Origin of the sequence: Roseibium aquae, assembly GCF_008711285.1 — a bacterium.
GTDB lineage: Bacteria > Pseudomonadota > Alphaproteobacteria > Rhizobiales > Stappiaceae > Roseibium > Roseibium aquae.
In genome coordinates this window covers 57672-115342 of the sequence record NZ_VXDC01000005.1, presented here as the reverse complement: position 1 = coordinate 115342, position 57671 = coordinate 57672, and the positions used below count along the sequence as shown (strand labels likewise).

General features: G+C 59.5%; 52 protein-coding genes (2 of these 52 cut by a window edge). 33 read left to right on the top strand and 19 right to left on the bottom strand.

Annotated features, from left to right (window positions below; genetic code table 11):
• The 8 genes from F0184_RS09380 to F0184_RS09345 all read right to left on the bottom strand — a co-directional run.
• On the bottom strand, positions 1-1440 hold the 5' portion of the coding sequence (locus F0184_RS09380) for an ABC transporter ATP-binding protein (RefSeq protein ID WP_150495925.1). The gene continues 195 nt to the left of window position 1, outside the view; the window shows 1440 of its 1635 coding nt (coding positions 1-1440); its start codon is at positions 1438-1440; its stop codon lies off the left edge, out of view.
• The gene (locus tag F0184_RS09375; protein WP_150495924.1) at positions 1433-1897 is read right to left on the bottom strand and encodes a type II toxin-antitoxin system VapC family toxin; all 465 of its coding nucleotides are present in this window, start codon (positions 1895-1897) and stop codon (positions 1433-1435) included. The genes F0184_RS09380 and F0184_RS09375 overlap by 8 nt, the downstream gene beginning before the upstream one ends.
• Before the next feature lie 257 nt (positions 1898-2154).
• Positions 2155-3267, bottom strand: coding sequence for an ABC transporter permease (locus F0184_RS09370; protein ID WP_208998418.1), 1113 nt, complete (start codon positions 3265-3267; stop codon positions 2155-2157).
• Between the two features lie 73 nt (positions 3268-3340).
• Entirely contained in the window at positions 3341-4537 is a 1197-nt protein-coding gene (locus tag F0184_RS09365; protein WP_150495922.1) for a microcin C ABC transporter permease YejB, read from the bottom strand.
• 23 nt (positions 4538-4560) lie between these two features.
• Positions 4561-6435: an extracellular solute-binding protein gene (locus F0184_RS09360; RefSeq protein ID WP_150495921.1), complete on the bottom strand. Its 1875-nt coding sequence runs from the start codon at positions 6433-6435 to the stop codon at positions 4561-4563.
• On the bottom strand, positions 6432-8306 hold the full coding sequence (locus tag F0184_RS09355) for an extracellular solute-binding protein (protein ID WP_150495920.1): 1875 nt from the start codon (positions 8304-8306) through the stop codon (positions 6432-6434). Before F0184_RS09355 ends, F0184_RS09360 begins: the two co-directional genes overlap by 4 nt.
• 131 nt (positions 8307-8437) lie before the next feature.
• Positions 8438-9751, bottom strand: coding sequence for a diguanylate cyclase (locus F0184_RS09350; protein WP_172972063.1), 1314 nt, complete (start codon positions 9749-9751; stop codon positions 8438-8440).
• A 257-nt stretch (positions 9752-10008) separates the two neighbouring features.
• Positions 10009-10566 carry a c-type cytochrome gene (locus tag F0184_RS09345; protein WP_150495918.1) on the bottom strand — a complete coding sequence of 186 codons (558 nt, stop codon included), beginning with the start codon at positions 10564-10566 and terminating at the stop codon, positions 10009-10011.
• Positions 10567-10758: 192 nt separating this feature from the next.
• On the opposite strand from F0184_RS09345, the gene F0184_RS09340 reads away from it, so the two are divergent.
• The 27 genes from F0184_RS09340 to F0184_RS09210 all read left to right on the top strand — a co-directional run bounded on the left by F0184_RS09340 (position 10759) and on the right by F0184_RS09210 (position 40231).
• Positions 10759-11502, top strand: a complete 744-nt coding sequence (locus F0184_RS09340; protein WP_150495917.1) for a 3-deoxy-manno-octulosonate cytidylyltransferase — start codon at positions 10759-10761, stop codon at positions 11500-11502.
• Positions 11503-11526: 24 nt separating this feature from the next.
• A complete protein-coding gene (locus tag F0184_RS09335) occupies positions 11527-12417 on the top strand; it encodes a prephenate dehydratase (protein WP_150495916.1) in 891 nt (296 codons plus the stop codon).
• Positions 12418-12440: 23 nt separating this feature from the next.
• A complete protein-coding gene (locus F0184_RS09330; RefSeq protein ID WP_150495915.1) occupies positions 12441-13442 on the top strand; it encodes an adenosine kinase in 1002 nt (333 codons plus the stop codon).
• A gap of 161 nt (positions 13443-13603) precedes the next feature.
• Complete coding sequence (tsaB, locus tag F0184_RS09325) at positions 13604-14281, top strand: tRNA (adenosine(37)-N6)-threonylcarbamoyltransferase complex dimerization subunit type 1 TsaB (RefSeq protein WP_150495914.1); 678 nt, start codon at positions 13604-13606, stop codon at positions 14279-14281.
• Positions 14278-14766 (top strand): ribosomal protein S18-alanine N-acetyltransferase, encoded by a 489-nt coding sequence (gene rimI / locus F0184_RS09320; protein WP_150495913.1) that lies wholly within the window; start codon positions 14278-14280, stop codon positions 14764-14766. Before tsaB ends, rimI begins: the two co-directional genes overlap by 4 nt.
• A gap of 37 nt (positions 14767-14803) precedes the next feature.
• Positions 14804-15274 (top strand): Fur family transcriptional regulator, encoded by a 471-nt coding sequence (locus F0184_RS09315; RefSeq protein ID WP_150495912.1) that lies wholly within the window; start codon positions 14804-14806, stop codon positions 15272-15274.
• Entirely contained in the window at positions 15261-16124 is an 864-nt protein-coding gene (gene olsA / locus F0184_RS09310; RefSeq protein WP_172972062.1) for a lyso-ornithine lipid O-acyltransferase, read from the top strand. The genes F0184_RS09315 and olsA overlap by 14 nt, the downstream gene beginning before the upstream one ends.
• Positions 16125-16239: 115 nt before the next feature.
• Positions 16240-17694, top strand: a complete 1455-nt coding sequence (gene miaB / locus F0184_RS09305; RefSeq protein WP_150495911.1) for a tRNA (N6-isopentenyl adenosine(37)-C2)-methylthiotransferase MiaB — start codon at positions 16240-16242, stop codon at positions 17692-17694.
• Entirely contained in the window at positions 17684-18796 is a 1113-nt protein-coding gene (locus tag F0184_RS09300) for a PhoH family protein (RefSeq protein WP_244299092.1), read from the top strand. Before miaB ends, F0184_RS09300 begins: the two co-directional genes overlap by 11 nt.
• Before the next feature lie 31 nt (positions 18797-18827).
• Positions 18828-19313: an rRNA maturation RNase YbeY gene (ybeY, locus tag F0184_RS09295; RefSeq protein ID WP_244299109.1), complete on the top strand. Its 486-nt coding sequence runs from the start codon at positions 18828-18830 to the stop codon at positions 19311-19313.
• A 31-nt stretch (positions 19314-19344) separates the two neighbouring features.
• A complete protein-coding gene (locus F0184_RS09290; RefSeq protein ID WP_150496120.1) occupies positions 19345-20601 on the top strand; it encodes a CBS domain-containing protein in 1257 nt (418 codons plus the stop codon).
• Between the two features lie 69 nt (positions 20602-20670).
• A complete protein-coding gene (gene lnt, locus F0184_RS09285; protein WP_150495908.1) occupies positions 20671-22299 on the top strand; it encodes an apolipoprotein N-acyltransferase in 1629 nt (542 codons plus the stop codon).
• Positions 22300-22491: 192 nt separating this feature from the next.
• Positions 22492-22896, top strand: coding sequence for a helix-turn-helix domain-containing protein (locus F0184_RS09280; protein ID WP_150495907.1), 405 nt, complete (start codon positions 22492-22494; stop codon positions 22894-22896).
• Between the two features lie 112 nt (positions 22897-23008).
• On the top strand, positions 23009-24181 hold the full coding sequence (gene metK / locus F0184_RS09275) for a methionine adenosyltransferase (RefSeq protein WP_150495906.1): 1173 nt from the start codon (positions 23009-23011) through the stop codon (positions 24179-24181).
• Between the two features lie 65 nt (positions 24182-24246).
• Positions 24247-24936, top strand: coding sequence for a tRNA (guanine(46)-N(7))-methyltransferase TrmB (trmB, locus tag F0184_RS09270; protein ID WP_150495905.1), 690 nt, complete (start codon positions 24247-24249; stop codon positions 24934-24936).
• A gap of 247 nt (positions 24937-25183) precedes the next feature.
• Entirely contained in the window at positions 25184-25777 is a 594-nt protein-coding gene (gene rimP, locus F0184_RS09265; RefSeq protein ID WP_150495904.1) for a ribosome maturation factor RimP, read from the top strand.
• A gap of 66 nt (positions 25778-25843) precedes the next feature.
• Positions 25844-27499: a transcription termination factor NusA gene (gene nusA / locus F0184_RS09260; protein WP_150495903.1), complete on the top strand. Its 1656-nt coding sequence runs from the start codon at positions 25844-25846 to the stop codon at positions 27497-27499.
• A 45-nt stretch (positions 27500-27544) separates the two neighbouring features.
• Complete coding sequence (locus F0184_RS09255; protein ID WP_150495902.1) at positions 27545-28198, top strand: RNA-binding protein; 654 nt, start codon at positions 27545-27547, stop codon at positions 28196-28198.
• Between the two features lie 7 nt (positions 28199-28205).
• Entirely contained in the window at positions 28206-30905 is a 2700-nt protein-coding gene (gene infB, locus F0184_RS09250) for a translation initiation factor IF-2 (RefSeq protein ID WP_150495901.1), read from the top strand.
• 112 nt (positions 30906-31017) lie between these two features.
• Positions 31018-31428 (top strand): 30S ribosome-binding factor RbfA, encoded by a 411-nt coding sequence (gene rbfA / locus F0184_RS09245; RefSeq protein ID WP_150495900.1) that lies wholly within the window; start codon positions 31018-31020, stop codon positions 31426-31428.
• A 12-nt stretch (positions 31429-31440) separates the two neighbouring features.
• Positions 31441-32385, top strand: coding sequence for a tRNA pseudouridine(55) synthase TruB (gene truB / locus F0184_RS09240; RefSeq protein ID WP_150495899.1), 945 nt, complete (start codon positions 31441-31443; stop codon positions 32383-32385).
• Between the two features lie 207 nt (positions 32386-32592).
• Positions 32593-34308 carry an adenylate/guanylate cyclase domain-containing protein gene (locus F0184_RS09235; RefSeq protein ID WP_172972061.1) on the top strand — a complete coding sequence of 572 codons (1716 nt, stop codon included), beginning with the start codon at positions 32593-32595 and terminating at the stop codon, positions 34306-34308.
• 168 nt (positions 34309-34476) lie between these two features.
• On the top strand, positions 34477-35730 hold the full coding sequence (locus F0184_RS09230; RefSeq protein ID WP_208998403.1) for a flavin monoamine oxidase family protein: 1254 nt from the start codon (positions 34477-34479) through the stop codon (positions 35728-35730).
• A gap of 223 nt (positions 35731-35953) precedes the next feature.
• Positions 35954-36223 carry a 30S ribosomal protein S15 gene (rpsO, locus tag F0184_RS09225; protein WP_150495896.1) on the top strand — a complete coding sequence of 90 codons (270 nt, stop codon included), beginning with the start codon at positions 35954-35956 and terminating at the stop codon, positions 36221-36223.
• A 261-nt stretch (positions 36224-36484) separates the two neighbouring features.
• A complete protein-coding gene (gene pnp, locus F0184_RS09220) occupies positions 36485-38608 on the top strand; it encodes a polyribonucleotide nucleotidyltransferase (protein WP_150495895.1) in 2124 nt (707 codons plus the stop codon).
• Positions 38609-38771: 163 nt separating this feature from the next.
• Positions 38772-39584: a 4-hydroxy-tetrahydrodipicolinate reductase gene (gene dapB / locus F0184_RS09215; protein WP_150495894.1), complete on the top strand. Its 813-nt coding sequence runs from the start codon at positions 38772-38774 to the stop codon at positions 39582-39584.
• Between the two features lie 26 nt (positions 39585-39610).
• Complete coding sequence (locus F0184_RS09210) at positions 39611-40231, top strand: 2,3-bisphosphoglycerate-dependent phosphoglycerate mutase (RefSeq protein ID WP_150495893.1); 621 nt, start codon at positions 39611-39613, stop codon at positions 40229-40231.
• 459 nt (positions 40232-40690) lie between these two features.
• Here F0184_RS09210 and F0184_RS09205 read toward each other — a convergent pair whose 3' ends face one another.
• From F0184_RS09205 to dnaK, 9 genes are all read right to left on the bottom strand, one after another.
• Entirely contained in the window at positions 40691-41251 is a 561-nt protein-coding gene (locus F0184_RS09205; RefSeq protein ID WP_150495892.1) for a NifU family protein, read from the bottom strand.
• 236 nt (positions 41252-41487) lie between these two features.
• Positions 41488-41982, bottom strand: coding sequence for a universal stress protein (locus tag F0184_RS09200; RefSeq protein ID WP_150495891.1), 495 nt, complete (start codon positions 41980-41982; stop codon positions 41488-41490).
• 59 nt (positions 41983-42041) lie between these two features.
• Positions 42042-43346: an ATP-dependent protease ATPase subunit HslU gene (gene hslU, locus F0184_RS09195; RefSeq protein ID WP_150495890.1), complete on the bottom strand. Its 1305-nt coding sequence runs from the start codon at positions 43344-43346 to the stop codon at positions 42042-42044.
• Between the two features lie 41 nt (positions 43347-43387).
• Positions 43388-44482, bottom strand: coding sequence for a hypothetical protein (locus tag F0184_RS09190; RefSeq protein WP_150495889.1), 1095 nt, complete (start codon positions 44480-44482; stop codon positions 43388-43390).
• The gene (gene hslV / locus F0184_RS09185) at positions 44479-45039 is read right to left on the bottom strand and encodes an ATP-dependent protease subunit HslV (RefSeq protein ID WP_150495888.1); all 561 of its coding nucleotides are present in this window, start codon (positions 45037-45039) and stop codon (positions 44479-44481) included. The genes F0184_RS09190 and hslV overlap by 4 nt, the downstream gene beginning before the upstream one ends.
• A 79-nt stretch (positions 45040-45118) precedes the next feature.
• Entirely contained in the window at positions 45119-45706 is a 588-nt protein-coding gene (locus F0184_RS09180) for an NADPH-dependent FMN reductase (protein ID WP_150495887.1), read from the bottom strand.
• A gap of 157 nt (positions 45707-45863) precedes the next feature.
• Complete coding sequence (locus F0184_RS09175; RefSeq protein WP_150495886.1) at positions 45864-46508, bottom strand: class I SAM-dependent methyltransferase; 645 nt, start codon at positions 46506-46508, stop codon at positions 45864-45866.
• Between the two features lie 87 nt (positions 46509-46595).
• Positions 46596-47726, bottom strand: a complete 1131-nt coding sequence (gene dnaJ, locus F0184_RS09170; protein ID WP_150495885.1) for a molecular chaperone DnaJ — start codon at positions 47724-47726, stop codon at positions 46596-46598.
• Positions 47727-47897: 171 nt separating this feature from the next.
• Positions 47898-49814 carry a molecular chaperone DnaK gene (gene dnaK, locus F0184_RS09165; RefSeq protein WP_150495884.1) on the bottom strand — a complete coding sequence of 639 codons (1917 nt, stop codon included), beginning with the start codon at positions 49812-49814 and terminating at the stop codon, positions 47898-47900.
• 255 nt (positions 49815-50069) lie between these two features.
• On the opposite strand from dnaK, the gene F0184_RS09160 reads away from it, so the two are divergent.
• Positions 50070-50705, top strand: coding sequence for an alpha-ketoglutarate-dependent dioxygenase AlkB family protein (locus tag F0184_RS09160; protein ID WP_150495883.1), 636 nt, complete (start codon positions 50070-50072; stop codon positions 50703-50705).
• Positions 50706-50766: 61 nt separating this feature from the next.
• Here F0184_RS09160 and ubiB read toward each other — a convergent pair whose 3' ends face one another.
• Positions 50767-52350, bottom strand: a complete 1584-nt coding sequence (ubiB, locus tag F0184_RS09155; protein ID WP_150495882.1) for a 2-polyprenylphenol 6-hydroxylase — start codon at positions 52348-52350, stop codon at positions 50767-50769.
• A gap of 5 nt (positions 52351-52355) precedes the next feature.
• Entirely contained in the window at positions 52356-53159 is an 804-nt protein-coding gene (gene ubiE / locus F0184_RS09150; protein WP_150495881.1) for a bifunctional demethylmenaquinone methyltransferase/2-methoxy-6-polyprenyl-1,4-benzoquinol methylase UbiE, read from the bottom strand.
• A gap of 171 nt (positions 53160-53330) precedes the next feature.
• Between ubiE and mutM the strand changes: the two genes are divergently transcribed.
• The 5 genes from mutM to dnaA form a co-directional block, all read left to right on the top strand.
• Entirely contained in the window at positions 53331-54224 is an 894-nt protein-coding gene (gene mutM, locus F0184_RS09145; RefSeq protein WP_150495880.1) for a bifunctional DNA-formamidopyrimidine glycosylase/DNA-(apurinic or apyrimidinic site) lyase, read from the top strand.
• 108 nt (positions 54225-54332) lie between these two features.
• Complete coding sequence (locus F0184_RS09140) at positions 54333-55106, top strand: enoyl-CoA hydratase (protein WP_150495879.1); 774 nt, start codon at positions 54333-54335, stop codon at positions 55104-55106.
• Positions 55107-55284: 178 nt separating this feature from the next.
• Positions 55285-55551, top strand: a complete 267-nt coding sequence (gene rpsT / locus F0184_RS09135) for a 30S ribosomal protein S20 (protein WP_150495878.1) — start codon at positions 55285-55287, stop codon at positions 55549-55551.
• 12 nt (positions 55552-55563) lie between these two features.
• Positions 55564-55827 carry a hypothetical protein gene (locus tag F0184_RS09130; protein ID WP_150495877.1) on the top strand — a complete coding sequence of 88 codons (264 nt, stop codon included), beginning with the start codon at positions 55564-55566 and terminating at the stop codon, positions 55825-55827.
• Positions 55828-56736: 909 nt separating this feature from the next.
• A protein-coding gene (dnaA, locus tag F0184_RS09125; RefSeq protein ID WP_150495876.1) for a chromosomal replication initiator protein DnaA crosses the window boundary here: on the top strand, positions 56737-57671 show its 5' portion. 547 nt of this gene lie beyond the right edge of the window; 935 of the gene's 1482 nt are visible here — the first part of the coding sequence; its start codon is at positions 56737-56739; the stop codon falls past the right edge of the window.

Here is a 57671-nt window from a genome sequence, read left to right as displayed (position 1 = left end):
GGCGAGCCCATGCGCTTTTTGAAGGTCGCGGAGGAGATCGACCACCTGCGCCTGGACGCTCATATCCAGCGCGGAAGTCGGCTCGTCCAGCATGACGAATTTCGGCTCCAGAACCATGGCGCGGGCAATGGAAATGCGCTGGCGCTGGCCACCGGAGAATTCGTGCGGATAGCGGAACCGTGTCGAGGCATCCAGGCCGACTTCTTCCAGCGCCTTTGCCACCCTCGTGTCCCGCTCCTGCGGGCTGATTTTGGGAAAATGCACTTCCAGCCCCTCACCCACGATATCGGAGACCGACATGCGCGGGCTGAGCGCGCCGAAGGGGTCCTGAAAGACGATCTGCATGTCGCGGCGGAGCGGTCGCATTTCCTTCCAGGATTTGGTCTCGATGTTGGTCCCGTTAAAGCTGATCCGGCCCTGGGATGAAATCATCCGCAGGATCGCCATACCCAGGGTCGTCTTGCCGGACCCGCTTTCGCCGACGATCCCCAAGGTTTGACCTTCGCGCACCGTCACGTCGATGCCGTCAACGGCTTTCACATGTCCAACCGTGCGTTTCAGAAGGCCCCGCTTGATCGGAAACCAGACCTTCAGGTCCTTTGCCTCGATCACGATGTCTTTCGAAAGATCCGTTCGCGGCGGGTTGCCTTTCGGCTCGGCGGCAAGCAAGTGCTTGGTATAGGAATGCTGCGGACTGCTGAAAATGTCCTCAACCGGTCCGGCTTCCACGATTTCGCCTTTCGTCATCACGCAAACCCGGTCGGCGAACTTGCGCACGATGCCGAGGTCGTGGGTGATGAACAGCATCGCCATGCCGCGCGCAGCCTTGATTTCCTTGAGCAGTTTCAGGATCTGCGCCTGGACCGTGACATCCAGCGCCGTTGTCGGTTCGTCCGCAATCAGAAGCTCGGGTTCATTGGCCAGCGCCATCGCGATCATGACCCGTTGCCGCTGGCCGCCGGAAAGCTGATGCGGATAGGATTTCAGCTTCGTTTCGGCGTCCTGAATGCCCACCTGATCCAGAAGCTCAAGCACGCGGGCACGCGCGGCAGTATCGCTCATCCCCTTGTGGATCTTGAGCATTTCCGAAACCTGACGCTCCACCTGATGGAGCGGATTGAGCGATGTCATCGGCTCCTGGAAGATCATGGAGATCTCGTTGCCGCGCACCTTGCGCATCTCAGCCTCATCCGCCTTCAACAGGTCCTGCCCGCGAAACAGGATCTGACCGGTCGGGTGAGAGGCAGCCGGATAGTTCAGCAGCTTCAATATCGACAGGGCCGAAACAGACTTGCCCGACCCGCTTTCGCCGACAATCGCAACCGTCTCGCCCTTGTTCAGATCAAAGGACACACGATTGACGGCGAGCGTTTCGGTGTCGCCTTGCCGGAACTGGACGGACAGGTCTTTGACCGAGAGGAGGCGCTTGCTTTCATTCATCAGGAGTCACCACCAAATTCAGTCCCTCAGGAGACAAGTCAACCCGGCGCATTCGATTGGCCCCCGGTATCCGGCTATCGTGGCTCACGAAATGCGACGCGCCAATGCGAATCGAAGTCGCCAGATGCAACCTATCCGGCAACCGTACTTTTCTCGGCACGACTGCTGCCAAAGCCGCAGCCTCATACATATCTTCACGGGTCAATGGAACGAGTTCAATGAGCCCTTTCCAGACAATCAGTTCCAAGTAAGTCCGCTTGAGAAGTGGGTCGATTTTAGCCTCAGCTGCATGTGGCCCCGTTAGGACCTCAGCCAACGTCAACTCGCTGGTGCAAGCAGATACCTGCTGTTTTTCGACTTCAAGTATGATCGCGCGCGCACACGCGGCATCTTGATCCGCTGCCCTTCCTTCCACCGCCCTTATGAAAACCATGGAGTCCAGATACAAATGATGCATTCAGCGGATCCGATCCCAATCATCCCTGGAAGCCTCGATTTGTGCTGTTATCTCGGTGCTTGAGCGCCTTAGGCGGTCCGGGACCGCGTCGAAGAGTTCCTGAACGGTCTTCGAGCTTGGGCGAGCCTCAACTTCCACAGTTATGGAAACAACTGCATGTTCTGGCAAACCATCTCGCAAATCCTGTGGCAACTTTTCAACCGGGTAATTTCGCCGAATGATCCTGTTCATCACGATCTCCTCAACGTCCAAGTCTATCACGCCAGGCTTTTGCGCGGGTCGAACGCATCGCGGACGGCTTCGCCTATGAAAATCAACAGGCTCAACATGATCGAAATGACCAGAAAGCCCGTGATGCCGAGCCAGGGGGCCTGAAGGTTGTTCTTGCCTTGCGCCAAAAGCTCGCCCAGAGACGGGGAGCCTGGCGGAAGACCAAACCCGAGGAAGTCGAGCGCGGTCAAGGTGGTGATCGATCCATTCAGAATGAAGGGCATGAAGGTCAGGGTCGCGACCATGGCGTTGGGCAAGAGGTGCCGCCACATGATGACACCATTGGACACGCCCAGCGCACGCGCGGCCGTGACAAACTCGAAATTCCGGCCGCGGAGAAATTCCGCCCGGACCACACCCACCAGCGCCACCCACGAAAAGGCCAGCAGAATCGTGAACAAGGTCCAGAACCCCGGGACCAGAACCGATGACACGATCAGAATGAGGTAGAGCGTGGGGATGGCCGTCCATATCTCGATGAAGCGCTGAAAGAACAGGTCAACCCAGCCCCCATAATAGCCCTGGACCGCGCCCGCAGCGATGCCGATAACCGATGAGGCAAGCGTCAGAGCGAGGCCGAAGAAAACCGAAAGACGGAAACCGTAAACGGTCCGCGCCAAAACGTCCCGGCCCTGGTCGTCCGTGCCAAGCCAGTTCCAGTTGCCGATCACACAATTCGGATCCTCGGCCCCCAGCGGATAACGGACGCATCGTTCGTCCTTGGACAGCATCCAGGATGGAGGCGCGGGGGCCGGCACCGGGATTTCGTTGTTCACCGTGCCATAGGAATACCGGACCGGAGGCCAGATCATCCAGCCATTGGCGTTGATCTCATCCTGAATGAACGGATCCCTGTAGTCGGTCACCGCCAGAAACCCGCCAAACCGCTCTTCCGGATAATCGACGAAAACCGGGACCAGAAGGTCCCCCTTGTAGGACACAAGGATCGGCTTGTCGTTGGTGAGAAACTCCGCGCCCAGCGCGAGAACGAACAAGACGAGGAAGATCCACAAGGACCAATACCCACGGCGGTTGGCCCGGAAATTGGCAAGACGGCGCCGGTTGATCGGCGACAGGGCGAAACGGCGCGGCGGCGGCATGGTTTCACCCGGCAAAGGATTGATATCCTCATAACCCGCCTGGGCCAGATCCGTGTTCAAGCGCTGGTCCATCTCAGATCTCCCGCGTCTCGAAATCGATCCGGGGATCGATCCAGGTGTAAGTGAGATCCGAAATGAGGTTCACGATGAGCCCCATGAGCGAAAAAATGTAGAGCGTGGCAAAGACCACTGCGTAGTCGCGGTTGATGACCGATTCAAAGCCCAGCAGCCCGAGACCGTCGAGGGAGAAGATCGTCTCGATCAGCAGGGAGCCGGCGAAAAACGACGAGATGAAGGCGCCTGGGAAACCCGCCACCACGATCAGCATGGCGTTCCGGAAGACGTGACCGTAAAGCACCTGCCGCTCCGTGAGGCCCTTGGCTCTGGCCGTCATGACATATTGCTTCCGGATTTCGTCGAGGAAGGAGTTTTTCGTGAGCAAGGTCGTCGTGGCGAAGGCCGACAGCACCATCGCCGTCAATGGCAGGGTCAGGTGCCAGAAGTAATCGAGAATACGCTCGGGCCAGGACAGGCTCTCCCAGTTGTCGGAGACCAAACCGCGCAAGGGGAAGATGTCCAGAAACGACCCGCCCGCGAACAGGACGATCAGAAGCACCGCAAACAAAAAGCCGGGAATCGCATAGGCGACAATGATCACCCCGGAGGTCCAGATGTCGAACCGGGAGCCATCGGCAACCGCCTTGCGGATCCCCAGCGGGATCGACACCAGATAGGAGATCAGCGTCATCCAGAGCCCGAGCGAGATGGAAACGGGCAACTTCTCGGCAATGAGGTCGATGATCTTGATGTCTCTGAAGTAACTCTCACCGAAATTGAAACAAGTGGCCCATGGAAGCTGCAGATCAAGCTCCGTGAAACCGAGGTTCAGTTGCACGCCTTCGATCCGAAAATCGCGGCATGTGTAGTCGAGCAGCAGATTGACGAACCGTTCGAGCGGCGGCTTGTCAAACCCGAATTGCGCCTCCAGTTCGCGGATAAAGTCCGGATCAAGACCCTGCGCGCCCCGATACTTCGAAGTAATCGCATCGCCGGCCGTCGCACCGGTCTCCCCAACGCCCGCACCACCGCCAAAATCGCCGCCCCCACCGCTTATGCGGGCCGTCGCGGATACATCGGTACCCTGGAGCTGCGCGATGACCCGTTCCACCGGCCCACCCGGCGCGAACTGGATGATCACGAAATTGATCGCCATGATCCCGACCAGGGTCGGAATCATCAGGAGAAGTCGACGAAGGATGTAAGCGCCCATGCACTCTTCTTTTTTTTGACGGATTAACCGGCCTTGCCAATCTTGGTGGCCTTGTCCCTGTCTAGCCACCAAGTGGTTTCGACCGGGAACCCATAGAATGGTGGTTCTTCGGGATACCCGAACATGTCCCACATGGCGACCGTGTGGGTGCCTTTGCTCCACTGGGGGATCCAGTAACGTCCGGACCGCAGCACCCGGTCGAGCGCCCGGGCCGCGATTGTCATTTCCTCGCGACTTGGGGCGGCAAGGGCTTTTTCGATGAGTTCATCGATCACCGGATCCGCGATTCCCGACATATTGAAACTTCCGGGTGTGCCGGCAGCCCTTGAGCCCCAGAACTCCCGAATTCCGTCGCTCAAGGTCGGCCCAAGCGAGAACCGGCGGCCGACGGCATCATAATCGAAACTGTTGAGACGGACCTGATACTGCGCCGGATCGACGATGCGGAACGTTGCAGCAACCCCGAGGCGTTCGAGATTGGAGATGAAGGGCGTCATGATCCGTTCGAAACTCGGCGAATTTCCGAGAAACTCGATGACAAGCGGCGCACCATCTGGGCCGACCATGGATTGTCCGTCGCGGCGGTACCCGGCCTCCTGCAGAAGCTGGTTCGCGCGGCGCAAAAGACCCCGGTCAAAACCTGACCCATCGCTCACCGGCGGCACATAGGGTTCACCGAACACCTCTTCCGGCACTTGCCCCCGATAGGGTTCAAGCAGCGCCAGTTCCGCCTCGGACGGTAGCCCCTCAGCCGCCATGTCCGACCCCTCGAAGTAGGAGACCGTGCGCTGGTAGAGCCCGAAAAAGAGGTTCTGGTTCGCCCATTCGAAGTCGAATGCGTACCCGATCGCCTCCCGGACCCGCTGATCCTTGAACTTGTCCCGGCGGGTGTTCAAGAACCAGCCCTGCATGCCGGATGGACGGTTGTCGGGGAACACTTTCTGAACGACCCGCCCATCTTCCACCGCCGGAAAATTGTACTCGGTCGCCCAGGTCTTCGACACGAACTCCTCGCGAAAGGTTGTATCGCCCTTCTTGAAGGCCTCGAAACCGGCTTGCCTTTCACGGAAGAAATCGAGGCGGATCACATCGAAATTGTTTCGCCCCCTCATCACCGGAAGGTCTTTGGCCCAGTAGTCCTTGACACGATCATATTCGACATACCGGCCAACCGCGTGCCGTCCGACCTTGTAGGGACCGGAAGACAATGGCGGCGTCAGCGTCGATTGCTTGAAGTCGTAGGTCGTATAATAGCGTTTGGAGAGAATTGGCAGGACGGCGATGGTGAGCGGAAGCTGCCGGGTCTGGTTGCCCGTGAAATAGACCGCCACTTTGTGTGGCTCCGGCGCTTCGGCCCGGTCCATTTGCTGGATCGTCTGGCTGATCTGAGGGTGGCCTTCTGCTTTCAACAGATTGAGCGAAAACGCCACATCCTCCGCCGTCAGGCTGGACCCGTTGTGGAACCGCGCCTCCGGACGGAGGTTGAAGGTGTACACATTGCCGTCGTCCGATTTTTCAACGCTTTCGGCAACGAGGCCATAAAGCGCATCCGGTTCGTCCTGAGCCGGAACCATAAGGCTATCGAAACACAGTTCCATTCTCGGCGGCGCATCGCCCTTCAAGATGAAGCTGTTGAACGTGTTGAAAGTCTGCGGGTTTTGATTGTAGGCCCAGCTCGGAGCCTGGAAAACAAACCGTCCGCCCTTGGGCGCATCCGGCACGACATAGTCGAAATGGCTGAAGTCGGGGCCGTATTTCAGGTCGCCGAACACGGACAACCCATGAACCGGGTCCGTCGAGGCGCCTGCGGACCGCGCCAGGAACGGACTGGCCGACAGCAGGGCGCTGGCGCCCGTCAGTTTCAGGAAGGTCCGGCGGTCTGGTGCGAATGCAGTCATGACGGATCCCCCGTTTGCGCGGCCTTTTCTTCGTCGTACCACCAGATGGTCGGAAAACCGACGGAAAACTCGGGCATGGTTTCGGGGTGGGAGTATCTGTTCCACCGGGCTGTTCTCGTTTGGTCGAGATACCATTGCGGCACAACGAAATTATGCGCCAGAAGCACCCGGTCGAGCGCGCGTGTCGCGGCGACCAAGTCGTCGCGGTCCTTCGCAAAAACTATCTTTTCGATAAGGGCATCGACACCGGGATCCTTGATGCCCGCGTAATTGCGCGACTGGGGCCGGTCGGCAGCCTCGGACCCCCAAAAATCCCGCTGTTCGTTGCCCGGTGACAAACTCTGCGGCCACAAGAGCGTGGCCATGTCGAAATCGCGGTTCTGGATGCGGTTGATATACTGCGGCGTATCAAGCGTTCTGAGGGTCATCTCAATCCCGATCAGCCGGAGATTGTTGGCGTAGGGCAGCACATAGCGTTCCGCGGACGGATCAATCGCGATGAATTCAATTGTAAAGGGCTCGCCGTTCTGATCAAGCAAGGTCCGGTTTTCCAGCCGGTATCCCGCGGCCTGCAGCAACTCCAGGGCTTCGCGGAGATTGGCGCGCAGTTTTTGCGGTGATCCGGCGACAGGATTCTCGTATGGCGTCGTGAACACCTCCGGCGGGACCAGGTCCCGAACTTCCTCAAGGATTTCAAGTTCGCGGCCCTGCGGCAGGCCCGTCGATGCCAACTCGGTCCCGGCAAAATAGGAATTGACCCTCTTGTACTGGCCGAAAAAGACCGTCCGATTGGCACTCTCGTAGTCGAAGGCGAGATTCAGCGCCCTGCGCACCCGGGGATCTGCAAACTTTTCGCGGCGCAGATTGGGCACGAAAGCCTGCATGACACCCCGCGCCTTGTCGTCAAACACCTCAAGAACAACCTTGCCCTCCTTGACCGCCGGGAATTCGTAGCCGGTCGCCCAGTTCTTGGCACTGTTCTCGGTGCGCCAGTCGTACTGGTCGGCCTTGAACGCCTGGAGAAGAACAGCGGTATCCCGAAAGGATTCGTACCGGATCTCGTCGAAATTATTCGTTCCAACCCGAATCGGCAGGTCGGCTGCCCAGTAGTCCTCGACACGTTCATAGGCAACCGACCGGTTTGCCGTATAATCCTTTATGCGGTAGGGGCCGGACCCGAGCGGCGGTTCCAGCGTGCTGCTGGAAATATCCCGGGGATTTCCATTGCTGTCCGTGCCCAGCCACCAATGTTTCGGCAGAATCAGAAGTTGCCCCATGATATGCGGGAGTTCCCGGTTGCCCGGCGCATCGAACGTGAACCGTACCCGATGCTCCGACAGCGCTTCGGCGCTGACGACATTCTGGTAGTAGAATTTCTGCCGGGGATCGAGCTCGGTCGCGGTTTCGAAAGACCAGACAACGTCATCGGCCGTTATCGGTTGCCCGTCGTGCCAGCGGGCGCGCTCGTTCAGCCGGAACTCAACCCAGCTGTAGTCGGCAGGATAGCGGGTTTCACTCGCGATCACGCCATATTGCGAGCTGATGTCGGCTTCATCCAGCGCCGGCTCCTTCAAGCTGTCATAGATCAGGCCCAGACCGGGGGCGAGATTTCCCTTTGGCAGAAAAACGTTGAAAGTATCGAAGCCGCCCTGTGTCGCCAGGCGCACAAGCCCGCCCTTTGGCGCATCCGGGTTCACATAATCGAAATGGCTGACATCGGGGCCATATTTGGGCGTCCCGTTCAGGGCTGTTGCATGACGCCACTGTGGCTCCCCTTGCATCGCGGCCGCGGGCAGACCCGCCAAACATGCGCCAAGCGCCAGGGTCAGAATACGAACGCCACGCAAGAAACCGCTGTCAGCATGAACCATACCACCTCCTCAATGTCCGGACGCCATGCGCGCGGACGATATGGCCCGTCGGGCCAAACGACTTACATGTCCAGAGAGTGTAAGGTTCCGATGGGATATCGTCACCCTGTCAACGGCAAGATGACATAAATTTAACCAGACAATGACGCGGCCGGGCTCAAACCGGAGGGCACCGGCCTGTCCGCTTCCTTGTGGACATACATGCGCGAGTCGGCCACACGCATGAGGTCCTCTACCGTTGCCGCATCCTCCGGGAAACTCGCTGATCCAATGCTTGCGGCGACCGAAACCTTGGCTTCACCGCACAAGAACGGTTCGCTGACCTTCCGGGCGAGGCGCTCGGCAAAATGAGACCGCTCGGAACCACTCATGCCACCGGGTGTCAACACGATGAACTCGTCGCCGCCAACGCGCGCAACCGTATCCATTTCTCTGGTCTGCTGGCGCAAACGCTGGCCAATTTCAATCAAAACCAAATCGCCAACCGAATGGCCAAAACTGTCGTTGATCGGCTTGAACCCATTGAGATCAATGTAAAATATATCGAAGCCCCTACCCGAGCGCTCGGACATGGCGGCCAGCTGCGACATACGGTCCTCCAGCAGCCGGCGGTTTGCCAAGCCCGTCAGTGAATCCTGCAAGGCCATGGCGCGAATGCGGATCATTTCAAGAACAAGAAGCAACGCCATTCCTGCGAACAATGCTGAGATCAGCCCACCGGCCATACGTGTCGCCCAAACGTCGAAAGTCACGGTCCGCCAGCCGTCAATCGGGTAACTCATCAGTTCCCAACCCAGGGAGGTTGGCAGATACAAAGGAAGCGACACAGCATCGGGACGCAGAACATAAGGATCTCCGTAGACAAATCGCGGTACATCGCTGCCCACAGCATAGGCGCCGATGGCAAGTCGGTACTTGCCCATCCGCTCGGACAACCCTGCGGATTTCATCAGGTTGTCTTCATCGATGACCACAGACACCACGCCCCAATAGCGGCGTTCGGCCAATGGCTGGCCGGGATAATCCGAGGGATAGACGGGTATGCGGGCGATCAGAGCCCGACCGCCTTGAACAAGATTGTAGGGACCCGACATGATTTCCGAACGCCGGATCATCGCTTCATGAACTGACGGCCATTGTTCTGAGCTGGTCCGGTAGTCGAACCCGATCGCCGCCCGGTTCTCTTCCAGTGGGAACACCGTTTCAATAATATTGTCCGGCGCAATCCCAATGACCCGAAGCGCCGGATTTCCCTGTATCAGATCAGTTGCAGCTTCACTCAGCTTCTGCTGGGATAACTCCCGCTCGGGGTGCACATTGATATGGGAGCGTATGCCGCGTCCCAGTGCGAAAATCTTGCCGACTTCCCCTTCCAACTGCGCCCGGGCTTCGGCGATGACGGCCAGCGCATCCTGCTTTTGGCGCTGGATGTTGGTTTCCTTCAAGATTTCCGACACGTAGAAAGTTATGAGAATCCCACTCAGAAAAAACGCAAAACCGACCGCAGCGGAAACCCAAAAAGCATTTCCGTTGGACAGCAAAAAATCCCTGAATGTTCGAAACCTGGTAATTTTCACCTCCCGCCGCATTCACGGCTACCGCGACGATAGGTCTTTTTTATTAAAAACAGCTTGATCGAGTGCAACGCAAAAAAACGCCGCTTCGAAAAGCGGCGTTTCCAATTCCGGCAATTGCCTTCAGCTTACTGGGCGGGAGCTGGCAAAGGCGCAGGATCGTCCGACTGTGACCGCATATAGGCAATCAGATCTGCACGTTCCTCCGGGCGGCGCAAGCCAGCAAAACCCATGGACGTTCCGCTGATGTACTGCTTGGGATTAGCGAGAAAGTTGTCGAGACCTTCATAGGTCCACTCGCCCTTGTCATCGCCATAAGCAACCATTGCGCTCGAATAGCTGAAGTCACCAAGTCCGCCGGGTTTACGGCCTATGATATCATAGAGTTGTGGCCCCACCTTGTTGGCGCCACCTGACTCAAAAGCATGGCACGCGGCACATTTGCGGGCGGCGCTCTCGCCGGAACTCGCAGAGGCGGCCAAAAGGCGCTCGCCGATCGGCGCCACCTCCGGCACGGCCTCAACTTCACTGGTGCCATCTTGCGGCTCGGCAAGAACGATCCGGTAACCGGGTTCACCCGGAATAGTCGGTTTGAAGATGATGTCTGATACGATCCCAAGACTCATCGTCAGCAAAAGCACCATCAAAACCGCTCCGGCGATTTTGTTTAACGTGAACGAATCCATTCTCTCCGGCTCCAACTTATACGCGTCCGGGCCCGCAGCCTGAACCACGAACCCCATGCGATTGTCGATTTTGGCCGGAACCTACAAACTTTTTGACCTTGCTGTCCATAGGTTTAAAAGACAGCGCACTACGACATTCGGCCGCGTTCCGGTCTGAATGCCGAACACAGTTCCAATGGAGCCCTGAAAAGCGTGGTTTCACCGATCGTCATCATCCCTGCCCGAATGGGCGCAACCCGGCTGCCGAACAAGCCGCTTGCCGATATCGGTGGCCGGCCGATGATCGTTCGCGTGCTGGAACAGGCGCAAAACGCCGATATCGGCCCCGTAGTGATCGCCTGCGACGATGAACGCATCATGTCCGCGGTGAACGACCACGGAGGGCACGCCGTGATGACCCGCTTCGACCACGTTTCCGGATCGGACCGGATTCATGAAGCCGTGAACATCGTCGACCCGGATGGGAAACATGATGTGGTGCTAAACCTTCAAGGCGATGTGCCATTGATCGATCCCGCCGCGATCCGCGCCGCGTTTGCGCCGCTGGACATCACAGACGTGGACATCGGAACGATCATGACAGAATTTCCGTCCCCGGAGTTCATAACGGATCCGAGCTTTGTGAAAGCAGTGACGACACCGAACGGAGAGGGCCATCACCGCGCGCTTTACTTCACACGGGCCACTGCCCCGTCTGGCGACGGGCCGTATTATTGGCATATTGGCGTCTATGCCTATCGCAGAAAGGCGCTGGCCCGTTTCGTCGAGCTGCCGGCGTCTCCGCTGGAAACACGCGAAAAACTGGAACAACTGCGGGCGCTCGAGGCTGGCATGCGGATTGACGTCAGCCTTATCGACAGCGCGCCTATGGATGTGAATACTGCCGCCGACCTTGAACGCGCTCGCGCCGCCTACAACACGCGCACGACCGGATAACCCCTGATCACCACCGGACATCTGATGACAGATCGAAAGAAAATCGTTTTCCAAGGCGAACTTGGTGCCAATTCCCACATGGCTTGCCGGAATGTCTATCCCGATTTCGAAGCCATTCCCTGCCCGACTTTCGAAGACTGTTTTTCCGCGATTGAAAATGGCGAGGCAGATCTTGGAATGATCCCGGTCGAGAATTCGGTCGCCGGACGCGTGGCGGATATCCACCACCTCCTGCCGCAGTCGAACCTCCATATTATCGGCGAATACTTTCTGCCAATCCGGCATCAGATGATGGCCCCGCCAGGAGCCAAGATCGAAGGCTTGAAGACGGTTCAGAGCCACGTGATGGCCATCGGACAGTGCCGGAAGGTGATCCGGGAACTTGGCCTGACCCCGGTGATCGGCGCGGACACGGCCGGGTCCGCCCGACAGATCGCCGAACGCGGGGATCTGACGGCTGCCGCTCTGGCCCCGGAAATGGCGGCCGATGTCTACGGGCTTGAAATCCTGCGGCGGGACGTTGAAGATGCCGCTCATAACACAACGCGGTTCCTGATCCTGTCCCGCGAGAAACTAGAAGCCGCCCACAGCGGCCAGCCCGTCATCACGACATTCATCTTCCGGGTCCGCAATGTGCCGGCTGCTTTGTACAAGGCGCTTGGCGGATTTGCCACCAATGGCGTGAATATGACCAAGCTGGAGTCCTATCAGCTGGAGGGGCAATTCTTCGCCTCAATGTTCTACGCGGATATTGAGGGGCATCCAGAAGATGTCGGCGTGGCACTGGCGCTCGAGGAGCTGGCGTTTTTTTGCGCCGAACTGAAAGTCGTTGGCGTCTACCGCGCAAGCCCGTTTCGCGACAAGATCCGCGAACCGGATGCCAATCGCGCCCTGCGACCTTCGCCCCACATCTAATCCCAATCCTTGAAGAGGCATACATGACCGATATCCGTTTCGACGCGCTGTGCATTGGCAATGCAATCTGCGACGTCTTTGCCCATGTCGAAGAAGACTTCCTTGTCAGCGAAAACCTGATCAAGGGCTCCATGCGTCTTATCGATACGGAGGAGGCGCTGTCTCTTTACGGAAAAATGGGCCAAACGGTGCGCATTTCCGGCGGCAGCGCCGGAAACACTGCATCCGGCATTGCATCGCTCGGCGGGACACCGGCCTATTTCGGCAAGGTTGCAAATGACGATCTGGGGGAGAGCTACACCCACGACATGACCGGAACCGGTGTCCATTTTCAAACGCCCCCGCTTGAAAACGGCATCCCAACGGCCCGGTCCATGATCCTCATCACCCCAGACGGCGAGCGCACCATGAACACCTATCTCGGTGCGTGCACGCATTTCGGTCCCGCCGATGTCAACGAAGACATCGTGGCCGCCTCCGCCGTCACCTATATGGAAGGCTATTTGTGGGATCCGGAAGAAGCGAAGAAGGCGTTTTTGACCGCCGCGGATATTGCCCACAAACACGGGCGTAAGGTGGCGATCACCCTGTCCGATGCCTTCTGCGTGGACCGGTACAGGTCCGAGTTCCTTGACATGATCAAGGACGGGGTCGTGGACATCGTGTTTGCCAACGACCACGAGCTCAAATCTCTTTTCGAAACGGCCGATCTGGAAACCGCCATCAAGGCGGCTCAGGACAGCAACGCCCTCGTCGCCCTGACGCTCGGATCCGACGGCGCTATGGTGATTTCCGACGGACAGCGCACCAAGGTCGACGCCCAGAAGGTGAGCGATATCGTGGACCTGACCGGAGCCGGGGACCTGTTCGCATCCGGCTTTCTGTTCGGCATGGCGCGCGGCTACGACCATCAGACTTCCGCGGAACTGGGTTGTTTATGCGCCGCGTCGGTCATCCGGCATGTGGGCGCACGGCCGGAACGGCCGTTGAAAGACACGGCCACCCAGAATGGCTTTGTGGTTTGAACACGAGCTTTCCGGACCGCGCCCAAGGCTTGCTGGCCCGCCCAACCTTCTGCAAGCTCCTTGGAGGTCTTGAAGAGAGTTGGGCGAATGGCAAGCCCAACCTTCGGGCTAAGCCGAAAGCGCGGCTCGACTTGGCCTGGCGCGGGGCGTAAACCGTGAGAATGCGCGTTCTGGCGATCGATACGGCACTTGCCAATTGTGCCGCCGCGGTGCTCGATGACAGCACCGTTCCCGTGTGCCTTGCGGAATGCGGCGCCGTGATCGGGCGCGGGCACGCCGAAAGGCTGATGGTCATGATCAGTAATGTCATGGCAGACTCATCAACGGCGTTCGTCGATCTCGACCGCATCGTTGTCACGACCGGCCCTGGAAGCTTCACCGGCTTGAGGGTTGGCTTGTCCGTGGCCCGTGGCTTCGGTGTTGTGTTGGGCAAACCGGTCGTCGGCGTGACCACACTCGAAGCGCTCGCCCATTCGGTTGCCGGCGGCAGCGGCGGACATCCCGTTCTGGTCGCGCTCGAGGGAAAAAAGGACGAAGTGTATTGCCAGCACTTTGCCGGCGACGGCACCGCAATTGAAGATGCGCAAGTGCGCACCGTTCAAAGCCTGACGGAAACCCTGCCCGCCGATATCCGTCTGGCCGGATCCGCCGCCCAGCGGATCGCCGAGGCCTGCCGGCTGCCATCCGGACGAATTCTCTCGTCCACGGGCTACGCGCCTATCCAGGATGTCGCCCTTCTTGGCATGAGCGCAAACCCGGAACTTTCAATGCCGGTTCCTCTCTATCTGAGACCGCCCGACGCCACACCGGCCCGGGACTCCGGGATCGCCCGGCAATGAGTTTCTGGTGGTTCTGGGCGCAAGCCCCCGTCGTTGAGGACGCGCTGGACGAAGACCTGCCTTTCCTCGCGGACATTCACGCGCAAACCTTTGCGCACCCATGGCACCCGGACGAACTGGGCCGCCTGATGGCACAAGACGGCGTCATCGTCCTCACAGCACGCAGGTCCAGCCCTTACGGAACGCGCAACCCCGTCGGCTTTCTCATTATCCGCCAGGCCGCCGATGAAGCGGAAGTGCTGACGATCGCGGTTCATCCCCGTCACCAGGGCAGAGGCATCGCGAGCAAACTCCTGCAAACGGGCCTTTTCCGTCTTTACACGGAACGATGCACACATCTGTTCCTCGAAGTCGACGCATCGAATGCACCCGCGCTCAGCCTGTATCGGCGGCTGGGCTTCAAGCAAGTGGGGGAGCGAAAAGGCTACTACCGCGCGGGAGAAGGCGACGGGACGGCGCTTGTCATGCGCGCCGATCTTCGCTAAGCGCATCCCAAGACCAGCGTGGATGACGGGCAGGACTATGAGCGACAGCCGGACGGAGACTTTGGTGGAGCAATGCGCGGCACGAGGCTTGCGCATGACCGAACAGCGCCGGGTGATCGCCTCCGTGCTTGAAGCGGCCTCGGATACCCATCCCGATGTCGAGGAACTGTACCGGCGCGCGTCGGCCATCGATCCCAAGATCTCGATCTCAACCGTCTATCGCACCGTGAAGCTGTTCGAGGATGCCGGCATGATCGAACGGCACGATTTCCGGGACGGACGGTCCCGGTATGAACCGGTTCCGGACGAGCATCATGATCATCTGATCGACTTGCGCAGCGGCAAGGTTATCGAGTTCCGCAGCGAGGAAATCGAAGCTCTTCAGGAATTCATTGCCAAAAGACTAGGATACCGTCTGGTGGATCATCGTCTTGAACTCTATGGTGTCCCTCTCGGTGATGGCGCACAGCTGAAAAGTTCGGACAAGACCGGCGATGGTTCAGATTAAGGCGGTTCTGATCATTCTGGCCCTGGCGGGCGTTTCCGCCGTTTTGATCCCGATACAGTGGCTGGCCATCAAGACGGGCATGCCCGCCCAGCGCCTGTTGCCCATGGTTTGGCATCGAATAGCCGCAAAACTGGTCGGGATCCGCGTCCGGCAGGTCGGCGCGCCGGCATCCGGACGGCCTCTTCTGATTGCGGCCAACCATACCTCATGGGTCGATATCCCGGTCCTTGGGTCCTTGTTGCCGCTGTCGTTCATCGCCAAATCGGAAGTCGCGGGCTGGCCGGTCTTCGGGCTTTTCGCGAAACTCCAACGCTCGGTATTTGTCAATCGCAGCAAACGGTCCGACACAGGCCGGGTCAACGGCGAAATCGCGAGCCGCATGGCGGATGGCGACGCAATGGTGCTGTTCGCCGAAGGCACCTCCAATGACGGCAACACCGTCTTGCCTTTCCGTTCGGCGCTTTTGGGAGCGGCGACGAAGCTAGATGATGCGCCTTTCGACACGGTCGTTGTCCAGCCACTGTCCATTGCCTATGCAAGCTTGCACGGCCTTCCGATGGGGCGGCAATTCCGCCCCCATGTCGCCTGGTATGGGGACATGGAACTGGCCGGCCATCTCTGGGGCGTGTTCCGTGAGGGCGCTGTGGACGTGGTGGTCACCTGGGGCGAGCCGATCCTGGTGAACGGTCAAGCCGACCGGAAGGCCCTGACCCGTCAGCTTGAGCAGGAGGTTCGCGCCATGACCCTGTCCGTCTTGCGCGGAAATGCTTCCGAAGCTTCCGAAAGGCCGGAGATCCCTGAGTCAGGCCTATTCTCAAACGCACAAAAAACCGCTAATGCTGGCGCCTGACGCGGCTCGGCGTCGGTCCGGGTATCCTGAACCGATCGCATTGCGAATGATGCTTTTTGCTCCGCCGGCCCAGCAACCTGAGCGACAGATTGGCCACACGGCCCCAGAGGATTGAATGACCCGCCGCCAAGACAATATCGACGTGCCGACCACCGCCGAGCCGACAGCCTTTGGGAAAAAGGTCTTCGTTCGCACCTATGGCTGCCAGATGAATGTCTATGACAGCGATCGCATGACGGAGGTTCTGGCGCGCGAAGGGTATGAAGCGACCGATACGCCTGAAGATGCCGATCTGGTGCTGCTCAACACCTGCCACATCCGGGAGAAGGCAGCCGAGAAGGTGTATTCCGAACTGGGGCGGCTCCGCAAAATCAAGGATGAGCGCGCGCGGGACGGCAAATCGACGATGATCGGCGTGGCCGGCTGCGTTGCCCAGGCCGAAGGCGCGGAAATCTCCAGACGTGCGCCGGTCGTCGATCTGGTGGTCGGGCCGCAAAGCTACCACCAGCTCCCCGGGCTTTTGAACCGCGCCAAATCGGGTGAAAAGGTCGTCGAGACTGAATTCGACATCGACGCCAAGTTCGAGGATCTGTCCAGGGCGGCGGTCAAACCTGTGCGCCAACGGCCGCCTTCGGCTTTCCTGACGGTTCAGGAAGGGTGTGACAAGTTCTGCACCTTCTGCGTGGTGCCCTATACACGCGGCGCGGAAGTATCGCGCCCGGTGTCCCAGATCGTCGAGGAAGCAAGGCGCATGGCGGCCGAAGGTGTGCGCGAAGTCACGCTCTTGGGTCAGAATGTCAACGCCTATCACGGCGAAGGTCCCGACGGGAAAACCTGGGGACTGGGCCGGCTGTTGCGCGAGCTCGCCGAAATCAGCGGCCTGGACCGCCTGCGCTACACCACCAGCCACCCCCGCGATATGGATGAGGATTTGATCGAGGCGCACCGCGATCTCAAATCGCTGATGCCCTATCTGCATCTTCCCGTCCAGTCAGGATCGGACAAGATCCTGAAGGCCATGAACCGCAAACATACCCGGGACGAGTATTTCAAGCTGATCGACCGCATCCGCGACGCAGCTCCCGGTCTGGCGCTGTCGGGCGATTTCATCGTCGGCTTTCCAGGTGAAACCGATGCCGATTTCGAGGACACGATGGATTTGATCCGGCGTGTGGAATATGGCTCCGCGTTCTCCTTCAAGTACAGCCAAAGGCCGGGCACGCCGGGCGCGACGATGGCCAATCAGGTGCCAGAAGACATCAAGAGCGCCCGTTTGCTGGAACTCCAGGCACTGCTGACAGAACAACAGCGCGCGTTCAATGCCTCCCGTCTTGGCATGGTTTGCGACGTGCTTCTGGAAAAGAAAGGGCGGCAACCGGGCCAGCTCACCGGCAAGTCCCCGTGGTTGCAGGCTGTCCAGGTCGATGCTCCGGAAGACCTGATCGGAACGATACAAGCGGTGGAAATCATAGAGATCGGAAGCAATTCCCTGTTCGGGGCCCGAATCGGCAGGCAAGATGAGCACCTGTCCACAGCCCCGGACCTCAAGGAGGTGGCATTTGACGCGTGACAGCCAATCCCCGGCGCGCAGACTGCCGGAATCCAAACATGCTCCGGCTTCCGATCTCACTCACATCGTCCTTGCATTCGAAGACAACCGGCTTGTTGGCGACCTGTTTGGCCAATTTGACCAGAATCTCGCGCTGATCGAGCAGCGGCTCGGCGTCGACGCGATTGCCCGCGGCAATCAGGTCACCCTCAAGGGCAGCCAGTCCGGCTGCAGCCAGGCCAGGGCCGCCCTTGAAGCGCTCTATCAACGGCTGCAACAAGGTCAGGACATTCATCCCGGAGACGTGGAGGGCGCGCTGCGGATGGCGGCCGCCGCCGAGGCCCAGTTGCCACTGCCCACTCTGGAACCGAAATCGCGGCTGGCCTTCGCCCAGATTTCAACCCGCCGCAAGACGGTCGTTGCGCGCACGCCAACTCAAGATGCCTATATCCGGGCAATGGACCGCGCGGACCTTGTTTTCGGCACCGGCCCCGCGGGAACCGGCAAGACCTATCTGGCGGTCGCCTATGCCGCTGCTCTTCTGGAGCGCGGCGACGTGGCCCGCCTGATCCTTTCGCGTCCGGCTGTGGAGGCCGGCGAACGGCTCGGCTTTCTTCCCGGCGACATGAAAGACAAGGTCGACCCGTATCTGCGCCCGCTTTATGACGCCATGTATGACATGATGCCGCCGGAAAAAGTCGAACGCGGCCTCCAGTCCGGGATGATCGAGGTCGCGCCTCTCGCCTTCATGCGCGGCCGGACCCTGTCCAACGCGGTGGTTTTGCTCGACGAAGCGCAGAACACAACGTCGATGCAGATGAAGATGTTCCTGACCCGTCTCGGGGAAGGATCGAAGATGATCGTGACGGGCGACCCCAGCCAGGTCGATCTGCCGGCGGGACAATTGTCCGGCTTGCGCGAAGCGCTGCACCTGTTGCCGGACGTGGAAGGTGTCACCCATGTGCGCTTCACGGAGAAAGACGTCGTCCGCCACGAACTCGTCGCCCGCATCGTGACGGCTTACGACAATGCCTCGCGCGAAGCCGCTCAAGCCCGCGAACGCAGGCGATCAGAGAGCTTGCCGGGTCAAACCGATGCAAAGGCCGAAGACCGTGCGCGATGACCCGGGCTCGTCCTGCGGCGGCAGTCCCCTCATGATCGATGTCAGCGTGCAAGGGGGCGATTGGCCACCGGATGCAGATCTTGAGGCATGGTGCGCGCGGTGCACGGCAGTTGCTCTTGCCACCGGTCTCAAGATCCGGCCAGGAACCGAACTTTCGGTTGTCTTCACCGATGACGCCGCGATAAAGGATCTCAACGCAACTTGGCGCGCGAAGAATTCGGCTACGAATGTGCTGTCTTTTCCGGCCAGTGATCCTGACGGCGACACATATGGGCCATTTCTCGGCGATATCGTGCTTGCACAGGAAACCACGAGCCGCGAGGCGGACGAATTGGGAATTGAATTAAGCGATCACATTGCCCATTTGATCGTTCATGGATTTCTTCACCTTTTCGGCTATGACCATCAGGATGACGCGGACGCTGAAGTGATGGAAACCCTTGAACGCAGGATCATGGCAGACTTGGGTCTGAATGATCCTTACGCGGATCGCCCCCTGCTGGCCGATGGGCCTTGAAGCCAGCAACCACATCTGACGACAAACAATGATGAGTGCACAAAATACGACGAATACCGTAACCCCTTCCGCACCCCACCCGGCATCCGGCGCAGGCGGACAGGACAGCGAAGACCCCCAGCAGCGAAAGCCGCGGAGCAACGGATCACTTTTGACCCGGCTCAAGCGGCTTTTTGGACTGGCTCCCGGCACAAATCTTCGGGAAAATCTGGAAGACGAACTGGCCAGAGACAGCGGCAATGCCAGTTTCTCGCCTGAAGAGCGGCTGCTCCTGAGCAACATCTTGCGTCTGCGGGAATTGCGCGTTGACGATGTGATGATCCCGCGCGCCAACATCGACGCCGTCGACAGTTCCACAACCCTCGGCGAGTTGATGGACCGGTTTCGCGAAAGCGGGCATTCCCGGATGCCCGTTTACGTCGAGACCCTCGATGACCCGCGTGGAATGGTGCACATCAAGGATTTGATGGCCTATATCGCCGAATGTGGCGGATTGTGCCCGGCCGGCGGGATGGGCCAGGTCAATGGACATGCGGCAGAGCCGGCGTCTGAAGAGACTGCGGAAACACCAGTGTTGGCTACAGTGGGGCACAACAGCGCGCGGATCGAGCTTGGCAATGTCAATCTGTCCATAGCACTTGCGGATACGGGGCTCATTCGCGATCTCCTGTTCGTTCCCCCCTCCATGCCCGCGACGGACCTGATGGCAAAGATGCAGGCCGGCCGCATCCAGATGGCATTGGTGATCGACGAGTATGGCGGGACGGATGGCCTGGTCTCGCTGGAGGACCTTGTCGAAGAGGTGGTCGGAGACATTGAGGACGAGCACGACGAGGACGAGGACGCCATGCTGGAAGCTGTCGGTGACGGCATGTGGATGGCCGATCCGCGGATTCCCATCGAAGAACTCGATGAAGCGCTTGGCACCGACATTGCCGCCGGAGACATTATCGAGGAAGTCGATACGCTTGGCGGGCTTCTTTACGTGACAGCGGGACGCGTGCCGGTTCGCGGCGAACTCTTGTTTGTTCCGCAAGTGTCCGGCTTCGAGTTCGAAATCCTGGACGCGGATCCCCGGCGGATCAAACGACTGCGGATCCGGCGGCGGCGTCTGGACCCCCGGGCCACCGAAATCCGGCGACGTTCAAAACGTCCCGAAGACGAGGGGGCACCCGACCCGTCAACGGAGCCCGCACCGGCCGAACCACAATCTTCCGCGGAAGCCGGCACCGCCGAGCCCTCCGAAGCCAAGGCCGTTCAGCAGCCGAACGCGCAGGCCGGCGGCTAACGCAACCTTGACCAGGCCGGGGTGGTCAGCCAAAGCTGCTTCCGCATCGCGATTCGCATTCCGGCCTTCATGCTCAAGACACTTGCCCCAACTCTGCTTCTGGTGTTGCCGAACAGCTGTTTGCTGGCCTGGGGCTGGCGCCGCGCGCTGATTGCCCTGCTGGCAGGAGCGGTCACTTCCCTGGCGCTGCCACCAGCCGGTGTTCTGATGGCTCCTGTGATCGGGTTTTCGTGCCTGGTTTGGCTGATGGATGGCACCGTGTCCCGGCCAGAAGCCCGACGCAGGGCGGTATTTTTCTCGCGCTTCCGGTTGGGCTGGTTTTTCGGGTTCGGCTATTTTCTCGCCTCGCTCTGGTGGATCGGTTCGGCCTTTCTTGTGGAGGCCGAGCAATTCGCCTGGATGATGCCCTTCGCGGTGCTTTTGATGCCGGTCGGACTGGCATTGTTCACCGGGCTGGGCGCAGGAATCGCTGGTCTGTTCTGGCGCGACGGCTGGCGCAGGATCCTGTCGCTGGCGGTGTTTCTCAGCGCATCGGACTGGCTGCGCGGCCATATCCTGACCGGCTTTCCCTGGAACAGCTTCGGCTATCTCGTGGCGGACAATCTAGCGCTCTCCCAGACCGCGAGCGTGGTTGGCCTCTATGGCCTCGGGTTTCTCGTTGTTCTACTCGCGGCATTGCCCGCGACCTTGATCGACAGCACCACCCGGCGGCAAGCCATTTTGCCAACCGCAATCGCATGTGTCGCCGTTGCTGTCCTTTGGGGCGCAGGTCAGGTGCGTCTCACGGCCCCCGTGCCAACGGCTGCGGCCGAGGTCAACATCCGCATTGTGCAGCCCTCGATACCGCAGGAGGAAAAATGGCGGCCGGAAAACCGGCAGATGATTTTCCAAACGCTTCTGGACCTGACCAGAGCGCCCTTGGGCGGAGCGTCGGTGGTCGGTTTGCCTCAGATCGTGATCTGGCCGGAGTCCGCCCTGCCCTTTCTTCTGACACGCGAGCCCGGTGCGCTTTACCAGATCGCGCAGGCTTTGCCAGAGCATGCGGTCCTCGTTACCGGCGCGATCCGGGTTGAAGCCGGCGACGGGCCAGCTTCCTTCTTCAACAGCATCTACGTGATCGATACGGACGGAACGATCATCGACCTATACGACAAGGTCAGGCTTGTTCCCTTTGGCGAATATCTGCCGCTGGAACCTTTGCTCACACGCATCGGATTGACCGCACTGGTGAATGCGCCATCGGCATTTCAACCCGGTTTGACGCGGCGCCCCCTCACAACGGCCGGCGATTTTCCCAGCTTCATCCCCCTGGTTTGCTATGAAACCATCTTTCCCGGATTATCCCGCAGGACGGGCCTCGGGGCCGAATGGCTGCTGAATGTCACAAATGATGCCTGGTTTGGCCGCACCCTCGGTCCATATCAACATTTTGCCAAGGCGCGGATGCGGGCAATCGAGCAAGGCCTGCCCATGGTTCGTGCAGCCAATACGGGAATCTCGGCAATCATCGATAGCAAAGGCACCGCCGTTGGACGGTTGAATCTGTTTCAATCTGGCGTTGTCGACGGTGTCCTGCCAGGGGCGGCGCCAACCACTCCCTATGCGCGTCTGGGCGATATAGTGTATGGAATCCTGTTATTTTTGAGTGCTTTGGCCTTCTTTGGCCCACGATACAACCGACGTTCGCGTAAAAATTGATTTTCCGCTTGGTCACCGTGATTGCATTGTGATACAACCGTTAAATCGCTCAGGACAAGCGAAACGTGCTGAATTGGCCGCAGATCTACGGGGCATTTCTGCAATTCTTGCATGTGTGGGACGTGCAAGGTGCCGGTTCATGGAAAAGCCCGGGCGGTCTGTCCGCCCTGAGACAAGAAAGACAGATGAGTCATGCCCAGTAAAAAGGCTCCCAATCCCATCGATATTCACGTCGGCAGCCGCGTGCGTCTTCGCCGGATGATGCTCGGTATGAGCCAGGAGAAGCTCGGCGAAAGCCTCGGCATAACGTTCCAGCAGATCCAAAAATACGAAAAGGGAACCAACCGGATTGGCGCAAGCCGCTTGCAGCATATTGCAACAATCCTGAAAGTGCCGATCTCGTTCTTCTTTGAAGACGCGCCCGGAAGTCCTGCCGAAGCGGAAAACATGGGTGAGAACCAGCCCACCAGCTATGTGGTGGATTTCCTGTCGTCTTCCGAAGGCCTGTCCTTGAACAAAGCCTTCGTCCGCATTGAAGACCCCAAAGTCCGCCGCCGGATCGTTGATCTGGTCCGGTCTCTGGCCGGCGACGATTGAGCAGACAACTAATCTGCTTGACCTTTGGATTGACATTGGGAATTTATGGCACCCGAAGCGGCGACATCATTCGCCGCTTCATTTTTATTGTTTCCCAGAAGGACGCTCGCCAATGGCCCGTCAGAATTATCTATTCACGTCGGAATCCGTTTCCGAAGGTCATCCCGACAAGGTTTGCGACCGGATCTCCGACGCAGTCGTCGATGCCTATCTCACACAGATGCCGGATGCACGCGTTGCATGCGAGACGCTTGCAACGACGAACCGCATCGTGATCGCCGGTGAGACCCGGGGTCCGGACACGGTCACCAATGACTACATCGCCCATCTCGCCAGGTTGGCGGTGAAGGACATCGGATACACGCAAGAAGGCTTCGACTGGCAGACCTGCGACATCGCGGTCCACCTGCATGGCCAGTCCGCTCATATCGCTCAAGGCGTCGATGCCTCCGGCAACAAGGACGAAGGAGCCGGCGACCAGGGCATCATGTTCGGCTACGCATGCCGCGAGACCCCCGAACTGATGCCGGCACCCATTCTTTTTTCCCATCGCATCCTGCGTCTTCTGGCAGACGCCCGCAAATCCGGCGCGGAACCGGCGCTCGGACCCGACGCGAAAAGCCAGGTGACCGTCCGCTACGAGAACGGACAGCCGGTCGGCGTGACATCCGTGGTTCTGTCGACGCAGCACCTGGACGAAAAACTGACATCCCAGGACATACGGGCCATCGTGACGCCCTACATCGAAAAAGCCCTTCCGGAAGGCTGGCTGACGGCAGAAACCGTCTGGCACGTCAATCCAACCGGTGCCTTCGTGATCGGCGGCCCTGATGGCGACTGTGGCCTGACCGGCCGCAAGATCATCGTCGACACCTATGGCGGCGCAGCTCCCCACGGTGGCGGCGCCTTCTCCGGAAAGGATCCCACCAAGGTGGACCGGTCGGCAGCCTATGCCGCGCGCTATCTGGCAAAGAATATCGTGGCCGCGGATCTCGCCGATCGCTGCACGATTCAGCTCTCCTATGCCATCGGTGTCTCCGACCCCTTGTCGATCTATGTGAACCTGCATGAAACCGGCCGCTGCGATGAAGCCAAGCTCGAGACCGCTGTGCGCGACCTCATGAAGCTGAGCCCGCGCGGCATCCGTGAGCATCTGCAACTCAACCGTCCGATCTATGAACGGACCGCGGCATATGGGCACTTCGGGCGCGAACCCGATGCGGATGGCGGTTTTTCCTGGGAGAAGACCGACCTGGTCAGCGATCTCAAGACATTGGCTGGCTAAGCGGCCGAACGAAAGACAACACGAAGACCGCCGGCTTTCCGGAGCCGGTGGTCTGGTTCCCAAGCATGACACACGACAACTACGACGGATCCTTTTTCGGCCGGCGCAAGGGCAAGCCACTCAGCCCGAAACGGCTCGGTCTGATGAGCACTCACTTGCCCCGCCTTCGCCTTTGTCTGGAGACGCCAGCACCGGCGGATCTATCGGCGCTGTTCGATGCGGATGTCGGTGAGGTTTGGCTGGAAGTTGGATTTGGCGGCGGCGAGCACCTCTTGCACCGGGCGCGGGAAAATCCCCATGTCGGCATTATCGGGGTCGAGCCATTTGTCGATAGCATGGGGAAGGCCGTTGCTGCGATTGTCGAAAACGCCATTCCCAACATTCGGCTCTTTGATGACGACGCCATCAGGGTTCTGGACTGGCTCCCGCCTGCGTCGATCGATCTCGCCTATCAGCTCTATCCCGATCCATGGCCCAAAAAGCGCCATTGGAAACGCCGGTTCATCAATACCGAGAATCTTGATCGCTATGCCCGCGCGTTAAAGCCCGGCGCCGAATTTCGCTTTGCCAGCGACATTGACACCTATGTGGACTGGACGTTGCAGCATTGCCGGGATCACCCGGGCTTTGCGTGGAGCGCGGAAACATCCACTGATTGGCTGACCCCATGGGCCAATTGGCCGGGTACGCGTTATGAAGCCAAAGCCCTGCGGGAGGGACGGGCCCCTCGCTATCTGACATTCAGGCGGGTATGATCTGAAGGGTCTTGCCGGCAGCTTTCGTTGGAATCTGCCAAGAGGGCTTGCTTTTCCCCTCAGTTTGGCGGTATACCCTCGCCTATCACCTCAAGCGGCTACATTGGCAGATTGAGAGTGGGCCCTTCGCGGACCCGCTCTTTTTGGCTTACCCGATCCGCGATGACATTCCGGTCATGCGGCATAGGTACCAACCGCAGCCACAATGAGGCAGGCTTCGCCGGAGCAGAATGAGCAGGAGCACGGATTGAGCGCGAACGAACCGCGGATTATTACCGAACAGGGACTGGAAGCCCGTGTGGCCGCCATCGTTGAGCCGGTCATCGAGGATCTCGGATACCGTTTGGTGCGCGCCAAGATCAGCGCGGCCAATGGCTGCACCCTGCAGATCATGGCAGAGCGCCCGGACGGAACCATGACCGTCGAAGATTGCGAAACCGTGAGCCGTGGCGTGTCGCCCGCGCTTGATGTCGAAGACCCGATCAACCGGGCGTACCATCTGGAGGTTTCGTCTCCCGGTATCGACCGCCCGCTGGTGCGCACAAGTGATTTCGATCGCTGGTCCGGACATGACACCAAGATCGAGATGGCTGTTCTGCAGGACGGCCGCCGCCGGTTTCGCGGCGTTTTGCTGGGCGCTGAGAACGGCATGGCGAAACTCAAGCTTCCCGACACGAAACCGGATGAGCCGGACACGGTGACATTGCCGTTGTCGGAAATCGGCGAGGCGAGGCTCGTTCTTACCGACGATTTGATCACTGCGGCCCTGAAGGCGGAAAAGGCTGCTCTTGCGGCCCGCGACGCAGATCAACAGTTCGAACAGGACAACACCCCCAACTGAGCGGTGAACGCTCGCGCGGGACAAAATGACAGCGCCCTGAAGAACGGCGTCAGAGGAGTGAAGTGAATGGCTATCAGCGCGAACCGGCTCGAATTGCTGCAGATCGCTGACGCGGTCGCGCGCGAGAAGTCGATCGACCGCGCCATTGTGATCGCGGCGATGGAAGATGCGATCCAGAAGGCGGCGCGCTCGCGCTACGGCACCGAGACGGAAGTCCGGGCCGAGATCAATCCCAAGACCGGCGACATGCGTCTGCAGCGCCTGCTGCAAGTGGTCGATCACGTGGAAAATATCTCGACCGAAATCGCCCTTGAAGATGCCCAGGCCCGCAACCCGGAAGCCAGCATCGGCGACTTCATCGCAGAGCCTTTGCCGCCATTGGACTTTGGCCGGATTGCCGCGCAGTCCGCCAAGCAAGTGATCGTGCAAAAGGTCCGGGAAGCCGAGCGCGACCGTCAGTATGACGAATTCAAGGACCGCGTTGGAGAGATCGTGAACGGCGTCGTCAAACGCGCCGAATACGGCAACGTGATCGTCGATCTTGGACGGGGCGAGGGAATCGTCCGCCGCGACGAGTTGATCCCGCGCGAAATTTTCCGAACGGGAGACCGGATCCGCGCCTATATCCACGATGTCCGGCGCGAACAGCGCGGACCGCAGATCTTCCTGTCGCGCACCCACCCGCAATTCATGGCAAAACTCTTCGCCCAGGAAGTGCCAGAAATTTATGACGGGGTGATCGAAATCCGGTCCGTTGCCCGTGATCCAGGCTCCCGCGCGAAGATTGCGGTGATCTCGAACGACTCATCGATTGACCCGGTCGGCGCCTGCGTGGGGATGCGCGGCAGCCGCGTCCAAGCCGTCGTCGGCGAGTTGCAGGGCGAGAAGATCGACATCATTCCTTGGAATCAGGATCCAGCCACATTCATCGTGAATGCCCTGCAGCCAGCCGAAGTGGCGAAGGTCGTTCTCGATGAAGACGCCGAACGGATCGAGGTCGTTGTTCCCGATGAGCAACTGTCCCTGGCGATCGGCCGGCGCGGTCAGAATGTCCGGCTGGCCTCCCAGCTGACCGGGTGGGCGATCGATATCATGACGGAACATGAGGAATCGGAGCGCCGCCAGAAGGAATTCCAGGAGCGCTCTCAACTCTTTATGGATGCGCTGAATGTCGATGAGATGGTCGGGCAGTTGCTTGCCACCGAAGGCTTCACCTCGGTCGAAGAGGTCGCCTACGTCGAACTCGACGAGATTTCGATGATCGAGGGCTTTGACGAGGAGACCGCCGAGGAGATCCAGGCCCGCGCCCGCGACTTTCTCGATGAACAGGAAGCGACACTGGATGCCGAACGGCGCGAATTGGGTGTCGCCGACGAATTGCGGTCCATCGATGGCTTGACCACGGCCATGCTGGTCGCACTCGGCAAGGATGACATCAAGACGATAGAAGACCTGGCGGGGTGTGCTGCCGACGACCTCGTCGGATGGACGGAACGCAAGGACGGCGAGACCAAACGTTTCGAGGGAACCTTGAGCGAGTTCGGCCTGTCGCGCACCGAAGCGGAAGCCATCGTGATGTCCGCCCGCCTGGCGGCGGGATGGATCACGGAAGCCGATTTGGCCGGCGACGCGGACGAAGACGCCGTTGAAGAGTTCGACGAGGACGAAGCAACAGAAACCGACGAGGCAGCCGATCAATCCGGCGCGATCCTCAACGATTGACCGAACGGCGGGCGGCATTTTGCCGGGAAAGGGCGGGACAACGCCGTGCCGAGAAAAAACGAGCCGACGGAACGGCGCTGCGCTGTGAGCCGCAGTGTGGTTCCCGTCGACAGACTTATCCGGTTTGTCCTTGACCCCGAAGGTCGGGTCACACCGGATCTGAAACGAAAACTCCCTGGGCGCGGTGTCTGGATCACCGCATCCAGAGCAGCGGTAGAGGCCGCGGAAAAGGACGGAAAAAAAGTTTTCGGCCGGGGTTTCAAGTCGGACGTAAAGCTTGAGCCTGGCCTGGCCGGTAACGTGGACGACCTTATGGTACGCGCGGCTTTGCAAGCGTTGTCGCTGACCCGCAAGGCTGGCGAATTGGTCACGGGGTTCTCGAAAGTCGAAGCCGCTTTGCGAGGCGGTTCCGTCATTGGCCTCATCCACGCAAGCGAGGCGGCGGACGATGGTGTGAGAAAGCTCTCGGCCGCAGCGCTGGGGTTGGAAAAGACTGCAAACGGGTGCCCTGTCGTCCGTTTGTTCGAATCGGCACAATTGGATTTGGCATTGGGTCGGTCAAATGTGATACATGCTGCACTGCTTGCGGGTTCAGCGAGCGAAAACTTCCTATCGCGAGTGCGCGAACTGGAGGCATTTCGATCCAATTCCGCACTCGAAGAGATAAGCAACGCAGCCGGAGCGGTTGCGCAGGACTGAAGGCAATATGAGCGATACGAAAAATCCGGGTGACAAGACAATCAGCGTTGAGCGCAAAACGCTCGGCCTCAAGGGACGCGGCGGCGATCAGGGAACTGTTCGTCAGTCCTTCTCGCACGGCCGGTCGAAGGCCGTTGTGGTCGAAAAGAAAAAGCGCCGCGTTGTTGTCCCTGGGCAAGAGCAGAAGCCGGAAGCGCCCGTGCAACGCGCCGAGCGCCCTGTGGAACCCACAAAACGCCTGCACACCGATCAACATGCGGCACCGGCCGGCCAGAAGCCGGCGGCCAAACCCCAGCAGCGCAATCAGCGCCCTCAAAAGGGCGGCGGAAACGTTCTGCGCACGCTGACCAAGGAAGAGGCGGCCGCACGGGCCGCCGCCTTGAAAATGGCGCAGGTGCGCGAAGTCGAAGAGCGCAAGCAGGCCGAAGAGGATGCCAAGCGCCGGGCCGCCGAAGAAGCTAAACGGGCGGCCGAAGAAGAAGCACAGCGCCAGCAGGAAGAAGAACAGCGCAAACTGCGCGAGACGGAAGAAGTCAAACAGGCCTCTGAGCGTGCAGACAACGACGCCAAGACGGCCGACGACGCACCAAGCGTTCAGCCAGAGATTGCTGATGAGCCGCTGGCCGCCGCCGAGACGGCGAAAATTCCGCCGGCAGCCGCCGAAGACCGGCCGCATCGGGCAGCGAAAGCGACCCCGGGAACCGCGCGCCCCGCCGCCGAGGCAGGCGATGCAGATGACGGCCGGGCCAAAGGACTGAAAACCGTCAAACGCGCAAAGCCGGCAGCCGCTCCGGCCCGTCCGCGCGCAAACGAAGACCGGCGCCGGTCGAAGCTGACCATTTCGACCGCCACGGGCGGCGAAGAGCAACGCTCGCGGTCGCTTGCGTCCATGCGCCGGCGCCAGGAAAAGGCCAAACGCGGTCAGCAACAGGTTCAGCGCGAAAAGATCTCCCGCGAAGTCGTGCTTCCGGAAGCCATCACCATCCAGGAATTGGCCAACCGCATGGCCGAACGCGCCGTGGACGTGATCAAGCTTCTGATGAAGCAAGGCCAGATGCTGAAGATCAATGATGTGATCGATGCGGACACCGCTGAACTGATCGCAGAGGAAATGGGGCACACGGTCAAACGCGTGTCGGAAGCTGATGTCGAGGTGGGCCTGTTCTCGGTCGAGGATGACCCATCGACGCTGAAGCCGCGCCCGCCGGTCGTGACCATCATGGGTCACGTCGACCATGGCAAGACCTCGCTCCTCGATGCAATCCGGAATGCCAAGGTTGTCACCGGAGAAGCCGGTGGCATCACCCAGCATATTGGCGCCTACCAGGTCGAACAGGGGGACAACAAGATCACCTTCATCGACACGCCCGGCCACGCGGCCTTCAGCCAAATGCGGGCGCGCGGAGCGAAATCGACCGACATCGTGATCCTGGTTGTTGCTGCTGATGATGGCGTCATGCCGCAGACCAAGGAAGCGATCGCCCACGCCAAGGCCGCCGATGTACCGATCATCGTGGCGATCAACAAGATCGACAAGCCCGATGCCGATCCCAACCGGGTCCGCACCGAGTTGCTGAGCGATGAAATCGTCGTTGAATCCATGGGCGGTGATGTCATCGATGTCGAGGTCTCGGCCAAGCAGGGAACGAATCTGGACAAGCTCCTCGAGATGATCCTGCTGCAATCGGAAGTTCTTGAACTGAAGGCCAATCCGGACCGGACAGCGGAAGGCATCGTGGTTGAAGCCCAGCTCGACCGGGGCCGGGGCCCGGTGGCCACCATTCTGGTTCAAAAGGGCACGCTGCGTACCGGCGACATTCTGGTGGCCGGCTCCGAGTGGGGCCGTGTGCGCGCCATGCTCGACGAGAACGGCACCCAGGTGAAAGAGGCCGGACCGGCCAAACCGGTCGAAGTCCTCGGGTTCCAGGGAACGCCGGAAGCGGGCGACATGGTCGCCGTTGTCGAGAACGAAGCGCGGGCGCGGGAAATCGCCAACTACCGCCAGCGGCAAATCCGGGAAAAGGCCTCCGTGGTCGCATCCGGATCGCGCGGATCGCTCGAGCAGATGATGAACCGTCTGCAGGAGAAGGGGAAAAAGGAATTCCCACTGGTCCTCAAGGGCGACGTCCAGGGGTCTGTCGAAGCGATCAACCATGCCTTGGCGGAACTCGGCAACGAGGAAGTTGCCGCCCGGGTGCTCCTGGCCGGTGTTGGTGGCATCACCGAAAGCGATGTCACCCTTGCTTCGGCGTCAAAGGCTCCGATCATCGGCTTCAATGTACGCGCCAACAAGCAGGCGCGGGAAGCGGCCCAGCGCGATGGCATCGAGATCCGGTATTACAACGTGATCTACGATCTGGTCGACGATGTGAAGGCGGCAATGTCCGGGCTTTTGTCACCCGAGCGCCGGGAAACCTTTCTTGGCAACGCGGAGATCAAGGAAATCTTCCATATCACCAAGGTTGGCAAAGTCGCCGGCTGTCTTGTCACCGAGGGCATCGTCGAACGCGGTGCGAGCGTGCGCCTTATCCGCGACGATGTGGTCATCCACGAAGGCAAGCTCGGCACGCTCAAGCGCTTCAAGGACGAGGTCAAGACGGTCGAATCCGGTCAGGAATGCGGCATGAACTTCGTCAACTACCAGGACATGCGTCCGGGCGACATCATCGAGTGCTTCCGGGTCGAGGAAATCGCCCGCACACTCTAGCGGCCGGATTGAAACGACTGCTTTTCGCGCCGGCGCGTTCCGACAGGACCCCGCCGGCGCACTGCATTCGGGCGCTTGAGACACGGCGCGCCGAACAGCAAGGATAACGATAATGGCAAAACATCATGGACATGGTCCAAAGGGCCCATCCCAGCGCCAGTTGCGCGTGGCCGAGACCGTGCGCAAGGAGCTGTCCGACATTTTCACTCGCGGTGAAGTCACGGAACTGGATTTGAAGGGCACGATCATCACGGTCCCGGAAGTCCGCATGACGCCGGACCTGCGCCTTGCCACCTGCCTGGTCATGCCGCTTGGCGGTGCGGGCGGCCAGGATGTCGTGGACCTTCTCAACCGTCATGCCAAGTTCCTCCGGGGCCTGGTCTCTCGCCGGCTGACCATGAAATACATGCCGGACCTCAAGTTCATCCTCGACACGCGATTCGACGACGATGACCGGATTGACACTCTACTGCACTCGCCAAACGTGGCGCGGGATCTCAGCACCCCGGACGAAAAGGACTAACGGATTTTCCAAATGGCGCGCCAAAACCAACGCAAAAGAAAAAAGAACGCCGTCAACGGCTGGCTCGTTTTGGACAAGCCCTATGGCCTGACATCTAACGACGCCTTGGGGAAGCTGAAACGCATCCTGTCGCCGGAGAAAGTCGGCCACGCCGGAACGCTCGATCCGCGTGCGACCGGCTGCCTGCCCATCGCGTTCGGCGAGGCGACGAAGACCGTTCCCTTTGTCATGGACGGACGCAAGGTCTACCGGTTCGAGGTGACCTGGGGCGCGGAAACCAATACGGACGATACCGAAGGCGACGTTGTCGCAACGTCCGACAACCGGCCAACTGTGGACGCCATTCACGCCGTGCTTCCGGAGTTCACCGGCACCATCATGCAGGTGCCACCCAAGTTTTCCGCGATCAAGGTGGATGGGCAGCGGGCCTACGACCTTGCCCGCGACGGAGAGGACATCGAACTCGCCGCGCGTCCGATAGACATCCACCGTTTGACGCTAGTCGAATGCCCCGATGCGAACCGGGCCGTTTTCGAAGCCGAATGCGGCAAGGGAACCTATGTCCGCGCGATCGCCCGGGATTTGGCACGCCGCTTGAACACATGCGGTCATGTGACAGAGCTCCGCCGTTTGCTTGTTGGCCCGTTTGGCGAAGACGACATGGTCGGCCTGGACGAATTGATCGAAGCTGCCGACGGGCTTGAAGAGGGTGACCCGGTCGACGGCCTTGTCGCGGAATTCCTTCTGCCCGTCCGCGAGGCCATGGAAGACCTGCTCGAATTGCCTGTTTCCCTTGATGATGCGGCGAAAATCCGGAAGGGCATGGCGATTTTGCTCCGCGGACGCGACGCACCTTTAAATTGCGATCTGGCGTTCGCCAGCCATGCGGGTGTGCCGGTCGCCTTTGGCGCGATCCAAAAAGGCCGCTTTCAGCCAAGCCGGGTGTTTCATTTATAGCTTCATTTCGGGCACTGTAGTTCCTTTGGACCGGCAGCCGTATCCTGTACATAAACGCCAATAGTCAGGCTTTCATAAGAGTGATAGACTTCAGACAGCCGAGAACAATGTGCAGCATCGCTGCTGATCGGATTTCTCCGTAATACTTGAATGGTCTATTGGTTGTCAGTGCTGGGAGAAGCTGCCGATGACCAAGCGGAACACAGAATGACATTGCGGTTCAAGACCCTTCTTCTTGTATCTGCAACGCTCATTTTATCAGCTGCAGCGCTCTTCTATTTCGTCTCGGAGATTACGCTCGGGAGCTATCGGCAACTGGAAAACGACAACGCTAACAAAGATCTTCAACGTCTTGAAAAAGTGTTTCATGCGGATCTGGAGCGATTGTTCTCTTTGCTGGAAGACTTTGCGTCTTGGGACGACACCTACAGATTCATCGAAACTGACAACCCGGAATTCATACGCTCCAATTTTGCGGCGGATACATTTTCAGCGCCGGAGATTGAGTTTGTCCTGATTGTCGACAGCCTGGGCAATGCGCTGCACACGTCAAGCTACGGCCTCGAACCACAACTCGCAAAAGCGATCATCGCCGGTCTGGAGAACCGATTGGGTACGAGCGGCGATTTACTGGAAGACTATCCGGAGGAATATGGTCTAGTCACACTCCGCCGCGAAACACTCCTTATCGCTATGGCGCCTGTTTTGAAGAGTGACGACAGCGGGCCACCCAGAGGCGTCATGTTGGCGGGAAAAGTCCTCGACACCAAAATGCTGGATCAGTTGCGGCTAAGAACCCAACTCGACCTGAACTTCCAAAACCTCATGGTAAATCCGAATGTGCCGGGCGTAAAACCGCATCTGACAGCGTTCCTGGACGAAAATCCTTTACCATCCTTTGATAACCCGCCTCACTTGATGGTCGCTGACAATCCTCAATCGCTGTTGGGTTACATCCTCATGCCCGGAATCTTGGGGGATCCGCTCTTGTTGTGGGCGGTGGAGATACCCCGGGACATTTATTCACGCGGAATCCAAAGTTTGCGCGTGTTGCTTGTCGTAATGGCAGCCATAGGCGCCATCCTGATTTGTTGTATTTTGTTTCTCCTGGAGCGCCTCGTTCTGCGCCGTATTTCGAGGCTCGGCAAAACGGTGGCAGAAATTGGCGAAAAGGATGATCTTACAGTCCGAGTGCGCTCTGAAGGAACGGATGAACTTGGACAACTGGGGCGGACTTTGAACTGGATGCTGGACCAGCTTCAAGTCAGCCGAAAAAAGGCGCTCGAAGAACATGATCGGGCGGAAAATCTCCTCCTGAATATCTTGCCAAGCTCGATTGCGGAACAATTAAAGAACACAAATAAGCCGATTGCCGATTCACACAATGAGGTCAGCGTCCTCTTCGCGGATCTCGCAGGGTTCACAGCGCTTTCCGCGACCATGGCGCCGACCGATCTTCTGGCAATGCTGAACACGATTTTTTCTCGATTTGATGAACTGACCCAAACCCTTGGATTGGAAAAAATCAAGACAATCGGCGATGCGTACATGGTCGCCTCCGGTTTACCGGATCCACGGGACGATCATGCACAAGCCTGTGCGGAAATGGCGATTGGAATGCTCAAGGTTATGGACGAGTTCTCATCCGACTTTGAGCAACGACTCCAGATCCGGATCGGAATCAACTCCGGGACCGTTGTCGCGGGGGTCATCGGCAAGAAAAAATTCATCTACGATCTCTGGGGAGATACGGTGAATATTGCCAGCCGTATGGAATCGACGGGTGTGGTTGGAATGATCCAGGTCACTGAGGCCACATATGAGCGCCTGAAAAACAGTTACGATCTGGAAAAGCGCGGCGAAATTGACGTTAAGGGCTGTGGTCCAATGACAACTTATGTTCTTGAGGGGCGGAAAAATTGAGGACGAAGAATGTCGGATCGAAACAATAGGTGCGACGTGTTTCGGTCGACTTTCACTGGGGGGGCATCGGTCTCCCGGCGCCGTTTTCTTGCAAGTGTTTCATCCTTAACATTGGCCGCGGGTGTTTCGTCGGTCTCGCCTGTTTTTGCTCAGAACGATGACTTCGATGTGATCGTGATTGGCGCAGGCATCGCCGGGCTTGCCGCGGCACGGCGCCTCCAGGACCTTGGATACTCAGTTGTTGTTCTGGAGGCCACGTCGGACGTTGGCGGCCGGATAAAAACCGACTGGTCGCTTGGAGCGCCGTTCGAGGCGGGAGCGGGCTGGATCCACCGTCCGGACGGCAATCCCATCTCGGGCCTTGCCGAGCATATCGGCCTAACGACCGTGGTGACGCCCGATGAAAGCTATCAGGTCTTTGCACAGAACGGCGAGGCGGTCTCCGCATCCCTGATTGACAGCAAATACTTGGACCTCGAGCGCCTTTACACCAGGATCGACGACACGTTCGACACCGACCAGCCGCTGATTGAGGCGATCCGCAATGTCTCGGAGTCCAGTCTGCAAGATCCAGTGCTGCGCTGGATGATGAGCGCCTACACGGAGTTCGCAACCGGAGGCCCGATCGAGAAAGTATCCGCCTACTACTTTGACGAGGACGATGAATATGACGGGGCGGATGTTATTCTGCCCGAAGGCTATGACCGAATTCCAAAGAGCCTCGCGGCGGGCCTGGATATCCGCTTCGACACGATGGTCGAGGCGATCGAATACGAGGAAGGCGATGGGGCGGCCGTCCGCACCTCCAAGGGCACATTCGAATCCTATTTCGTGATTTGCACAGTGCCGCTTGGCGTCCTTAAAAGACACGCCATCGCGTTCGATCCACCGCTGCCCAAGGCGCTTCAAACGAGCATCGAGACAATCGGCTTCGGCAGCGTCACCAAACTGGCGCTGAAGTTCGAAGAGCCCTTCTGGCCGGAAACTGTTCAGTATTTCGGGTATATGAGCGAACCGAAGGGCCGCTGGAATTATTTCGTCAACTACCGCACCTTCAGTTCGGAAAACATCCTTCTGGCCGTTAGTGTCGGAGATTATCCTTTTGTCGCCGAGAGAATGAGCGATCCGGAGATGATCGCCGATTGCATGAGCGCATTGCGCGCGATGTTCGGCGATGGCATTTCCGAGCCGGTGGGCCATTTGGCAACACGCTGGTCTGAAGATCCCCATACCCTGGGCGCCTATTCCTATGCCGCCGCCGGCAACACACCGGCTGATTTTGACCGCTTCGCAGAGCCGGTGGCCAACACGATCCTTTTTGCCGGGGAGCACACGACCTTCGCCCATCACGGCACCACTCACGGGGCCTATCAGACAGGATTGGCCGCCGCGAACCTGATTGAGGACCAACTGGCGAGATGAGCCGCCCAAGGTCAGCGGCGGCGCATCCCAAGACACATCAAAGAAAGTCTGGCTTTTTCGCTCGTTTTCCGTCATAAGGGCCGCCTGCCGGGCGATTGCCCGCGCTTGTCCCCTCTCCCTTCGCTGACCGACATCTCGGCTTATGGATCCGGAGGGGGCATGCCGCATGTGCGGCCATGTCAACGTACCGGGGCCAACCCGGTCCAATTCGAAAGGAAACCCGATGTCGATTACTGCAGAGCGCAAAGCCGAGCTTATCAAAGAATACGCCACCAATGAAGGCGACACCGGCTCCCCGGAAGTCCAGGTGGCGATTCTGACCGAGCGGATCAACAACCTTACGGAACACTTCAAGGGGCACAACAAGGACAACCACTCCCGCCGTGGCCTTTTGAAGATGGTCGCTCAGCGCCGCTCCTTGCTCGACTATGTCAAAGGCAAGAACGAAGAGCGCTACAAGACCCTGATCACCCGTCTCGGCATCCGCCGCTAAACTCCGGTTAACGATCAGAAGACGCTTAAAAAAACGCGGTGGGTAGATTTGCCCGCCGCGTTTTACTATAGGATAATCCGTGACAGTCATGGGGCAGGATTGCCGGCCGCTTCGAAAGCGAAACGTCAAAGCGGCCTGTCGTCTTGCCCGTGGCTTGTCCGAGCGGTAACCGGCCCATCCGGGGCCGACCGACCAAAACCTCTGCGCACTCTCCGCGGTCCGATCCGCCTGCGCAGACGGATACAGCTGTAGGGAACACGTATGTTCGATATTCATCGCGTGGAAGTGGACTGGGGCGGTCGCCCGCTGGTCCTCGAGACGGGCAAAGTTGCCCGCCAGGCCGACGGCGCCGTCATGGCGTCCTACGGTGAGACAAAAGTTCTTGCCACCGTCGTCTCGGCGAAAGAGCCGAAGCCTGGCCAGGACTTCTTCCCCCTCACCGTCAACTATCAGGAAAAAGCGTTCGCCGCTGGCAAGATCCCGGGCGGCTACTTCAAGCGGGAAGGACGCCCGAGCGAGCATGAAACCCTCACATCTCGCCTCATAGACCGGCCGATCCGCCCGCTGTTCCCGGACGGATACAAGAACGACACGCAGGTCGTCATCACTGTGCTGTCCCATGACATGGAAAACGCGCCGGACATCCTGTCTCTGGTCGCAGCATCGGCAGCGCTGACCATCTCCGGTATCCCCTTCATGGGTCCGATCGGCGGCGCCCGCGTCGGCTACATCAACGGCGAATATGTGTTGAATCCGCTTGTCGATGACATGCCGGAATCCTCGCTCGACCTCGTGGTGGCCGGAACATCCGATGCGGTTCTCATGGTGGAATCCGAGGCCAAGGAACTGGACGAAGACACCATGCTGGGAGCCGTGATGTTCGGTCACAGGGGCTTCCAGACCGTGATCGACGCGATCATCAAGCTGGCCGAAGCGGCTGCCAAGGAAGCGCGTGATTTCCAGCCGGTCGACCGTTCAGCCGTCTTTGCCAAAGTCAAGGACATTGCCGCAGACGATCTGAAGGCCGCCTACACGATCACTTCCAAGACCGAACGCAAGGCTGCGGTCGATGCGGCGAAGGCGAAGGTTGTCGAGGCTCTGATCACCAATGCGGCCGAAGGCGAAGCCATCGAAGGCACCGTCCTGGGCGAACAGTTCAAGAAGCTGGAAGCCGAGATTGTCCGCGGCGCGATCCTCGACACAGGCACCCGGATCGATGGGCGTGACCTGTCGACCGTTCGCCAGATTTCGTCCGAAGTCGGCATTCTTCCGCGCGCTCACGGCTCCGCGCTGTTCACCCGCGGTGAAACGCAAGGCCTTGTCGTTGCCACGCTGGGCACCGGGGAAGACGAGCAGTTCATTGATCTGCTGGAAGGCACCGTGAAGGCGCACTTCATGCTGCATTACAACTTCCCGCCGTACTCGGTCGGCGAAACCGGACGCATGGGATCCCCCGGCCGCCGCGAAATCGGCCACGGCAAGCTGGCCTGGCGCGCGATCAATCCGATGCTGCCCGCGCACCACGAGTTCCCGTACACGCTGCGGGTCGTGTCCGAGATCACGGAGTCGAACGGCTCCTCCTCCATGGCGACCGTCTGCGGCACCTCGCTGGCGCTGATGGATGCCGGTGTGCCGCTGAAAGCCCCGGTCGCCGGCATCGCCATGGGTCTGATCAAGGAAGGCGACCGTTTCGCCGTCCTGTCCGACATCCTGGGTGATGAAGACCACCTCGGCGATATGGACTTCAAGGTGGCCGGCTCCGAGAACGGCATCACCTCGCTGCAGATGGACATCAAGATCGACGGCATCACCGAAGAGATCATGAAGGTCGCCCTGGCCCAGGCCAAGGACGGGCGTGTTCATATTCTGGGTGAAATGGCCAACGCGATCACGCAAGCCCGTTCTGAACTCGGCGAACATGCCCCGCGCATCGAAATGATGAAGATCCCGGTCGACAAGATCCGCGAAGTCATCGGTTCGGGCGGCAAGGTTATCCGCGAGATTGTCGAGAAGACCGGCGCGAAGGTCAACATCGAGGATGACGGCACCGTCAAGATCGCCTCTTCCGACGGCAAGGCGATCAAGGCCGCCGTCAACTGGATCAATTCTATCGCGGCCGAGCCTGAAGTCGGCGTGATCTACGAAGGTACGGTTGTGAAGTGTGTCGACTTCGGTGCGTTCGTGAACTTCTTCGGCGCAAAGGATGGTCTGGTGCATATTTCCCAGCTTGCCCCAACCAAGGTGGCGAAGACCACCGACGTGGTCAAGGAAGGCGACAAGGTCTGGGTCAAGCTGATGGGCTTCGATGAGCGCGGCAAGGTTCGCCTGTCCATGAAGGTCGTCGACCAGGCCACCGGCAAGGAAATCGAGAAAGAGGAAGCCTAAGGTTTTCCATCGTTCGATTGAACAACAGGGCGGCAGGCTTCGGTCTGCCGCCCTTTTTCGTGGCCGGCAGGCCCCCGTTTTCTTCGCGCAGGCGCGCGCCGGCCATTTGCCCGCGGGTATGAAGCTGATATACCCGCATCGGCGGAACAGGCGGAGATCTGGAATGGGCGAGATGAGAGTTGCGGTTGTCGGCGCGGGCGGACGGATGGGAAAAGCTCTGGTCGGGGCCGTTGCCGAAGCATCTGGAATGCGCCTGACCGGTGCCGTTGAACGCCCTGGCTCCGACGCTCTGGGAAAAGACGCCGGAGACCTTGCCGGGGTCGGCAAACTGGATGTGACTGTTACCGATGACGCCTTGCCCGTTTTCGCCGCAACCGACGCGGTTCTGGATTTCACCGCTCCCAAAGCCACATTGGAATTTGCCGAACTCGCCGCCCAGGCCCGCATTGTGCATGTGATCGGCACGACGGGCTGGAGCGAGGGCGAGGACGAGCCATTGCTCGCAGCCGCGCGCCACGCCCGGATCGTCAAATCGGGAAACATGAGCCTCGGCGTCAATCTTCTCGCCAGCCTCGTGCGCAAGGCTGCCGCAGCCTTGGACAGCGATTATGATATCGAGGTGCTCGAAATGCACCACCGCCACAAGGTCGACGCGCCATCGGGTACCGCGCTTCTTCTGGGAGAAGCGGCGGCTGAAGGCCGCGGGATCGACCTCGCCCAGCATTCCGTCCGGGTGCGCGATGGCATCACAGGCGAACGGGAGACCGGATCCATCGGGTTTGCGACCTTGCGCGGAGGCGGCGTGATTGGCGAGCATACGGTTATCCTCGCGGGCGGCGGAGAGCGCATCGAACTCACCCACAGGGCCGAAGACCGCCAGTTGTTCGCCCGGGGCGCCGCCAGAGCCGCGCTGTGGGCGTTTGATCAGAAACCGGGTTTTTACACGATGGCGGATGTCCTCGGTCTGCGGGACTGATACGCCGGATACGAACGGAGACGAGAATGGAACGGCTTCTGGTGCTCGTGCGGCACGGCCAAAGCGAATGGAACCTGAAAAACCTGTTCACGGGCTGGAAAGATCCGGGCCTGACTGAAAAAGGTGTTTCGGAAGCGATCGAGGCCGGACAACAGCTGAAGGATCTCAAGCTGGAATTCGATATCGCGTTCACGTCCAACCTGAGCAGGGCCCAAAAGACACTCGACCTCATACTCGCCGAACTTGGCCAGACAGGCTTGACCACAATCCGGGATCAGGCGCTGAATGAACGCGACTACGGCGACATCACCGGCATGAACAAGGACGAGGCGAGAGAGAAGTTCGGCGAGGAGCAAGTGCACATCTGGCGCCGCTCCTTCGATGTTCCCCCGCCCGGCGGTGAAAGCCTCAAGATGACGGCAGAACGCGTGCTCCCCTACTATCACGCGGAAATCCTGCCGCGCGTCCTGCAGGGCAACCGGACAATCATTGCAGCTCACGGCAATTCCTTGCGCGCCCTGATCATGGAACTGGAAAACCTGTCCAGCGAGGAAATCCTCAAGCGTGAGCTGGGAACTGGCGCGCCAATCATCTATCGGCTCGATGAAGAGGGCAACGTCCAGAGCGTCCAGGATCTGGCCGCCTGAAAAGACCGGTCCAATTGCAACAAAAAGCCGGAGGCCATGCCCTCCGGCTTTGGAATGATCAACAAGGCTTGTAGATCCCCTCATCCTGAGGAGGTCAGCAGGACCGTCTCGAAGGATCAGCAGCGCCCCTTTATGTTGGCTGCCAATCTTTCGAGGCTTCGCTCCGCTTCGCACCTCAAGATGAGGCACGGCACCAGCGGCACCTGTGTCGGCGGTCTGAGCCACCGGCCATGCCCTCCGGCTTTGGAATGATTAATAGGCTTGTCGATCCCCTCATCCTGAGGAGGTCAGCAGGACCGTCTCGAAGGATCAGCAGCGTCCCTTTATGTTGGCTGCCAATCTTTCGAGGCTTCGCTCCGCTTCGCACCTCAAGATGAGGTATAGCGCCAGTTGCACCTGTGTCGGCGGTCTGAGCCGGAGGCCATCCCCTCCGGCTTTTCCGGTTCACGGCGCCGGCCGTTAAATCGGGCGGACTTCCTGCACTTCCGGGACAAAATGCTTCAAAAGGTTCTGGATACCATGCTGCAGCGTTGCGGTCGAAGACGGACAGCCGGCGCAAGCACCGCGCATGGACAGGTACACCACCCCTTCCTTGAAGCCCTTGAACGTGATGTCGCCGCCATCTTGAGCAACGGCCGGTCGCACCCGGGTCTCCAGAAGATCCTTGATCACTGTAACGGTCTGTTCATCGGCCGCCTCGAAGAACTCGCCTTCTTCGATGTCCTCCGCCTCGCCGGTGGTAATCACCGGCTGGCCGGACATGAACTGCTCCATGATCGCGCCAAGGATGGCCGGCTTCATGTGCTGCCAATCCGTGTCTTCCTTCTTGGTCACTGTAATGAAGTCGTAGCCAAAGAAGATCGCCGCCACCCCGGGAATTTGAAACATCTTTTCAGCGAGCGGCGAAACAGAGGCATCTGCGGGGGACGTGAAATCATAGGTTCCAGTTTCCAGCACGATCCGTCCGGGCAGGAACTTGAGGGTCGCGGGGTTCGGGGTCGCTTCGGTCTGAATGAACATGACGGGTTTCCTTGCGCCGTTGGAACGTCGTCGGCTTGCCGGCGGCTTGCTTCATACTGAGATACGATGGTCGAGGACCGGAAAGATCACAACCTCGCCCCTCTGACTATTCATCGTAGAATTACGATAGTTTATATCGCATATCGCGCTTCATTGGAACTGTTAAAAACTAGATAGGCGATCCGGCCTATAAATCAACTGGTCCGACCCCATACCGACTGGCCGGCATCCACATTTCACGCCAGTGCCGCGATGGAATCATCATCCAGATTCCCCGGGACAATTGTCACCGGGATCGGAAAACTGCCCGCGGACTTGCCCGCCACCGAAGAGACCAGAGGCCCGGGCCCGTCCGACCCCATTCCGGCGGCCAGCACCAGAATCGCGATATCCGCATCGGCATCGATCAGTTCGAGAATCGCATCGGAACTCTGACCCTCGCGAATGACGGTTTCCGGCTCGGTTCTTGCGACAGATCGCACCCGCTCCGCGGCCTTGGCAAGCGTTGCCTGGGCCGCCTCTGTCGCCTCGGCCCGCATGATGTCCTCAACGCCGAGCCAGTGTTGGAAATCATCGGGAGCGATGATCGACAAAAGCAGCACCGTTCCCCCCGTCCGGGCCGCGCGCTTGGCGGCATAAACGATGGCCCGGTCGCACTCGGGCGTAGCATCGACCACCACCAGAAACTTCCGGCGATGACCTTCTTCATTTGATTTACGGATTGCTACCATGCGCGCATGCTGCCATCAGGTTCCAGGCATCGCAAGCACGAAGCCGGGGTGGCGGTACTTCAAAGAATGAACTTTGACAAGTCGACGTTCTTCGCCAACTCCCCGATATTCTCCCGGACATAGGCCGCGTCGATCTCGACCCGTTCGCCACCCTTGTCCGGCGCGGTAAAGGAGACTTCGTCGAGAATCCGTTCCATGACCGTTTGCAGGCGCCGGGCCCCGATGTTTTCGACGGACGCATTCAAATCGACAGCAATGGAGGCAATCTCCTCGATTGCGTCATCGGTGAAGACCAGTTCCAGTTCCTCGGTCTTCAAAAGCGCGACATATTGCTTGATCAAGCTGGCCTCGGGCTCAGTGAGGATGGCCCGGAAGTCGGCCTGTGTCAGCGCCTTGAGCTCCACCCGGATCGGCAAGCGGCCTTGCAACTCCGGCAGGAGATCGGACGGTTTGGCGACATGAAATGCGCCGGAAGCGATAAACAGAATGTGGTCCGTCTTGACCGGACCGTGCTTGGTCGAGACAACTGTACCTTCGATCAACGGAAGAAGGTCGCGCTGGACGCCCTCGCGGGACACATCGCCACCCGCGCGGCCCTCACGCGCACAAATCTTGTCGATCTCATCGAGGAAAACGATTCCGGCATTCTCGACGCGGGAAATCGCTTCTTCGACAATTTTGTCCTCGTCCAGAAGTTTGTCGGATTCTTCCTCGATCAGCAGATTGTAGGAATCGCTTACCGTTGTGCGCTTGGTCTTGGTCTGTCCGCCAAAGGCTTTGCCGAGAATGTCGGAAACGTTCATCACACCTACGCTGGCGCCCGGCATGCCGGGCAGCTCGAAGCTTGGCATTTGTGCCTGGGCGCGAACCTCGATGTCGATTTCCTTGTCGTCAAGCTGCCCCTCGCGCAGCTTCTTGCGAAAGCTTTCCCGGGTCGCCGGACTTGCGTTGCTGCCCACGAGCGCATCGAGCACCCGCTCCTCAGCCAGAATATGCGCCTTGGCCTTCACCGATTCCCGCTTTGCGGTCCGCACCATGCTGATGCCCGCCTCCACAAGATCGCGAACAATCTGCTCCACGTCCCGGCCGACATAGCCAACCTCGGTGAATTTCGTGGCCTCGACCTTGGTGAAGGGCGCATTGGCCAGCCGGGCGAGACGCCGCGCGATTTCCGTCTTGCCCACACCCGTCGGCCCGATCATCAGGATGTTCTTCGGCAGAACCTCCTCCCGCATCTGGCCTTCCAGCTGCTGCCGGCGCCAGCGGTTGCGCAACGCGATCGCGACGGCCCTTTTGGCGTCCTTCTGACCGACAATGTAACGGTCCAGTTCGGAAACGATCTCACGTGGAGAAAAATCGGTCATGGAATCTCTTTCACACAAGTACGGAGACAAAAGAGTAACGGTTACCTGGGGTCCGGCAGGCGGTGCAGCAAGGCCTGTCCAGCCAACGGACGCAACAAGAAGCGCCTGAGCACATGCCAAGCCGACCCGATCAGAAGGATAAAACCACCCAAAACCACAAGGGTCGCGGCAAAGGCAGCCTCTTCCGACACATTGGCCTCGGAAATCAGATAGCCAATGGCAAAACCGAGATAACTCATTGCGGAAACGAGAAGCGCGCGACGATCCACGATCAGGGCAATCGCCGCGAGGACCAGGAACAGCACGATAACGGTGACCGAATAGGCCAAAGAACCATCGCCGTAAACGTCTGCAACCAGGGAAAGAACCGAATGAACGATCAAGGGGGCTGCCATGAGGTGAAGCCAGAAGGCCTTGTCGGAGTTCAAGGTCAAGCGCTGTGGGTCGCGCATGTCATAGGCCATAGCCAGCGCAAAGGTCACCAGACCGAATCCCAATAAGAAGATCGTAGAATTGTTCTCGATAAGACCCGGCAGGATCATCTCAACGATCATCGCGACCAGAAACAGCCCAATTGCCGTGATCGCCGCAATGCCGACGGGAACCTTGAACCGCCAGTAGAACAAGACAGTCGCCGCCGCTACCAGAAAAATAGCCGGGAGAACAAGAACGGCCTCGTTTTCATGAACCCAGTCGCCTTGATCAAGAACCGACAGATCCTGGTCAACCACAAGACCAAAGCAAGCGGCAAAAAAGGCGGGCAGAAAGGCCACATTGAGCAGGAACGACGGCAAGGCCAAACGCATACGCTTTGAAAACACTTCCGCAAGGATCCAGATCGCCCCTGCAATCACTGCCGCAATTCCCCAGGCGGGAAGGAAACTCTGCAAGCCAAACGTCATGCCAAAAAGCAACACAACGAGACCAATGCTGATGAAGATGTCGTGAAAGCCTCGGACGAACCGGACTTCTTCGCGGTCGGCGAAGGTCAAGTCAGCGGAGGACCGCAAGTCGCTGGCCGGGCCTTGCCAGAATTCCGCCAGACGATCTGCCTGATGCTCGCTGAGAATGCCTGCTTCGACTGCCGCTGCGAGACGGTCAGGCTCCAACGGCGCGGGCGGTTTCGATGCGCTCATTGCGCACTCTCAAGCGTTTCGACCGTAACACTGTGATTGGTATAGACACAAATGTCGGCAGCAACCGCCATGGCCTTTCGCGCGATGGTTTCGGCATCCATGTCGGTGTCTGCCAAAGCCTTGGCTGCGGCAAGGGCGTAATTGCCACCGGACCCGATGGCGATGACACCGCCCTCCGGCTCCAAAACATCTCCCGTCCCCGTCAGGGCAAGCGACGTGGTTTTGTCCGCCACCAGCATCATTGCCTCAAGGCGGCGCAGATACCTGTCCGTCCGCCAGTCTTTTGCCAACTCGACGCACGCCCGCATCAACTGGGTCGGATATTGCTCAAGCTTCGATTCAAGCCGCTCAAAAAGGGTGAAGGCATCGGCCGTTGCGCCCGCGAAACCCGCGATGACATCCCCCTTTGCCAAGGGGCGCACCTTGCGTGCCGTATGCTTGATCACCGTTTGACCCAGCGAGACCTGCCCGTCCCCGGCGATCACGACCTTGCCGCCCTTGCGCACCATCACGATGGTGGTTCCGTGCCAAATCTGCGATGTGCGGCTGTCGCTCATATCGTCCCCATTTTTAGGTGCCGTTTGCCAAGCCTCTATTTAGGCTGCCCGCCCCCCCGTGCCAACCCACGGCGATGGATCACTCTCGATGTCCGAGTTTCGTTTGCCGGATGAGGGCCTTGACCAGCGCTTCTGCCTGCGTATCCGCCCTTTCGTCGGTCAGGTCGCCCTTGTCGGTGAACGCGGAAGCCGCATGCGGAACGGACACCATCTGCGGCAGCACATGCGCTCCCAGTCCGACTTCCAGGATGGTGCGCATCCCGATCAGCCCGCGCATGCCGCCGAAGGCCCCCGGAGAGGCCGCGCCGATGGTGAAGACCCGGTTTTTGAAGGCAACGGACGGCGGCTCGCCGGGGTTGTTCAGGCGGCTGACCCAATCAATCGCGTTCTTCAACAAAGGTGTCACGCCCGCATTGTATTCCGGGCAAGCGATGAACACGCCATCCTGCGCGACCATCAGCCGTTTCAACTGTTGCGCCGAAGCCGGAACACCCGTTTCCCGCTCCAGATCACCGTCATAGAGGGGCAACGGGTAGTCCTTAAGAGAAATATGGGTCACGGTCGCATCCGCGAGAGCCAGTTTCTTGGCAACGAGAGCCGCCAGCTTGCCGTTGAACGAGCCCGACCGGACCGATCCTGAAAAAACCAGAATGTTTGGATTGCGCAATATGTCCTCCTGTCTTTTTCAACCGTTGGCCGGTCTTTGTGAGCCGATCGAGCGCTCAGCCATCATCCAACAAAACGCCTGCGGAAAGTCGCGCTTGGGGGTTGGATATCGGCTCCGCTTCCAGCCAAAATCCGCCAACGGCTTGGTGCCGGCCACCCTAGTCTTCGGAACGGTATGTCCATACCCGCGCCGGCGGGAGATTCTTCCAGATCCATTTCGAGGAAGCCACGGTATACGCACCTCGCTTGGCTGGAACCGGCGGGCGAAGCCCATAGGAAAACTGGATAAAGGGAGCACCGCGCGGCATCAGTCCCAGAGCCTGGCGGATCAAAATCTCGCGAACCTCTTCCGGCCGTGTCAACAGCGGCAAGGAAGATACGATCGCCGAATAACGGCATTCCGCCCCCCCTGCCGCGGCCGCCAGGGTCTTGGACAGAGTGTAGGCGTCCCCTTGTATCACATTGATTGCCGGATGCCGCAAGGCAAGCAGACGACAGAACTCGGAACTGTATTCGAGAACGGTCAGATTGGAGGGTGACACGCCCCGCTCGAGGATGGCGCGGGTAACCGATCCGGTTCCTGGCCCAAGCTCAAGAACCTGGGCATGGGGTGAAGGATCGATCACTGCCGCCATGGCCGTCGCCAATTCGGACCCGGAGGGCGCGATTGCGCCGGTCTTCAGCGGGCTGTCGACCCAGTTTTTCAAGAACGCCAGTTCATCCGTTCCGTGCAGACGAGCCGGTTTCAACCGCCGCAAAGTCCTTTTCACCGCAGCGGCCCCAGCCCGCTTCAGATTGTCCATTGTTGCATTCCGATCACCCTCAAGCCCGCAGCCCCGATCCCCGGCGGAGCCCATCGGCCGCAGAAAAGTGTTCATATTACGACGGGCTCAAGTGCCTAGATTGTCGATGAAATCCTTCACTTTTGAAAAAAAGCCGGCGGACTGGGGATGAGTGTCGCCAGAGCTTTCCTTTTCGAATTCACTCAAAAGCTCGCGTTGACGACGGGTCAGGTTGGTCGGCGTCTCCACCGTGACCTGAATATACATATCCCCGTGCTGGGCCGACCGCATGATCGGCATGCCCTTTCCGCGCAAACGGAACTGACGGCCGGTCTGCGTCCCATCGGGGACCTTCACCCGGCTTGTGGCGCCGTCCACATTGGGAACGTCAAATTGGCCTCCCAAGGCGGCCGTGGTCAGGGATATCGGGACACGGCAATACAGGTCGGCGCCATCGCGCTGGAACAGATCGTGCGGGCGGATCGAAAGAAAGATGTAGAGATCGCCTGTAGGACCGCCGCGGACACCGGCCTCGCCTTCGCCTGACAACCGGATCCGGGTCCCATCCTCTATGCCCGCCGGGATATTGACAGACAGGGTCCGCTCCTGGGTCGTGCGGCCGGTCCCGCCGCAGCCATCGCATGGATCCGTAATCACTTGGCCTCTGCCCTGGCATGTCGGGCATGTGCGCTCCAGGGTGAAGAACCCCTGGGCAGCTCGAACCCGCCCGGCTCCGCCACAGGTCCGGCACGCGGTCGGAGTGGTTCCCGGCCGTGCGCCGGCTCCAGAACAAACACCGCAGGTGACGGACGTCGGGACCTCGATCTCGACTGTCTTGCCGTGGAACGCTTCTTCAAGAGAAATATCGAGATTGTACCGGAGGTCGGCGCCCCGTTCGCGCCCCCCGGACCGGCGGCCACCGCCCCCCATGCCGAAAAACTCTTCGAAGATATCGGACATGGTCGACGAGAAATCATGGGCGCCGGACGCACCACCAGCGCCAAAACCGCCATTTTCGAATGCCGCATGACCGAAACGATCGTAAGCGGCCCGTTTCTGACCGTCCTTCAGCGTGTCATAGGCTTCGTTGACTTCCTTGAACCGCGCCTCGGCTTCCATGTCGCCGGGATTGCGGTCCGGATGATACTGCATTGCCATCTTGCGGTAGGCGCTTTTAAGCGCTTTTTCATCCGCATCACGAGCCACGCCGAGGATGTCGTAAAAATCGCGTTTGGCCATCACGGTTTCCCGAATTCTTGTGCCGGTGAACGCGAACTCAACAGCGTTCCTCACGGCAAAGGCGCCAAGGTGGCAAGATCCGACGCGCATTCGCGTGCATCTGAGCCGCCACCGGCGCCCAATGGCAGACGGTCCGCGCAGGAACCTGCACGGACCGTCCGTTTTGGAGTTTTAGGCAGATTTCTTGTCGTCGTCTTCGACTTCTTCGAAATCCGCGTCGACCACGTCGTCCTCTTTTGCCGCGGTCTCGTCCGCTCCCTCGGCACCGGCTTCCGCCTCAGCCTGGGATTGCTTGTACATCGCCTCGCCAAGCTTCATGGACGCCTCGGCCAAAGCCTGCGTCTTCGCCTGGATGTCAGCAACGTCCTCGCCTTCGAGCGCGGTCTTGAGTGCGGCAAGGGCGGTCTCGATCGCAGCCTTGTCATCGGCGCCAACTTTATCACCGTAGTCCTTGAGCGATTTCTCGGTCGAGTGCACCAGGGACTCGCCGCTGTTGCGGGCTTCGACCAAGGCCTTGCGCTTCTTGTCGTCTTCAGCGTGCGATTCGGCATCCTTGATCATTTGATCGATGTCGGAATCGCTCAAGCCGCCAGAAGCCTGGATACGGATCTGCTGTTCCTTGCCGGTGCCCTTGTCCTTGGCCGACACATTCACGATGCCGTTGGCATCAATGTCGAAGGTCACCTCGATTTGCGGGACGCCGCGCGGCGCAGGCGGGATGCCCACCAGATCGAACTGGCCGAGAACCTTGTTGTCGGCCGCCATTTCGCGCTCGCCCTGGAACACCCGGATGGTCACAGCCGTCTGGTTGTCCTCGGCGGTCGAGAAGACCTGGCTCTTCTTGGTCGGGATCGTCGTGTTGCGGTCGATCAAGCGGGTGAAGACACCGCCAAGCGTTTCGATGCCAAGCGACAGCGGCGTGACGTCGAGCAGAAGCACATCCTTGACATCGCCCTGCAGAACGCCGGCCTGGATCGCGGCCCCCATCGCAACGACTTCGTCCGGGTTCACACCCTTGTGCGGCTCCTTGCCGAAGAACGTGTTCACGGTTTCCTGGATCTTCGGCATGCGGGTCATGCCCCCGACCAGAACCACTTCGTCGATCTGGCCAGCTGCGAGACCGGCATCCTTGAGAGCGGCCTGCATCGGCGGGATGGTCCGTTTGACGAGATCGTCAACCAGCGATTCGAATTTCGCACGGGTCAGCTTCAGCGTCAGGTGCTTGGGACCAGACGCATCCGCGGTGATGAAGGGGAGATTGACTTCTGTCTGCGATGATGAGGACAGTTCGATCTTGGCCTTTTCCGCGGCTTCCTTCAACCGCTGCAGGGCAAGCTTGTCCTGCTTCAGGTCGATGCCCTGTTCCTTCTTGAACTCGGATGCCAGGTAGTCGACGAGGACCATGTCGAAATCCTCACCGCCGAGGAATGTGTCCCCATTGGTGGATTTCACTTCGAACACGCCATCCCCGATCTCGAGAATCGACACGTCGAACGTGCCGCCGCCCAGATCGTAGACCGCAATCGTTTTGCCGTCGTTCTTTTCAAGACCGTATGCAAGCGCAGCAGCCGTCGGCTCGTTGATGATGCGCAGAACCTCCAAGCCGGCGATCTTTCCGGCATCTTTGGTCGCCTGACGCTGCGCGTCATTGAAATAGGCCGGGACGGTGATGACGGCTTGCTCGACCTTCTCACCCAGATAGCTCTCGGCGGTTTCCTTCATTTTTTGAAGAATGAACGCAGAAATCTGAGACGGAGAATACTTTTCACCGTCGACCTCGACCCAGGCATCGCCATTGTCGGCTTTGACGATGTTGTAGGGGACCAGGCCCTTGTCCTTGTCCACGGTCGGATCATCATACCGGCGGCCAATCAGCCGCTTCACCGCAAACAGTGTATTGGTCGGGTTCGTGACCGCCTGACGCTTCGCCGGCTGGCCAACGAGCCGTTCGTTGTCGTCGGAAAACGCGACCATGGACGGGGTCGTCCGGGCGCCTTCCGCGTTCTCGATAACCTTGGGGGTTTTTCCGTCCATGACGGAGACGCACGAATTGGTCGTGCCGAGGTCGATACCAATGACCTTTGCCATATTTGCCTCTCTTTCTAGCAAACCGAAGAGACCCGCTTAGGCATCTCTCCGGCTCCTCTCGATAAAAGCCCGCCAGAAATTTGCGGACGGCCGACTGGGCGGGTGGGTTTGGCCCAGCCGACGATTGCTGCGTATATAGGTGGACGTCACATTGGCTGCAAGCCACTCGATGATTTGGGATAAAGGCACGCCGCCGCCACGGGGAAACCGGGAGGGTCATGCCCGCGTCCCAGGCGGCAAAGCACGGATGAACGGATGGGCAGGACTGTGGACCGCACGTTTCGAGATGGCTTTCAGTTCGTCCCGGGCTATTTCGACCGGGCCTCTCAGGAAGCCTTGCGGGAGACGCTGCGCGAGATCCTGACCGCCTCACCCCTGTTCAGGCCAGTCATGCCGCGCACCGGAAAACCATTTTCGGTACGGATGAGCAATTGCGGCCCGCTCGGCTGGGTCGCCGACCATTCGGGCTATCGTTATCAAGCCCTTCATCCTGTCACCGGTGCTGCCTGGCCCCCGATCCCGCCGGCGCTGACCGGATTGTGGGCAGACCTAGCGCCCGGTGCCCCGCCACCCGAAGCTTGCCTCATCAACTACTATCATGCCGACGCCAAGATGGGTCTGCACCAGGACCGGGACGAGCAGACCTTCGAAGCGCCGGTCATATCCATCTCGCTGGGCGACACGGCCGTCTTCCGGCTCGGCGGGCAAACCCGCAAGGAGCCGACCCGATCCTTCAAACTGTCCTCCGGCGACGTGATCGTGCTCGGTGGCCAGGCGCGGATAGCCTATCACGGCATTGACCGGATCCTGGCCGGCACCTCGTCCTTGCTCAAAAACGGCGGGCAGATCAATCTCACCCTCCGGCGGGTCACCGCCCCCACGGCAGCTTAAACTCGAAACCACCAATCAGTCGTCTCGGCCCGTCCCGCAACAACCTGTTGAGATTCCCTAGCTAGAAGACCACGGTCCAGGCGACTGCCGCCGCTGAAACCGCAATCACCCACAGCGCCACGCGGCCGGATCGCGTATGGCGGGCTTCGGCCTTGCCGATGGCTTCGGCGGTTTCCGGATCGAAGCGCAATCCTTTGTGGGTCATGCGTTCCAATTCTTCCGACATCCGGCCAATCCGGTCGACGAAGAGCGGCAGGTCCGTTGCCAGACGCCCGATGGCATTGGCGCCTGCTCCCAGATCCCTCAGTCTTCCGGCTGGCCCAAGATGCTGCTCGATCCATTCACGCACCACCGGATCGGCGGTCCGCCACATGTCGAGATGGGGGTTCAAGGTGCGGGCCACACCTTCCACGACAACCATGGTCTTCTGCAGCATTATCAATTGCGGCTGGGTGCGCATCTCGAAGAGTTCGGTCACTTCGAACAATTGTGTCAGCAACCGGGCCATGGATATCTCGCTGGCGTCCTGACCGTGGATCGGTTCGCCGATCGCCCGGATGGCCTGCGCAAACACATCGACATCCTGATCTGCCGGAACATAACCGGCCTCAAAATGTACTTCAGCCACACGGCGGTAGTTCCGGATAATGAAGCCATAGAGAATTTCGGCGAGGAACCTGCGCTCCAACACGCTCAAACGGCCGGTGATCCCGAAATCGACCGCCACCAGGGTACCATCGGCTTCGGCGAAAAGATTTCCCTGGTGCATATCCGCGTGGAAAAAGCCGTCGCGCAGAGTATGGCGCAGAAAACTCTGGATCACATTGTCGCCCAGCGATTTCAGATCCTGACCGTCCTGCGCAAGGCCGGTGACATCGGACAATTTTCGGCCGGCGATCCACTCCATGGTGAGAATGCCTTTGGAGGACCTGAGCCAATCCACCTGCGGCACGCGAAAACCGGGGTCGTTCCGGGTATTCTCATGCATTTCCGAAAGTGCGGCCGCTTCGAGACGGAAGTCCATCTCGAGCGCGACCGAGCGGGCCAGCGTGTCCACGATTGCGACCGGACGAAGACGGCGGGCGGCAGGCAAGAACCTTTCGGCAAGCCGGGCCACCATGTAGAAGCTGTCGAGATCCTGCTTGAACCGGCGGGCGACACCGGGGCGCAGCACCTTGACCGCCACTTTTTGCCGTTCGCCGTCGCGGGTTTCGATCACAGCCGGATGCACCTGAGCGATGGAGGCAGCGGCGATCGCCTCACCAAACTCGACATACGCTTGGTTCAGCCGGCGCTCAAGCTGCTCTTCGATCGCAGCCACCGCCTCTTCATGTTTGAAGGGCGGCAGACGGTCCTGAAGGGCGGACAGCTCTTCCGCGGCCTCTTTTCCGACCACATCAGCACGCGTCGCCAGAAATTGGCCGAGTTTTACATAGGAGGGGCCAAGCCGGTTGAGGGCGTCGGACAAGCGCAGATCGGCGGCCTTGTCCCGGACAGAACGCCGCTCCAGCAACCGGGCCATTCGGATGGCGATCCGCGGGGCCGGCGGAAGATCGGGCAAGTGCGCCAGACCGAACACGCCCTCCCGGGCCATGACATAGCCTGCATGGACAAGACGGAAAAAGGGGAAAAGGGCGAAGGCCATGCTGGTCAGAACTTCCACCCGGAATGGGCCGCTGCAATACCACCCGAATAGTTGCGATAGCTCACATTTTCAAATCCGGCTTCGCGGATCATATCGGCAAATCTTTCCTGATGCGGAAACTTTCGGATGGATTCGACGAGATACTGGTAAGGATCTCCGTCGCCCGTCACCCAGCGGCCCATCGGTGGAATGACGTTGAAGGAAAACGCGTCGTAAACGCGGTCGAGACCCGGGACATCGACGTCGGAAAACTCCAGGCACAAGAAGCGCCCACCACGCTTGAGAACACGCCGCGCTTCCCGAAGGGCCTTCGGAATATCGGGGACATTCCGAATGCCGAAGGCAATGGTATAGGCATCAAAACTGCGATCGGGAAAGGGCAGGTCCTCGGCATTGCCCTGGGTAAACTCGATAAGGGCCGAGAGTCCGTTTTTGTCCGCCCGTTCCCGGCCCACCTCTAGCATCGAGTTGTTGATGTCGCACACGACGGCGCTGACCGTTTCATCCGATCGGCGCACGACCTGTGTTGCAATATCCCCGGTGCCGCCCGCCACATCAAGAAGGCGCCAGTTGCGCGCCGAGCCGCGCGGCGGAGCAAGCCAGGAAACGAACGCGTCCTTCCAGACGCGGTGCATGCCGCCCGACATCAGGTCGTTCATCAGGTCATAGCGCTCGGCAACCTTGTGGAAGACATCATCCACAAGGGCTTGCTTTTGCCCTTCTCCCACGGACGTGAAGCCAAAGCTGGTGGGCAAATCTTCCGGCGCGCGGCGGTAAGACCGTTGCCCATGATCCGAGTTTTGCGCCATATATCGTCTCCCGAGATTCCGGTGCTTGCCAGTCGAACGGACCCAGTGGTTGCGCGACCGGAAGCGGCCGGACCATAGACCAAGACATGCGGCAGTGCCATGTCCGGTGCGCCGCTCCTGCCTTTTGTCGCAGGGCTATAGCGCGCGCATGTTCAGGAGGCCAGTACTTCCATGCCAGAATTGCCCGAGGTGGAAACCGTCCGGCGCGGGCTGGCTCCCGTTTTCGAAGCGGCCCAGATCGTGGCCGTGCACCAGAACCGGCCGGACCTGCGGTTTCCCTTCCCCCAGAACTTCAAGGAGCGGCTGTCGGGGCGTACGGTCACTTCCCTCGCGCGCAGGTCCAAGTACCTTCTCGCCGACACGGATGCCGGCGATGTGCTGGTCATGCATTTGGGCATGTCCGGCTCGTTCCGGATTGAAAACGCGGACGCGGTTCATGCTCCCGGTGAGTTTGCGCATGCGCGCTCCAAAAACCCCAAACACGATCATGTGGCGTTCGATCTGGCATCGGCATCCGGAGATTTGTCCCGCGTCATTTACAACGACCCGCGCCGGTTCGGCTTCATGACGCTCATCGCGAGGCCAGCCCTGCCCACCCACCCACTTTTCGCGAAAATGGGGCTCGAACCCCTCGGCAATGATCTTAATGGTGAGAAAATCGCCGAACTGTTCGCGGGGAAAGAGACCGCGCTGAAGGCTGCGCTTCTTGATCAAAAGCTCATCGCTGGCCTTGGAAACATCTATGTCTGCGAAGCGCTCTGGAGGGCCGGGCTCAGCCCCCGCCGGATAGCCAGAACACTGGCGAAACGCGATGGCGGCCCCACCCAAAAGGCCCACCTGTTGGCACAAACCATTCGCGACACCTTGAACGATGCCATCAAGGCCGGCGGATCCTCCTTGCGCGATCACGCAAAAACGGACGGGAGCCTCGGATATTTTCAGCACAGTTTTGCCGTCTACGACCGGGCGGGAGAACGCTGCCGGAAGCCCGGCTGCACCGGCCATGTCAAGCGGATCGTTCAAGCCAACCGATCTTCGTTCTTCTGCCCGGACTGTCAGCGCTAACAGCGCGCACCGGTGCTCAACCCCGCACAGACTGTTGCCGTTGCCACAATGGTCGGGTACGGCTTTGGCACATCGACTTACCTCACGCTAGGGACCTGGGAGAGCTGAATGGGATACGAAACGATCCGCGTCGAAAAGCGCGGCAAGGTGGGACTGATCACTCTGGACCGGCCAAAAGCCCTCAACGCGCTGAACGCTCAGCTGATTTCGGAACTAAGTGCCGCGCTTGACAGCTTCGAAACCGACGACCGGATCGGATGCATCGTCTTGACCGGTTCTGAAAAAGCCTTTGCGGCCGGCGCCGACATCAAGGAAATGCAACCCTTCGACTACCCGAAGTCCTATATGAGCGATTTGATCACGCCCTGGGAGCGGGTTTCGACCAATCGCAAGCCCATCATCGCCGCGGTGGCCGGCTATGCCCTGGGCGGCGGCTGCGAGCTCGCCATGATGTGTGACTTCATCCTGGCCGCGGACACCGCGAAGTTCGGTCAACCCGAGATCACCCTTGGCACCATGCCAGGGTCTGGCGGCACGCAGCGCCTCACCCGTTTCGTCGGCAAATCCAAGGCGATGGAAATGTGCCTCACAGGACGCATGATGGATGCGCAGGAGGCCGAGCGCAGCGGATTGGTCAGCCGCGTGGTGCCCGCGGACGATTTGCTCGAAGAAGCCATGAAGGCCGCCGAGAAGATTGCCGATTTCTCGCTGCCAGTCGTCATGATGACCAAGGAAAGCGTCAACAGGGCCTACGAAACGACCCTCGCCGAAGGCATTCGTTTCGAGCGCCGGCTGTTCCACGCAACCTTCGGAACGGAAGACCAATCGGAAGGCATGACCGCCTTCATCGAAAAGCGGGCTCCGCAGTTCCGCAACAAATAAGGCTGTTTTGATCTGCCCCCCGTTGACGGGCAGCGGCGAGATGACTATAAGCGGCGCTCAACCGGTGGCGGGAACACTCGCCGCCGTCGTTTTTGATCGGGTCCACCTCCCGCCCTGGTGCGCATGGTTCCCCGGTCGTAACCGGACAGTGTTCCACCCACGGATCAGGATTGAGCCCATGGCCAATACACCATCGGCCAAGAAGGCGGCCCGCAAGATTGCCCGCCGGACGGCCATTAACAAGGACCGGCGCAGCCGCGTTCGCACCTACCTTCGCAAGGTCGAAGAAGCCATTGCTTCGGGCGACCACGGCGCAGCGACGGAAGCGTTCAAGGCCGCTCAGCCGGAACTGATGCGCGCAGCTTCCAAGGGCGTTGTTCATGCGAACACGGCATCCCGCAAGGTTTCGCGGCTGAATGCCCGCATCAAGGCCTTGAATGCCTAAATAAAAGGCATCATGCACACTAAAAAACCCGGCCCAACAGCCGGGTTTTTTTTAGCCATAAAAGAATTTCGCCGTGTGATCAGTGCCCCGCGTGAGCGGCATTGCGAAATTTTGCAGGCTTTGGTCTTGGCACTGTTTTCTTCTTTTTTTCAATATTTTATCGATAGGTATACCGACGGTTCGGCGACCGGACGGGATTCGGCCAAAGTCAACAATTTTCTGGAGTCATTTTTTTTCGCGGCCCGCTCGCTCAATTGTGACAGTCAGCCAACTTGAAAAATCCTTACGCCAAAAAGGCTTTATCCGGCTCATTCAGATGGGCGCCCACACCGTGACGTAGCGGCATTTCCGGGCATTTAAGGATTTGTTAAAACCGCATGCTTGCCCCCCCTCCCCCGTCTGTATATCTTCAGATCGTGGCTGGCGCAGTTCAGTCGGCTTACAATCAAAACAAAAGATCTGCTTGGACAAAAAATGCCTGAGTCTATCTACAAAAAATCAAACAGTGTGCACGCTCAATTACTCAATAAATACATTAGATCGTATTTGTTTGAGTAGATTGAGCTCGTCTAAAGCACCTATTCTTCTTGAAAGTTCTAATTCGATCTTAACAACGGCGCTGCCGTTGGAGGGGGCTTTGTGCGAAAAAACATAACAACTGCGGACCCGGTACCTGCATCCAAATTTCATGATGAATTCACTTGCGCCGAGCCGACTGCTGACGGTAGAGACAGGCCCCTCACCCTTGGCGGCGGGATCATGCGCCTGGCAGCGACCACGGTGACTGTGTCGCCCAGCCCTTTTAAGGGTGACATGAATTTGCCTTGTGACGGGCGGGTCGTTGCGGCCCGCTTTGGCGGCACAATGCATGCAGACACCCATGACACCCATGGACCTGCACGGAAGCTTCCGGCAACGGCAGATCTGAAGGGGTTTCAGATCATGTCTCGGCAGCGCCCCTCTTTTTCCGGCTACGCGGACAGGCGTGCAGCCTAGTCCCGCAGTTGGGATTTAACGAGACGACACCCGCAAGAAGCGGGGCGGTTTGCGCGCTCATGCTGCGCGTGGATAGGGAACTTTTGTTCCCGGCACAAAAAAATAATACCGGCCGCACTTGGCGGCGCGACGGCGATCAAAACAGGAGCGGCTGTGGCGGACCGCACCGAGCAGGACAGGAGGCAGAATATGCAAGTACAGGAGACCGGCGGCTCCGACCATTGGAACCGGGTCAAGAAAAGTCTCAAGGCCGAACTGGGGGACGACGTGTTCTCCAGCTGGTTTGCCCGTGTGGATTTGGAAGAACACGCGGAAGGTACGGTCCGTCTATCCGTCCCGACCCGCTTTCTGAAGCAGTGGATCCAGTCTCACTACAACGAGCGCCTGATCGGTCTGTGGCAACGCGAATGTGAGAACGTACATCGCATCGAACTGACCGTGCGGGGTGCGATCCGCCCTCGTCAGCCGCAGTCAACATCGCAAAAACCCAAACTGGTAAGCCCCTCCGCGTCCAAACCCGCGCTGAGCGACGGGCGCAGCGATATCGGCGTGGATGCCAATCGGGTGACGGCGGCCCAAGCCGCGACCGCGGCCGTTGGCCGGGGTGAAAGCGCGGCCGAAAGCGCCCGGGATGTGTTGCAGGGCGCGTCGCTGGATCCGAAATATACCTTTGAAACGTTCGTGGAAGGTGACTCCAACATGCTGGCCGTTGCTGCTGCGCGGCAGATCGCCAGCGGCGGAAGCGTCACGTTCAACCCCTTGTTTCTTCACGCTTCAGTTGGACTTGGCAAGACGCATCTGATGCAGGCTGTTGCCGCGAAGGTGCGCACTTCCGGCCGCAAGGTTCTGTATTTGACCGCCGAACATTTCATGTACCGGTTTGTCTCCGCGCTGAAGGCTCAATCGGCATTGGCGTTCAAGGATACGCTGCGGACCATCGACCTCCTCCTGATCGATGACATGCAGTTCCTCCACGGCAAACAGGTCCAGCAGGAATTCTGCCATACGCTGAACTCGCTGATCGACGGCGCCCGTCAGGTGATTGTCGCGGCGGATCGCGCTCCGTCCGAGCTGGACAGCCTTGACGACCGTGTCCGCTCGCGTCTGTCCGGCGGGCTCGTGGT

Excerpts from the sequence above, each read along its gene's own strand:
- F0184_RS09375 (WP_150495924.1), bottom strand. The coding sequence starts at position 1,897 with ATGCATCATTTGTATCTGGACTCCATGGTTTTCATAAGGGCGGTGGAA.
- F0184_RS09370 (WP_208998418.1), bottom strand. The coding sequence starts at position 3,267 with ATGCCGCCGCCGCGCCGTTTCGCCCTGTCGCCGATCAACCGGCGCCGT.
- F0184_RS09365 (WP_150495922.1), bottom strand. The coding sequence starts at position 4,537 with ATGGGCGCTTACATCCTTCGTCGACTTCTCCTGATGATTCCGACCCTG.
- F0184_RS09360 (WP_150495921.1), bottom strand. The coding sequence starts at position 6,435 with ATGACTGCATTCGCACCAGACCGCCGGACCTTCCTGAAACTGACGGGC.
- F0184_RS09355 (WP_150495920.1), bottom strand. The coding sequence starts at position 8,306 with ATGGTTCATGCTGACAGCGGTTTCTTGCGTGGCGTTCGTATTCTGACC.
- F0184_RS09345 (WP_150495918.1), bottom strand. The coding sequence starts at position 10,566 with ATGGATTCGTTCACGTTAAACAAAATCGCCGGAGCGGTTTTGATGGTG.
- F0184_RS09335 (WP_150495916.1), top strand. The coding sequence starts at position 11,527 with ATGACAGATCGAAAGAAAATCGTTTTCCAAGGCGAACTTGGTGCCAAT.
- F0184_RS09330 (WP_150495915.1), top strand. The coding sequence starts at position 12,441 with ATGACCGATATCCGTTTCGACGCGCTGTGCATTGGCAATGCAATCTGC.
- tsaB (WP_150495914.1), top strand. The coding sequence starts at position 13,604 with ATGCGCGTTCTGGCGATCGATACGGCACTTGCCAATTGTGCCGCCGCG.
- rimI (WP_150495913.1), top strand. The coding sequence starts at position 14,278 with ATGAGTTTCTGGTGGTTCTGGGCGCAAGCCCCCGTCGTTGAGGACGCG.
- F0184_RS09315 (WP_150495912.1), top strand. The coding sequence starts at position 14,804 with ATGAGCGACAGCCGGACGGAGACTTTGGTGGAGCAATGCGCGGCACGA.
- olsA (WP_172972062.1), top strand. The coding sequence starts at position 15,261 with ATGGTTCAGATTAAGGCGGTTCTGATCATTCTGGCCCTGGCGGGCGTT.
- miaB (WP_150495911.1), top strand. The coding sequence starts at position 16,240 with ATGACCCGCCGCCAAGACAATATCGACGTGCCGACCACCGCCGAGCCG.
- ybeY (WP_244299109.1), top strand. The coding sequence starts at position 18,828 with ATGATCGATGTCAGCGTGCAAGGGGGCGATTGGCCACCGGATGCAGAT.
- F0184_RS09290 (WP_150496120.1), top strand. The coding sequence starts at position 19,345 with ATGAGTGCACAAAATACGACGAATACCGTAACCCCTTCCGCACCCCAC.
- lnt (WP_150495908.1), top strand. The coding sequence starts at position 20,671 with ATGCTCAAGACACTTGCCCCAACTCTGCTTCTGGTGTTGCCGAACAGC.
- F0184_RS09280 (WP_150495907.1), top strand. The coding sequence starts at position 22,492 with ATGCCCAGTAAAAAGGCTCCCAATCCCATCGATATTCACGTCGGCAGC.
- metK (WP_150495906.1), top strand. The coding sequence starts at position 23,009 with ATGGCCCGTCAGAATTATCTATTCACGTCGGAATCCGTTTCCGAAGGT.
- trmB (WP_150495905.1), top strand. The coding sequence starts at position 24,247 with ATGACACACGACAACTACGACGGATCCTTTTTCGGCCGGCGCAAGGGC.
- nusA (WP_150495903.1), top strand. The coding sequence starts at position 25,844 with ATGGCTATCAGCGCGAACCGGCTCGAATTGCTGCAGATCGCTGACGCG.
- infB (WP_150495901.1), top strand. The coding sequence starts at position 28,206 with ATGAGCGATACGAAAAATCCGGGTGACAAGACAATCAGCGTTGAGCGC.
- rbfA (WP_150495900.1), top strand. The coding sequence starts at position 31,018 with ATGGCAAAACATCATGGACATGGTCCAAAGGGCCCATCCCAGCGCCAG.
- truB (WP_150495899.1), top strand. The coding sequence starts at position 31,441 with ATGGCGCGCCAAAACCAACGCAAAAGAAAAAAGAACGCCGTCAACGGC.
- F0184_RS09235 (WP_172972061.1), top strand. The coding sequence starts at position 32,593 with ATGACATTGCGGTTCAAGACCCTTCTTCTTGTATCTGCAACGCTCATT.
- rpsO (WP_150495896.1), top strand. The coding sequence starts at position 35,954 with ATGTCGATTACTGCAGAGCGCAAAGCCGAGCTTATCAAAGAATACGCC.
- pnp (WP_150495895.1), top strand. The coding sequence starts at position 36,485 with ATGTTCGATATTCATCGCGTGGAAGTGGACTGGGGCGGTCGCCCGCTG.
- dapB (WP_150495894.1), top strand. The coding sequence starts at position 38,772 with ATGGGCGAGATGAGAGTTGCGGTTGTCGGCGCGGGCGGACGGATGGGA.
- F0184_RS09210 (WP_150495893.1), top strand. The coding sequence starts at position 39,611 with ATGGAACGGCTTCTGGTGCTCGTGCGGCACGGCCAAAGCGAATGGAAC.
- F0184_RS09205 (WP_150495892.1), bottom strand. The coding sequence starts at position 41,251 with ATGTTCATTCAGACCGAAGCGACCCCGAACCCCGCGACCCTCAAGTTC.
- F0184_RS09200 (WP_150495891.1), bottom strand. The coding sequence starts at position 41,982 with ATGGTAGCAATCCGTAAATCAAATGAAGAAGGTCATCGCCGGAAGTTT.
- hslU (WP_150495890.1), bottom strand. The coding sequence starts at position 43,346 with ATGACCGATTTTTCTCCACGTGAGATCGTTTCCGAACTGGACCGTTAC.
- F0184_RS09190 (WP_150495889.1), bottom strand. The coding sequence starts at position 44,482 with ATGAGCGCATCGAAACCGCCCGCGCCGTTGGAGCCTGACCGTCTCGCA.
- hslV (WP_150495888.1), bottom strand. The coding sequence starts at position 45,039 with ATGAGCGACAGCCGCACATCGCAGATTTGGCACGGAACCACCATCGTG.
- F0184_RS09175 (WP_150495886.1), bottom strand. The coding sequence starts at position 46,508 with ATGGACAATCTGAAGCGGGCTGGGGCCGCTGCGGTGAAAAGGACTTTG.
- dnaJ (WP_150495885.1), bottom strand. The coding sequence starts at position 47,726 with ATGGCCAAACGCGATTTTTACGACATCCTCGGCGTGGCTCGTGATGCG.
- dnaK (WP_150495884.1), bottom strand. The coding sequence starts at position 49,814 with ATGGCAAAGGTCATTGGTATCGACCTCGGCACGACCAATTCGTGCGTC.
- F0184_RS09160 (WP_150495883.1), top strand. The coding sequence starts at position 50,070 with ATGGGCAGGACTGTGGACCGCACGTTTCGAGATGGCTTTCAGTTCGTC.
- ubiB (WP_150495882.1), bottom strand. The coding sequence starts at position 52,350 with ATGGCCTTCGCCCTTTTCCCCTTTTTCCGTCTTGTCCATGCAGGCTAT.
- ubiE (WP_150495881.1), bottom strand. The coding sequence starts at position 53,159 with ATGGCGCAAAACTCGGATCATGGGCAACGGTCTTACCGCCGCGCGCCG.
- mutM (WP_150495880.1), top strand. The coding sequence starts at position 53,331 with ATGCCAGAATTGCCCGAGGTGGAAACCGTCCGGCGCGGGCTGGCTCCC.
- F0184_RS09140 (WP_150495879.1), top strand. The coding sequence starts at position 54,333 with ATGGGATACGAAACGATCCGCGTCGAAAAGCGCGGCAAGGTGGGACTG.
- rpsT (WP_150495878.1), top strand. The coding sequence starts at position 55,285 with ATGGCCAATACACCATCGGCCAAGAAGGCGGCCCGCAAGATTGCCCGC.
- F0184_RS09130 (WP_150495877.1), top strand. The coding sequence starts at position 55,564 with ATGCACACTAAAAAACCCGGCCCAACAGCCGGGTTTTTTTTAGCCATA.